Raw genomic sequence first — 56,061 nt, forward strand, 5'->3', positions numbered from 1 at the left:
CCCATCGGGTGGTTGGCGCCGAGCTTCATCGCCGTGTCGATGGCGTCGACCGAGCCCACGCCTTCGTAGAGCGTGTAGATCGCCTCATTGATCATCGGCAGCAGAATGCGGTTGACGATAAAGGCGGGGAAATCCTCCGAAACGCTGATCGTCTTGCCGAGCTTGGCGACGAACGCCTTCGTCTCCTCGAAAGTGACGTCATCGGTCGCGATGCCGCGAATGAGTTCGACGAGCTGCATGCGCGGCACCGGATTCATGAAATGAATGCCGATGAAGCGCTCCGGCCGACCGGTGACGGCGGCAAGGCGGGTGATCGAAATCGATGACGTATTGGAGCTGATGATCGCGCCGGGCTTCGCGAACTGCGCGAGCTCGGTCAGAATCTTTCGCTTGACGTCTTCGACCTCGGTCGCCGCCTCGATCAATATGTCGGCGTCGCCAAAGTCCGCCATTGTTGGCGCGCCGGAGATGCGCTCCAGCGCCGGTTCGACCGCCGCGGCGTCGATCTGGCCGCGCTCCACGGCGCGGCGCATCTGCGCGGCGACATCGGCGATGCCGGCGTCGATACGCTCCTGCGAAATGTCGTTCAGGGCGACGTCATAGCCGGCAAGCGCGCAGACATGGGCGATCCCCTTCCCCATCTGGCCCGCGCCGATGACGCCGATCTTGCGAATTTCGAAGCCCATTTTTTACCACCGTCAGCCAAGCTCGCGCCGGATAGCAAGCGGCCCGCCCGCGCTGAGTGCGTGCCGCAGTGCAATATAACTTGCGATCCTTCGCAAAGAAAACAAAGAAAAGAAACTGCGGAGCCCCGAGCGCCCGACGCTCCGCCAAACTCACAGCCGCCGCGCCGGACCATGTGGACCGAAGCGACGGCCGTTTTTCGCAGTCAGCGGCCGATCTTCGCCAGCTCGGCCTCGAGCTCCGGCAGGGCCGTGAAGAGGTCGGCGACGAGGCCATAGTCGGCGACCTGGAAAATCGGCGCCTCCTCGTCCTTGTTGATCGCCACGATCACCTTCGAATCCTTCATGCCGGCGAGATGCTGGATCGCCCCAGAAATCCCGGCGGCGATGTAGAGATCGGGCGCCACCGCCTTTCCGGTCTGCCCCACCTGCAAGTCGTTTGGCGCGTAGCCGGCGTCGACCGCGGCGCGAGACGCCCCGATCGCGGCGTTCAGCCGCGTCGCGACCGGATCCAGCACTTTCTGGAAATTCTCCGCCGACCCGAGCGCGCGCCCGCCGGAGAGAATGATCCGCGCCGAGGTGAGCTCGGGGCGCTCCGACTTCGCCAGCTCTTCGCTCTTGAAGGCGGAAACGCCGGGATCGGCGGGCGCAGAAATCGCCTCGACGGGCGCCGCGCCGCCTTCCGGCGCCGCCGCGAAGGCGGTGGTGCGCACGGTGATCACTTTCTTTGCGTCCTTCGCACGTACCGTCTGGATGGCGTTGCCGGCGTAGATCGGCCGCTCAAAAGTGTCGGCCGACACGACCTTGATGATGTCCGAGATCTGCATCACGTCGAGCAGCGCCGCGACGCGCGGCAGCACATTCTTCGTCGCCGAGGTCGACGGCGCGATGATGACGTCATAAGCGCCGGCGAGCGAGACGATCAGCGCGGCGACGGTCTCGGCCAGGACATGATCGAGCGACGCGTCTTCGGCGACCAGGACCTTCTCGACGCCGGCGAGCTTCGCCGCCTGCTCGGCCGCGCCCTTCAGTCCGGGCCCGACGATGAGGACATGAATGGGGCCGCCGATCTCCTTGGCGGCGGTGAGCGCCTTGGCGGTCGCCGGGGCGATCGCGTCGCCGGCGGTTTCGGCAAGAAGCAGAATCGTCATCTTTAAAGCACTCCCGCTTCCTTGAGCTTGCCGACGAGTTCGACGACCGAGCCGACCTTGACGCCCGCCTTGCGCTTCGCTGGCTCGGAGGTTTTCAACACTTCAAGGCGCGGCGAAATGTCGACGCCATAATCGGCGGGCGACTTCACGGCGACTTCTTTCTTTTTTGCCTTGATGATGTTGGGCAGCGAGGCGTAGCGCGGCTCGTTAAGGCGCAAATCCGTGGTGACGACCGCCGGCAGCTTCAAGCTGACGGTCTGCAGCCCGCCGTCGATCTCGCGCGTCACGTCGACGGCGCCCTCTGTCATCTCGACCTTCGACGCGAAGGCGCCCTGGCCCCAGCCGAGCAGCGCCGCGAGCATCTGGCCCGTCTGATTGCAATCGTCGTCGATCGCCTGCTTGCCCATGATGACGAGCTGCGGCTGTTCCTCTGCGACGATCTTGGCGAGAATCTTGGCGACGGCGAGCGGCTCGACGGTCTCGTCGGTCTTGACCAGAATGCCCCGGTCGGCGCCCATGGCGAGGCCGGTGCGCAAGGTCTCGTCGGCCTTGGCCGGACCGATCGTGACCACAATGACTTCCGTCGCCTTGCCGGCCTCCTTGAGCCGCAGCGCCTCTTCGACGGCGATCTCATCGAAGGGGTTCATCGACATTTTCACATTGGCGAGATCGACGCCCGAACCGTCCGCCTTCACCCTGATCTTGACGTTGTAATCGACGACCCGTTTGACGGGCACGAGAATCTTCATCGCGCGACCCCTTGGTCCTTCTGACCCTTTGGCGAGACGGTGTCGGAGCGCCGCTTGCGCGCGCGCCACTCTGGCTAAAGCCGTCGCGCGGTCTGGTAGCGGGCGGGCGCGCGCAAGTCAAACAAAGCGCCCGCGGCCACGCGATTAGGGCCCGTCGTCGCCGACGTCTGGCGCGCGCGGCGCGGGGGCGAACGCGCCGCCGCGGTCAAAAAGCCTGTGCCGGCGGCGCTTGAAGATCGGCGTCAGCACCAGACCCGCGGCGATGCCGCCGACATGCGCCATCCAGGCGACCGCGCCGCCCTCGCCCATAGACGCGTTGATGAGCTGCATCAAAATCCAGGCGCCGACGAAGAGCCAGCCCGAGGCGACGAAGGAGAACAGCGGCGCCCGCAGCCCCAGGATCGACTTCAGGCGCGTCCCCGAGAGCCAGGCGCCGAGCCAGATCGGCGCGAGCGCCAAGGAGAGCGGCGGAAAGATTCCGGCGACCGTCGCGCGCGGATGGAGCAGCAAAAAGGCCGCGCAGACGCCGGAGATCGCGCCCGACGCGCCGACGAGCGGCAAGATCGAATGCGGCGTTGCGTAAATGTAGAACACGCCGGAGGCGACGCCGCAGGAAAGATAAAACAGCAGATAGTGCAGCGAACCCATGGCGTCTTCGACATTGTCGCCAAAGACGTAAAGGAACAGCATGTTCGAGCCGAGGTGCATCACCGACGAATGAAAGAACAGCGCGGTGACAAGCGTCAGCGCAGCCGGCGGTCCAACGATCCAGTCGGCGAGCTGGGCCTCGCCGAAGAGCACGCGCGGGATGATCGCGAAGCCGCGCACGACGGTCAGCGGATCGCCGAAAATCTCGCTCTGCACCACCAGGAATACAACGACATTGAGCGCGATCAGCGTCCAATTCACGATCGGCCGCCGCAAATAGCGCAGCGGCGCGTCGTCATAGATCGGCATGACCATTGGCGCGCTCCTTATCAATCGCTAGCCTAACATATGGCGACGCCCACGGGCCGCGTCACGACCGCACGTACCGCCGATCGAGCCACGTCGTCGCGAGCACGCCCAGACCGGCGATGTCGAAGGCGACGGTCAGCAGCCCGTAAACGGCCGCTCCGGCCAGGACCTGAGCGATGAGCGTGAGAATGCCCGGACTCATCTCGCGCAAAGGCGTAAGCGCGAGCGACATTGCGCCCGTCGCCACGAGCGCAGCGAACATGTCCCAGAACGACGGCCAGACCGGCTGCGTGCGCAGCGCGAAATAGACCGTCGCCACAAGCGCCGCGATGTAGGCGCCGGCTTGCGCGATCGCGAGATTGGAAGCGTCCTCGCCCCAGGGCAGGATCAAGAGCAGCGCCAGGCCGAAGGCGACCGCCGCAAGCGCCGCGACCATCAATGGCGCCGTCTTCTTTTCGATCTGAAAGACGGGATTGACGCCGAATAGAATGACTCCCATCGCGAAAAGGCCCGGAAGCAGCAGGCCGAGGTAATGGCCGAAGGGACCGCGATATTGCGCCGGCACGATGAGCGCTTCGATCGACGGCATGACGAACCAGAGGCCGGCGCACGCCGGCAGTAAAAAGGCGACGACGATGCCCATGTTGCGCGCGACTTGCTCCTTGGCGCGGTCGACGCCATGGAGTTCATGCGCGGCGACGGCGATCTGAAACAAGAGCACGTCGAGCGCCGAACCGAGCGCCTGCACCGCACGCACGCCAAGATCATAGGCCAGCGCGAACTGGCCGGTTTCGGCGAAACCGAAGACGCTCGCCACGATGGAGCGCGCCACAAGCGGCATCGCCTGATAGAGAAGATGCGCGGTCACGATCGGCGCGCTATAGGCCGCAAGCGCTCGCGCATTCTGACTCGAGGCGGCGCGAATGTCGGCGCCGGGATCGAGCAGCGCGCGACGTCCGAGAATGACCGTGCCGAACAGGCTCGCGACGCCGCCAGCGAGCGCCACGGCGGCCGAGTGAAAAATAAAGGCGCCGCCGCCAATCAGGACAAGCGACAGCGCATTCTTGACGAGCATGAGGCGCACATAGGCGTGGTCATGAAAACGCGCGCGCACCAAAGCGGTACAATAATCGAAAAGCCCATTGGCCACCGACGTCAGCAGCGCAAGCAGAATGAGATTGGTTTCGAAGTCGAGCGGCGGCCCGGCAAGCGCATAAATGCCCGTGGCCAATGTGAGGAAGAGCGTGACACCGATGAAGGCCGCGTCGAGCGTCGAGCGCACCACCGGCTCTTTGTTGCGCGTGCGCTTTGAGTAAAAGCGCGTCGCCGAAAGACGCAGCCAATCATAGAGCGCCGTCTGCACGACCACGGCGATGGAGAAGGCGAGCGCGAAGCGGCCATATTCCTCGGGGCCGAGAAATTTTGCCACCGTGAGGCCGATGACGAAATTGACGATCGTATTGGCGAGAAATGCGAGAAGAACGTTCACTTAGGCGTAACCCCCACCCCAACCCTCTTCCGCTGCGCGGGAGAGGGATTCAGGCTCGGGTCGCGACAAGGAACGCGCGCTCCGCCGATCGCTTGCGTCCCCTCTCCCATCCGAAGTCGGCTGTCGCCGACTTCGGAGTCGATGCGCAAATCTGGAACACCCGATTTGCGAGAGCGGGGGAGGGACAGGGAGGGGGCGACGGGTCGGCGCAATGTCTCTCTTGCCAGGATCACAAAGCGCTCCAGCGGCCGAGCGCGACAAGCTCGCGCAACGCCTGTGCGTCGCGCGGCGTCACGTCGGGATAATCCGGGTCAGCCGTCGCGGGATCGAAATATTTCCACGAGCGCGCGCATTTGACGCCGGCGGCGCGTTGCGAAACCACGCCGACCCCCGGCGCTTCCGGCAGGCGGAAGGCCTCCGGCGGGCCTTCTCCCGGCGTAACGCGAATGTCGGACGCGATGCAGATTTCAGCGAGATCGACGCCCTCCAACGCCGCGCGCAACGACTCGTCCGCGATGTAGACGATCGGCGCCGCCTCTAACGAAGAGCCGATGCGCTTTTGCGCGCGCTCGATTTCGAGCGCGCCGGTGACGACCGAGCGGATCTTGCGAATCTTCTCCCATTTGGCGGCAAGCGCGTCGTCGCGCCATGCGTCGGGAATGGTGGGAAAATGCTCGAGATGCACGGATAGCGCATTCGGATAGCGGGCGAGCCACGCCTCCTCGGCGGTGAAGACGAGAATCGGCGCGAGCCATGTCGCGACGCTGCGGAAGATGCGATCGATGGTCGCGAGCGCCGCCTTGCGTTTGATGCTCGAGGGCGGATCGCAATAGAGCGCGTCCTTGCGCACGTCGAAGTAGAAAGCCGACAGCTCGCTCGTCATGAAATGGGTGAGCAGCGCGACGACGCGCTTGTAGTCGTATGTCGCATAGGACGCGCGGATCGACTCGTCGAGCTGATGCAGACGATGCAGCATGAGACGTTCAAGCTCTCCCGCCTCGCGCATCGCCGCATCGTCATTTGGCTGATAATGCGCCAGCGCGCCGATCATCCAGCGGCTCGTGTTGCGCAGCTTGCGATAAAGCTCGACGAAAGTCTTGAGGATTTCAGGTCCAACGCGCAGATCGTCGGCATAGTCGGACGCGGCGACCCACAATCGCATGATGTCGGCGCCGGAATCGGCGATGATTTTTTGCGGCGCGACGACATTGCCGAGCGACTTCGACATTTTGCGCCCCCGCTCGTCGAGCACGAAGCCATGCGTCAGCACGGCGTCGTAGGGCGCGCGGCCGCGCGTGCCGCAACTTTCGAGGAGCGAGGAATGGAACCAGCCGCGATGCTGATCGGAGCCTTCAAGATACATGATCTCGTCTTCGCCGCCGTCGCGCTTGCGGCGGATGCCGGCGAGCATCGGAAAATGCTGCGGATCTTCGAGCGTGAAGGCGTGGGTCGAGCCTGAATCGAACCAGACGTCGAGAACGTCGGAGATCTTCTCGTAATCTTCCGCCTTATAGTCGGGCGAAAGAAATCGCTCGGCGGCCTTCGCTTCATACCAGGCGTCGGCGCCTTCCTTTTCGAACGCCTCGATGATGCGGGCGTTGACGCGCGCGTCGACAAGCGGCTCATGCGTCCCCTTCTTGACGAAGACCGCGATTGGCACGCCCCAGGCGCGCTGGCGCGAGACGACCCAATCGGGACGATTGGCGATCATGCCGCGAATGCGGTTCTCGCCCGCCGCCGGCGTCCATTGCGTGCGGGCGATCTCTTCGAGCGCGATCTCGCGGAGCGTCGATTGATTTCCACGAACCTCATCCTGAGGAGCGTACGAAGCACGCGTCTCGAAGGATGCGGCCGCCGAACCTTCGTCCTTCGAGACGGCGCTGCGCGCCTCCTCAGGATGAGGGTTCGACTGAGAGAACTCCGAGACCGGCGCGATGGATTTATCCATCGCGATGAACCATTGCGGCGTGTTGCGGAAGATCACCGGCTTCTTCGAGCGCCACGAATGCGGATATTGATGCTTGAGCTTTCCGCGCGCGATGAGATTGCCGGCCTGAACCAGCGCGGCGATGACCGCTTCATTGGCGTCGCCCTTCTCGCCCTTGTCGGTGATGACGCGCTTGCCTTCAAAGCCCGGCGCGTCCTTCGTGTAGAAGCCGTCCTCGTCGACCGTATAGGGAATGCGCGTCTCGATGCCGCGCGCCTGCAACGCGCGCACATGCGCCATCCAGATGTCGAAGTCCTCGCGGCCATGGCCCGGCGCGGTATGCACGAAGCCCGTGCCGGCATCGTCGGTGACATGTTCGCCATCAAACAGCGGCACGTCGAAATCATAGCCAAGATGCGCCAGCGGATGCGCGCAGATCAGTTCGGCGAGCATCGCGGCGGGCACGTCGTGCAAACGCTCGTAGCCATCGACCTTCGCCGCCTTGAAGGCGTCGCTGGCAAGCTTGTCGGCGATGACGAAGGTCGCGCCCGGAAGCGCCCAGTTGCCTGCGGGCGCATGGGTGACGTGATAGAGGCCGTAGTCGATCTTCGAGGAGAAGGAGATCGCGCGATTGCCGGGAAGCGTCCAGGGCGTCGTCGTCCAGATGATGATGCGCGCGTCGCTCAGTTCGCCCTCGGCGCCCCGCGGGATCGGAAACGCCACCCAGACCTGATCGCTGGTATAATCCTCATATTCGACTTCGGCTTCGGCGAGCGCGGTCTTTTCGACGACGCTCCACATCACCGGCTTGGAGCCGCGATAGAGCAGGCCGCTGGCGGCGAATTTCATGATCTCGCGCGCGATCGTCGCTTCCGCCGGAAAAGCCATCGTCGAATAGGGATGGCCCCAATCGCCGGCGACCCCTAAGCGCTTGAACTCCTCGCGCTGAACGCCGAGCCAATGTTCCGCATAGGCGCGGCATTCGCGCCGGAAGGCGATCATGGCGCCTGGATCGGTGAAATCGGGCTTCTGCTTGCCCTTGGCCCGATAATTCTCCTCCTCGATCTTCCATTCGATCGGCAGGCCGTGACAGTCCCAGCCCGGCACATAGACGCAGTCCTTGCCGGTCATGCGCTGGCTGCGCGTTACGAGATCCTTGAGGATCTTATTGAGCGCATGGCCGATATGAATATTGCCGTTGGCGTAGGGCGGGCCGTCGTGGAGCGTGAATTTCGGACGGCCTTCGCCCGATTCGCGCATCTTTCGCTCCAGGCCGATGGTCTCCCAGCGCTTGAGGATTTCCGGCTCGCGCTGCGGCAGGCCGGCGCGCATCGGAAAATCCGTGACCGGCAGATAGAGGCTTTTCGAATAGTCGGGCCCTTTCGGGCTGTCGTCGTTCATCGTCGTGAAAACCGGCTGGGGCGGACGCGGGCGCCATAAGCGCCGCTATTGCCGCGCTGATTAGAGGATTTGTGGAAAGAGCGCCAATCGCGCCGCACCCGGACCCTGCGCGAGCCTTTAGCTCAGGAGCGCGCTGCGAAAAAGTGGAACCCGGTTTTTCGCAGAGTGCGCGCTCGAAACTATTTAGATCGATCACGTTATCTGCATTTGGGCGATCGCGCCCAAATGCAGCGTGATCTCGCGCAGGCCGGGCCGGTAATTCGAATGGCGGTCAGGAAAGGCATCTGGTCCCTAATAGCAGCGCAAACCGAACGGGAAAAGACGGTCGGCGCCCCTAGCGGGGCCGCCTCAGCCCGAGCAGTCCGGCGAGATAAGCTAAGCCTCCCGCCACAACGGCGATGACCAGCAACACCAGAAACGCCCCGGACAGCAGCGTGAACCCGATGAAGAGCAACAACAGCAGCGCCGCGGTGACGATCAGGCTCTGCCATGGCGAGAGCTTGACGACCTTGACGCGACCGGCGCCCGTCGCGACCCAGATCCGGGAGGCGTCCGTCTCCTCGCCCGGCAAGATGATTTCGACCCGTCCCTTGGGCTCTTCGTTCATAACGGCTCCCTCCTGTCGAGGACGATGTCTCCAAGCTAGATCGCGCGCAAGTTATGGCAACAGATCATTCGCCCAGCGTCGCCGCGCCGCTTTCGGCCAATCGTCTTCGCGCCTCTTCGACGTCGACGCACATTCTTTCGACGAGCGCCTCGACGCTATCGAATTTCGCTTCGGCCCGTATGAAGCCGTAGAAGGCGACTTCCACCTCCTTGCCATAGAGGTCGCCATCGAAATCGAAGAGGAAGACTTCAAGCAGCGGCGCGCCATTGTCAAAGGTCGGCCGCCGACCGAAGCTGGCGACGCCCTGATGAACCTTCCCATCGACCTCGATCGTCACCGCGTAGATCCCGTGCTTGAGCCGGTTGGCGGGATCGAGCGAAATATTGGCGGTAGGAAAGCCGAGCGCGCGCCCGCGCTTGTCGCCGTGGCGCACGACGCCGCGAATGAAATAGGGGTGGCCGAGAAGCCGGCGGGCCAACGCCGCGTCGCCGCGTTCGAGCGCCTCCCGCGTCGCCGTCGAGGAGACGGCCTCTAAGCTGCCTTCTTCGTCCTGGGTGATGCGGTCGACGATCTCCACGATCATCCCGAGCCGTTCGCCTTCGGCGCGCAGGAACTCCGGTCCGCCTTCGCGACCGGCGCCGAAACGAAAATCATAGCCCGCGACGACCGCCGAAAGCCGCAGGCGCTTGTGCAGGATCTCTTGCGTGAAGACGCGCGCCGGGCTCTGCGCGAAGTCCTTGTCGAAGGTGAGCACGACGATCCCGTCGAGGCCGAGCCGCGCCGCCTGCGCCGCCTTTGCGTCTGGCGGCGTGAGACGAAAAATCACCGTCCGCCCCGCAAAAAAATCCGCCGGATGGGGTTCGAAGGTCAGCAGAATGCAGGGACGCGAGAGTTTCGCGGCGAGCGCCTGGGCCCGAGCGATGACGCCGCGGTGGCCTCTGTGCAACCCGTCGAAATTGCCGACCGCCGCGACCGCGCCTTCCAGTCCAGGCGGCGGCGCTTGAGGGTCGCGCGCAAAGATGAAGGAGGCGGACACGGCCCGGGCCGGAAGAATTAAGCCGAGGCCGGTCTTTCCTCTGCTGGCGCTGGCGTTGCGGCGCGTATCGCCTGCTCGCGGCTCGGCACCATGACGAAGGCCTCGCCGTCGAGCACGACCTTGCCGTCGACGAGACATTCGCATTTGAGTTTGGCGCGCCGGCCTTTTTCGATCAGCTCCACCACCTCGACAATGACGGTGATGACGTCGCCGATCTTCACCGGCGCGCGGAAATTCAGCGTCTGCGACAGATAGACGGCGCCCGGGCCAGGCAGATACATGCCGATGACCGTCGAAATGAGCGAGGCCGTATATAGGCCATGGACGATGCGCTCGCCAAAGCGCGTCTTCGAGGCGAAGTGATCCGAGAGATGAATCGGATTGCGGTCGCCGGAAAGATCGGCGAAGGCGATGACGTCGTCGTCCATCACCGCCTTCATCAGCGTCTCGCGCATGCCGACGCTCAGATCCTCGAAATAGTAGATTTTGAACGGCGTCGACATGGAGCCACCGGAAAGTTGCGTCGCGGATCGTGACCGCAGGAGAGGCCTGCGCAGCCCCCTTTTACCAGAAAAGCTCGCGAGCCAAAGCCTTAGGACGGGCCCCGGCGCGCGCGAAGAGCGATTCGAGCGCCGCTTCGTCCAGCGCGCCGCCGCCGGGATGCAGCTCGGCGCGATGCACGCCATGAATGATGAAGAGGCAGTCGAGCCCGGCGCGGCCCGCGCCGGCAAGGTCGGTGAAGGCGCCGTCGCCGATCGCCAGCGTGCGCGTCTTGTCGAGTTCGCCGCCGCGCAAATTCTTGAGCCGCTCCAGGGCGGCGGCGTAGATCGGGGCGTGGGGCTTGCCGAAGGTCAGAACGCGGCCGCCGATCGCCGCATAGCGTTCGGCGATGGCGCCGGCGCAGTAGACGAGATCATTGCCGATGGCGACGACAATATCGGGATTGGCGCACAGCATCGTCAGGTCGCGCGCCTTCAGCGCCGCGAGCTGTTCGTCATAGTCCGAGGGCGTTTCGTTGCGGTCGTCAAAGAGGCCGGTGCAGACGATGTAATCGGCGGCTTGCGGCCCGACGCGCATGATCGGCGCGCCGAGACGCCGCGCGGCCGCGCGGAACAGACCGTCGTCGCGTGCGGGGCCCAGGTGGTAGACCGCCTGTCCGGCGCGCGCGACGATCTCGCGCAGCGCAAGCTCCCCCGCCGAGAGCAGATCGTCGAAGCAGTCGTGCGGAACGCCGAGGCCCAGGAGCTGGCGGCGCACTTCTTCGTCCGGGCGCGACGCGTTGGTGATCAGTACGACAATCCCGCCCTGCGCGCGAAAGCGCCGCAGGGCCTCAGCGGCTTCCGGGAAGTGGCGCCGGCCGTCGATCAGCACGCCCCAGCCGTCGCACAGAATCGCGTCATATGCGTCGGCGATGTCGCGCAGGCCGGCGATGAACGGAATGCGGCCGCGGTCTGCCGAGGCGCCCGCCGTCAAAAGCGCGCCTCGGCGAATGCGGCGGCGTAGGCTCCGTCGCAGACGGGATTAAAAACCCCCGTCGATTCGTCGAGCAGCAACAATCGCCCGTCCATGATGCGAAACAAGGCGCCGTGCAGCCGCAGATGCCGGTGATGTTCGAGCACCTGGATCATGGGAAAGGAGCGCAAGTTGCGCAGCGTCTGCCTCACCGACTCGAACTCCAGGCGCTCCACATAGTCGGCGTCCTTGGGATTAGGCCGAACGCCCAGGCGATCGGCCGCAGGGCCAAGCATTTTGATCCAGTCGCCGATAAAGTCGCTGTGGCTCAGCCGCGGCGCGTCGGGATCCGCGGCGATTTCCGCATAGGCGCGCACCCCGCCGCATTGCCCATGTCCGAGCACCACGAGGTCTGAAACCTTTAGCGCCATGACGGCGTATTCGAGCGCCGCGGAAGCGCCGTGATAATGATCGTCGGGCTCGTAGGGCGGCACCAGCGCCGCGACATTCCGCAAGACGAAAAGCTCGCCGGGGCCAGCGTTGAAGACGGTCTCGGGCGCGACGCGCGAATCGCAGCAGCTGATGATCATCGTTTTGGGCGTCTGGCCCCTGACCGCCAACTCTTCGAATCGGTCGTGATCGGCCAGGAAACGCCCGCGAATGAAGGACTCATAGCCCTCTATGAGCGTTTCCGGCAGACCGGCCGCGCCGAACGACTGCTCGTGATCCGCCATTCAACGTTCCCTTCGCGCGCCTCCGCCTCGGCCAGGTCCACCTTGGCTAAGTTCACCTTGGCCAAGCGGATGGCGGACCCCGGGGTTATTGTGTAGATCACGCGGCGGGGTCAAGAGAAGGCCGAATCGTTTCGATGCTGGAGTTTTGAATGATTTCCCGACTAAAGCGCAGCGTGCTGGCGATGCCGGGCTCGAGCGCCCGAGCGCTGGAGAAGGGTAAGACGCTCGCCGCCGACGTCCTGATGTTCGAGCTTGAGGACGGGGTCGCGGAATCCGCCAAGGCGACGGCGCGCGCGCAGGTCGCGGCGGCGGTGGCCGGCGGCGGCTATGGCGCGCGGCAACTCGTCGTGCGGGTCAACACCCGCGGCTCCGAGTGGTATAAGCCCGACATCGCCGCCATCGCGCCGCTCGGCCCAGACGGGATCGTCATTCCCAAGGTCAGTTCGCGCGACGAGATTTTGAAGGCGGCCGCCGATCTCGTCGCCGCCGGCGCCCCGTATAAGACGCGCCTCTGGGCGATGATCGAGACGCCGCGCGCCGTCTTGGACATCGATAAAATCGCCAGCGCCGCAGACGATCGGGCTTCGCGACTCGAGGTCCTGGTGCTTGGCCCCAATGACATCGCCAAATCGACGCGTGCGCGGCTCACGCCCGGACGGCCGGCGCTGTTGTCCTGGCTTTCGGCCGGCGTGCTTGCGGCGCGGGTCCACAACATCGAGATCATCGACGGGATTTACAACGACTTCAATGATCTCGACGGCCTTCGCCGCGAGGCGGAGCAGGGGCGCGACTTCGGCTTCGACGGAAAAATGCTCATTCATCCCGGCCAGATTGATCCGGTGAATGAAATTTTCGCGCCGAGCGCCGAGGAGGTCGATTTCGCCCGCCGGATCATCGCCGTGTTCGACGAACCGGAAAACGCCGACAAGGGCGTGGTGCAGATCGACGGGAAGATGGTCGAACGTCTGCATCTCGACATTGCGCGCCGCACGTTGCAGCTTGTCGAGGCGTCAGGCTGACGGCCGCCTGTTTTGCGGGCGCCGAACGCATCAACTATAAGGATGCGGGACAGCAAGGATGAGCCAATGGTCTTGCCGAACGACGAAGAACCGAAGCGCGTCGAATCTTCGGAAGCGCCCATCGATTATACAGAATCGCCGTCTGAACCGCCGCCTCCGCCGCCGGTCAGACGCAAGCGGCGCTCCTTCTTCGGACGGCTGGCGTCGACGCTGCTGCTGCTCGTCCTCATCGCGGGCGCGGCTCTTTACGCGGCCATCGCGTTCAAGGACCGAGACGAGCGGCTGAAGGTCGTCGCGGACTATGCCGAGCCTTACGTCGATCAGGCGAGCGGGGCCTTAGGAGGGCTGAAAGACCGGGTTCGCTCGCTGGTGGGCGGCGGCGAACCGACGCAGACGACGGCGATCTCGCCTGAGCCTCCGCCAACCGATTCGCCCACGAGCGGCGCGGAAGCGCCTCCGCCCTCCTCCGCGCCGGCGAAGCCTGCTGAAACGGCGGTCGAACAGGCGCCGCTGGCGCCGTCCACGCCGGCGCCGAACGCCGCCATTGAATCGCAGAACGCCGCCATAGAATCGCAAAAAGCGGCGGTCGCGGCGTTGCAGGGCCGCGTCGATTCGGCCGAAGACCTGGCGCAACGCGCCTTGCGCGCCTCCGAAGCCGCCGAGACGGCCGCCAACGCCGCCAAGACCACCGCCGAAGCGGCGGTGAAGGCGAGCCCGTCGCCCACAACTCCCACAACTCCCACGGCTCCCGCCGAACAGGGCGAACGCGGGGCGCTAACCGCCAGCGAGCAGGTGACCGCGCTTGAAGGCCGCATCGACGAGCTCGGCGAAGAAATCAAGGCGCTGCGCGAGCGCGTCGAGTCCCCGAAGGGCGAGACGCGCGCGGCGCCAGAGACTACGGCGGCCAAAACGCCAGACGGACCGGCGGCGATTGTCGTCGTCGCCTATGCGCTTCAACGCGAGTTGGAGGCGGGCCGGCCCTATGCTGTCGAGACGAAGGCGCTGACGCGGCTTGGCGCCGACTCCGCCGCGTTGGCGGCCCTCTCGCCATTAGCGGAAAAGGGCGCGCCGACGGCGGCGCAATTGAAGGCGGACTTCGCGCCGGCCGCCAAGCGCATTCACGCGCTTGAGAGCGGCGCATCCGGCGATCTTACAGAGCATCTGATGAAGGGCGCCAGCAAACTCGTGCGCGTTCGTCCCTCCGGTCAAGCGCCGACGACCGAGGCTCAGACGGTGGAAGAAAAAGTCGCTCACATCGAAGCGGCGCTCGCCCATGGCGATCTCGCTCAGGCGAGCGCCGTTTTCGCGGCGCTTCCCGAAGCGGCCCAGAACGAAGCCAAGGACTTCGGCGCGACCTTGCGCGCCCGCGTCGACGCAGGACGGGCGGCCGACGATCTGCTGCATGGCGCGATCGCCGCGCTCGGCGCAACGAAAGAGTAAGCGGGATCCATCGCCATGCTGTTTCTCCTGTTCTTCATCATCGCGCTTGCCGCGGTCGCCTATGGACTCGAATGGCTGATCGAACAGCCCGGGTCGCTCACGCTGGATTTCGCCGGCTATCAGTTCGAAGCGTCGATACCGGTGGCGGTGGCGGGTCTACTGCTGGTCATCGCCGCGACGGTCGTCCTCTGGGCGATCGCCATGGCGCTGCTGCGGCTACCTGGCCGTTGGAGCGGCGGGTCGCGGCTGAAGCGCCGGGACAAGGGATTCGACGCGCTTTCGCAGGGATTGATCGCCGTCGGCTCCGGCGACGCCGCCCGCGCCCGCAAGGCCGCGCATGTCGCCGAACGGCTGCTGCCGAGCGAGCCGCTCACACAGGTTTTGAAGGCCCAGGCGGCGCAGCTCGCCGGCGATCGGCGGGTTGCGGAAGAGACCTTCCACAAGATGACGTTGAAGCCGGAGACAAAGCTGCTCGGGTTGCGCGGGCTGCATATCGAGGCGCGCCGACGCGAGGACGCCGACGCCGCGCATCATTTCGCCAAGGAGGCGCATGACATCGCGCCAGTGCCTTGGGCGGGCGCCGCGATGCTCGAACATCTCGCCGCGCAGGGCGACTGGCAAAAGGCGCGCGAGGCGATCGAGGCCAGTCTGACTGCCAAGGCGATCGACGCGCCGACGGCGCAGAACCTCCGCGCCGTGATCGAAACCGCCATGGCGATGGAGAAGGAGCGCGACCATCCGCATGACGCGCTGCATCTCGCACGCCAGGCGTTGAAGCGCCGGCCGGGCTTTGCGCCCGCCGCCGTCGCCGCGGCGCGGGTGCTCGTCCGCCATGGCGACCGGAAGCAGGCGCTGAAGATGATTGAAACGGTCTGGGCGACGAAACCGCATCCGGACCTCGCCGCCGCCTATCTCGAGGCGCTGTCGGGCGAATCGAATATGACGAAGCTCGCGCGGGTGGAGAGGCTCGCCCGCGCCGCCCCCAACGCGCCGGAGAGCCGGCATATCGTCGCGGAGGTCGCGCTGTCGGCGCGCGACTTCGCCAAGGCCCGCGACGCGCTCGCGCCGCTCATCGCCGCCGGCCGTCATCCGACGGCGCACACCTGTCTGATGATGGCGGAGATCGAAGACGGAGAGCAGGGACCGTCAGGTCCGGTGCGCGAATGGCTCGCCCGCGGATCGCGCGCGCCGCGCGACCCTGTCTGGATCGCTGATGGCGTCGTCTCCAAGAACTGGCTGCCGATGTCGCCGGTCACCGGACGGCTCGACGCTTTCGAATGGAAGCCGCCGCCGGACTCCGCGCAACATCTGACCGAAGAAGGCAAGCCAAACATTCCGGCCGCCTTTTTGACCCGTCCCGCCGAACCCGTGGCGCTGCCAGCGGCCGAGGTCTAGCGTCCGCGATCGGCGCGGCGGATGCGCACATAGAGCGCGCCTTCGCCGCCGTGATGGCGCGCGGCTTCGCCGAACCCAACGACGACGTCGCGCAGATTCGGCGCTTCGAGCCACATCGGCACGACGCGGCGCAGCACGCCGCCTTCGTCCCGCGTCAGCCCCTTGCCCGTCACGATGATCGCGATTCGCGCGCCATTCGCCTGACATCTGCGCAGGAAAGCCGTTAGCGAGCGCTGCGCCTCCGCCTGCCGCAGCCCGTGAAGATCGAGCTTGGCGTCGACGTCAATCCTGCCGCGCTTGATCTTCACGAAGGTGCGCGGGTCGATGTCGATCGGCCGCGGCGGAGGCTTGGGAGCCCCTGGGCGATCGCAGACCGCCGAAGGCCCCGAAGGCGACAAGGGCGCGGGGCCTTCGGCCACCGGCGGCGGCGGCGCGGGCTTTCTTGGACGCGCCCGAGCAGGTCGAACGTCAGCCGTCGCAATCATCCAAAGCTCGGCTTCGGCCTGCGACAGCCGGCGCGCATATCGGCGGGAATTCTCCTCGCTCACGGATCGTCCCCAACGTCCTTCGGCAGCAGCACAATCATTTCGGCGGCGTGCCGAATGTCGCCGGCGCGCCGGCCCGCCGCTTCGCCCGCGCCGAAAAAAAGATCGGCGCGCGCAGGACCAATTATGGCAGATCCGGTGTCCTGCGCGATCATCAGTCGACGAAATGGCGTTTCCGCCTCTCCTTGCCATGGAATTCGCGCAGCAATCCAGAACGGCAGGCCGTAGCACCAGATCGAGCGGTCGACGGCGATCGACCGGAACGGCGTCAGCGGCGCGCCCTGCCCGCCGATCGGGCCGATCCGGCGCCGCTCCGACGCATCGATCTGGAAGAACACATAGGAACGATTCTCCTGCATCAACCGGCGTCCCGCTTCGCCGGGACCGGCGCCGAGCCGCCGCAATGTCTCCTTCATCAGATCGAGCGACATCTCGGCTTTCGTCGCCAAGCCGCGCTCAATCATCAGCCGGCCGACGGACGTATAGGGCCAGCCGTTGCGCCCCGCATAGGTCAGCGCCATGACGCCGCCGCCCGGCAGTCGCAGCCGCGCCGAACCCTGCACCTGGATGAGGAACAATTCGACCGGGTCGCGAACATAGGCGAGAGGATGCGCGCTCGGCGCCGCGCCTTCTTCTTCGATTGCGCGCCGATCCGGATAGGGCACGAGCGCGCCATCGGCCTGCCGTCGCGCGCTCGTCAGCGTCTCGCCGGAGGGCAGCGAGAGCGGCGATTCGTTCAAAGTGACGAGATCGCGCGGACGCGACAGGACCGGGGTCGTGAAGCCCGGCGCGGGCGACAATCTGGCGTCGACCTCCACCTCGTAATAGGCGGTGACGAAGCCATGCGTCTTGATGGCGTGAGGGCGAAACCAATCCTGAAAGAAGCGGCCAGGATGATCAATGGCGCCGAGCGCCGCGCGAGCGGCGGCGGCGAGGGCGGGGGGAGGCGCGACGGCGCTACGTTGCTCTTGCGCCTTGGCGCCAATGATCTCGGCGGAGCGTCGGAAGGCGTCGAAAGCGGTGGCGAGATCGTCGGCCGCAAAGCCGTCGATCTCTTCAAATTCTATCTTTTGCAGCAGATCGGAAGCGGAAAACGGCGGCGCATTCCGCGACATGCTCAGTCTTCGGTTTGCGTCGCGACGAGCTTCCAATTGGGATCGTTCGCCTTCGCTTCGCGCGCAAAGGTCCAGCGCTCGACGACTTTGCGCGTCTGCCCGCCGTCGATCGTTTCGCCGGCCTTGTCACGCCGCACGCTCATCAGCCGAACGACGAAACGCACCGTCACCTCATTGCGGCCGCCGACGGCGCGGGCGGCGTCGACCGTCGCCGAGTCGATCGCGACCACGGCGGTCTCCATGCTTTCGCCCTGCTGCTCACGCCGGGCGATCTCCGCCGAAAATCCATTGAAGACGTCCTGCGCCAGGAGCGGCTTCAAGGTTTCCCGGTCGCCCTTGGCGAAGGCCGTGACGATGAGTTCATAAGCGCGGCGCGCGCCGCTCACGAAGGATTTGCCGTCGAAATTGGGATCCGACGCCGCCACGGCGTCGAGGCCGGTCCAAGCGGAGGCGACGCCTTTCTCGGCGACGCCCTCCCAACGGTCGGCGCCAGTGGGGCGCGAGCGCGCTTCAGCGAGCGGCGCGACGCTCGACGCGGGCGCGACCGCCGCGGGGGCCGGACCGCGGGGCGCGAAGCGCGCCGGGGGCGGCGTATCGCGATCCACCCGCATTCCGAGCACCGAGCGCAGTTTCCAGATGACGAAAACCGCGAGCGCCGCGAAAACGATAAGGCTGGGATCGAAGAGATCGCCGGAGGCCGGCATTGGCAACTCCCGAATAAATTTGTCGTCGGCTATCATGTCGCTTCGTACATGTCACGAATCAAGGGGCGGGCGTATCGCCGCGGGCGGGTAGCGCCCCAAAGATCGGATGATTCGGTGAAATCTAAGCTTGTCGGCGCCGTCCTCGCAACATGGATCGTGCTGGAAATTCTCTGTTTCGCGCTCGTCGTCCGCGCCGTCGGGCTTCTCGCGGCGATCGCGCTCGCCATCGGCGCTTCGCTGCTTGGCCTCTCCGACGTGCGGCGCCTCCTCGATTTTGTCCGCGCCGGATTAGCCGCCAAGGCGAAAGGCGAAAGCTCCGCCATGCTCGATGGGGCCATGCTGGACGGCGCGATGCAGGCGCTCGCCTCGATCCTGCTCATTTTTCCAGGCTTCGCCTCGGATTTCGTCGGGCTGGCGCTGAAGTCCCCGTCTGTGCGGCAGAGCCTGGCGCGGCGGCTGCGGGCGCGGTCGGGGAGCGCGGACCCGCGAATCATCGACCTCGACCCGCGCGAATGGCGGCGCGAAGCGCGCAGCTCCGGGGGAAGGCCGCGCCGAAGCACAGCGAAGTAGGACCGGCGCAACGCCTTGTTCGCTTCTGACAGACGTGTTAGGCGGGCGCGAATTCTCATGACAACGGCTTTGCTGGAGATCCTAGATGACCGACACCAATGGCAACGGCGCGCAAGGAGCGCCGGGCGGCGCTCCGGCCCTCAATTCGCTTGCTCAATATCTGAAGGATTTCTCCTTCGAGAATCCCAATGCGCCGCGCTCGCTCGGCGCGCAGGAGAAGGCGCCAAACATCTCGATTCAGGTCAACGTCAACGCCAAGCAACTGGCGCCGACCGACTTCGAAGTCAGTCTGATGCTCGACTGCAAGGCCGGCGAGGGAGACGGACTCCTTTTCAAGCTCGACCTTGAATATGGCGGCGTGTTCCGACTGATGAACATTCCCGAAGAGCAGGTGCATCCGATCGTCATGATCGAATGCCCGCGCATGCTGTTTCCCTTCGTGCGCCAACTTGTGGCCGACGCGACGAGCAAGGGCGGCTATCCGCCGCTCTATATCGATCCGATCGACTTCGTCGCGCTCTATCAGCAAAAGGCCGCCGAAGCGGGCGCCCAGAGCGCTACTCAGGGCAATTAGCCAGCGGCGCTCGGCGCTGTATCTTCGTCGCTTGCGAGATAGCGATCCCAGATCGGCGATTTGATCGTCGCGACAAAGACAAGATGGGCCGTCTTTTCAGCCGCGCTTAACCGCGGCGGGAGCGGCTCGGGGCGACGGCGCAGCAGATCGTTCGACGCGGCGATGCGCACCGCGTGAACCGTCTGAAGCGACAGCGCCGACTGCCGTCCGCCACAAAGCTCGGCGTAGACCTCGGCGAGGAGATTAGCGTCGAGCAGGGCGCCGTGTTTCTCGCGCCGCGAGAGGTCGATGGCGTAGCGCTGACACAAGGCGTCGAGCGAGTTGGCGCCGCCAGGATGGCGGCGTCGGGCCATGGCGAGCGTGTCGATGATGCGCGCGCCGCCGAGCGGCGGCAAATTCATGAGCGCGAATTCGGCGTTGAGAAAGCGCGTGTCGAATTCGGCGTTGTGAATGACGAGCGGCGCATCCTCGATAAAGTCGAGAAATTCGGCCGCGATTTCCTTGAAGACCTTATGCTGCGCCAGAAATTCGCGCGAGAGGCCATGCACCCGGAAGGCCTCGTCCGGCATGTCGCGCTCGGGATCGATGTAGCAGTGGAAATGCCTGCCCGTCGGGATGAGATTGGAAATCTCGACGGCGCCGATTTCGACCACGCGATGCCCGCTCGAGGGGTCAAGCCCCGTCGTTTCAGTGTCGAGAACGATCTCGCGCATTTTTCACCCGAGCCGCGCTTCAAGCGCTTTCACGATGTTTCGCACCTCTTGGCGCGCTGCGTCCAGACCTCGGTCGGTATGAACCACGAAATCGGCGCGGGCGCGCTTTTCTGAATCAGGCGTCTGCTTCGACAGAATGGACGCGAATTTCTCGGTCGTCATGCCCTCCCGGGCAAGAACGCGGGCTTTTTGCGCATCTTCCGGCGCGGTGACGACGACGATGACATCGAAATCCTTTTCGGCGCCGGTTTCGAACAGCAGCGGGATGTCGAAGACGACGATGCGGTCGCCCTGATCGCGACGTTCTTCGATCAGAGCGTCGCGCGCCGCCCACACCATCGGATGCACGATCGCTTCCAGCCGCTTGAGCGCAGCGGGATCGTCAAGAACGCGGGCGGCAAGCCGGCGACGGTCAACGACGCCATTGACGACGACGCCGGGAAACACACGGTCAATCTCGGCCGCCGCCGGTCCTTTATAGAGATCATGCACGAGCTGATCGGAATCGAGAACCGCGATGCCTTCGGCGCGAAACATGTCGGCCGTCGTCGACTTTCCCATGCCGATCGACCCGGTCAGCCCGACGCGCAATATTTTTGGCTTTGTCACGAAAGGAGCGCCCCTTCACGCCGAAGCGCCTCAAGGAGCTCCAGCAGCGGAAGCCCCATGATGGTCCAGCAATCGCCTTCGACCTTGGAGAAGAGTTGCGCGCCGAGGCCTTCGATCTGATAGGCGCCGGCCGAAGTCAGCGCATTCTCTCCGACCACCGTCAGATAAGCGGCAATGAAGTCCTCGCTCAGCGTGCGCATGGTGAGGTCAGCGACGCCGACCGTCGCAAAGACGACGGCGCCGTCGCGCGCCAGGGCGATCGCCGAATGCAGGCGATGCCGCCGCCCGGAGAGGAACCGCAGGAGCGTTTCGGCTTCCTGCATATTCGCCGGCTTGCCGAATATCCTGCCTTCGCAGCTTGCGACCTGATCGGCGCCGAGCACGAGCCGGCCTTCGGCGGAAATGGCGAGCGCCTTGGCGCGGGCCAACGCTAAAGCGATCGCGTCGGCGTCGGCGCCGTCGAGCCGCGATTCGATCGCCCGTTCGTCAACATTCGCGGGAATTATCTCGAAAGGAACACCCGAATGCAGCAGCGCCTGCCGGCGGCCGGCGCTTTTCGAGGCGAGAATCAGCGGCGCCGATTCGCGCCAGAAGGTCGATGTTGATCTCGCGGTCACGTCCACAGCCCTCCCGCGAAAGCCGAAGAGCGGGGATAAAGCGCGCTCAAAAAACGCTCCGCTTCGGTTAGCGGGCATAGGGTCCCCCAACGCTCAACAGGAGAAGCCCTGTCGAACGGATTCCCGCCGACGCCGGTACAGAAGGGATTCACAGGCCATCCACAATCACTTGCACCGAGAAATCGCGATATATCCATGATTCCGTTCGCTGACTGGAATTTTCCCGTAATGGCCGGCGGGACCGGGTCTTCGCGGCTCGCCTGTGGGCGACTGGTTAATGAAAATTAACTTTCGTCCCCTCCGCGATATAGATGAAGAATCAGTTCTTATTAAAATGAATTTTGTTTTAATGGCGTTTCGCGCTACGCCGCTTGCCGAGGACGACAGACGGAGCGAACGCGATGGCGGACGAGAAGGCGCTTCTTTCGGTTCTGCGCAGACAGGTGCGAAGCGTTCCGCCGCTGTGGCTGATGCGTCAGGCGGGTCGTTACCTTCCCGAATATCGCGACGTCCGGGCGACGACGAAAAGCTTTCTCGATTTCTGCTATTCGCCGCAGAAGGCGGCGGACGTGACGTTGCAGCCGATCCGGCGCTTTCATTTCGACGCGGCGATTCTCTTCTCCGACATTCTTGTGGTGCCCGACGCCATGGGCCAACGGGTTTCCTTCGAGAGCGGCGCCGGGCCGCGGCTTGAACCGATTGAAACGCCGGAGCAGGCGCAGCGACTCGGAGCATTCAAGATTGAGCACCTTTCGCCGGTATTCGAGACAATCGATCTTGTAAAAACGGCGCTGCCTTCGGATGTCGCTTTCATCGGTTTTTGCGGGGCGCCGTTCACGGTCGTGAGCTATATGATCGCCGGGCAGGGCACGCCCGATCAGGCGCCGGCGCGTCTGTTCGCCTATCGTTATCCCGACGCTTTCGCGCAGCTGATCGATCGCGTCGTTGAGGCGTCGATCGACTATCTTGCGCGTCAGATCGAGGCCGGCGTCGAGGTCGTGCAGATCTTCGACAGCTGGGCCGGCGTCTTGCCGGCAAATGAATTTCAGCGCTGGTCGGCGGCGCCGGTCCGGCGGATCGTTGAAGGCGTCAAAGCGCGCCATCCGCAAACGCCTGTGATCGCCTTCATACGCGGCGCTGACGCGCATTTGCCCAAGCTCACGCAAATGATCGGCGCCGATGCTTACGGGATCGATACGGCGCTCGATCCCGCATGGGCCGTCGCGCAAACCGAATCGAATGTGCCGCTGCAGGGCAATCTCGATCCTCTCGTGCTTGTCGCCGGCGGAGAAGCGCTCGACCGCGAAGTCGATTCGATTCTCGCCGCCTTCGAAGGCCGTCCGCATATCTTCAATCTTGGTCACGGCATCTTGCAGCAGACGCCGATCGAAAACGTCGAGCGCCTTGTCGCCCGCGTGCGACGGGGAGTCTGACGATGTACGTCTGGATCAAGGCGCTGCATGTGATCGCCATCATCTCGTGGATGGCGGGGCTTCTCTATCTGCCGCGTCTCTTCGTCTACCATGCCAGCGCGGGCGAGGGGACGCTCTCTGAGACGTTCAAGATCATGGAGCGGCGGCTCTATCGCTACATCATGACGCCGGCGATGCTCGTCGCTTGGATGACCGGAATCTATCTGGCCGTTGAGGGAGGCGCGCTGTCGTCAGGATGGTTTCATGTGAAAGCGACGCTCGTCGTGCTGCTGACCGCCGCGCATATTCATGACGGCGCGCTGATGCGCCGTTTCGCGGAAGACGCCAATGTTCATTCGCCGCGCTACTATCGCATCTTCAATGAACTGCCGACCCTGCTGATGATTGGCGTCGTTATTCTAGTGATCGTCAAGCCGTTCTGACTTTAGGCGACGATCTTCTCCCAGTCGGGCGCGATCGGCCGCGCGGCGCCATTCACCTTGCACTTATTGGCCCCATAGATGCGCTCCGCGGTTCGCCAGCAGAGATCTGCGCAAGCGTTCTCACTTAAGCGGTCAAGAAAAACATCATAGCGTTGGAGTTCTGGTCCCAAGCGTTCAAACTTGGCGACGAGGTCCGAGCCGAGACAAATTCGGTTACTATGGCGTTCGGTGAGCGCCAGCCAATTTTCGTCAGGCGCGCAATCAGGGCAGATGGCGACGTCGTAGATCACCCATGAATAATCGACGCACACGTTGGGATATTGGTCGAGCAGCCGCTCGACCATCTGATAATAGAAGGGCGCATTCACGCGTCGCGACATGCCGCAATGCGCGAAGATGAAGCGCGTGCGCGGAAATTCGCGCAGCGCCTCTTCAAGTTCGAAGAGATAGACGGGATGATCGCCCTTCGAAACCGCTGTGACGTTTTGATGCAACAGCACGGGAAGGTCGTAGTGGCCGGCAAATTCGTAGATTGGGTAGAGCGCGCGATGGTTGGCGCGCGCATTTTCGCCGAAGGTGAAGGCGGTGAGATCGTCGTGGCGCAACAGCATTTCGCCAATGCCGCTCCACACGTCGGGATATTGCGCATATAGCCGCTCGACGTGACGAATGGCGTAGCGATCGACTGGATTGAAGCCGCAGATCAACGGATAGAGTCGGCTCTGATGCTCTGCGGGGAGAGCGCGCACCATTTCGGCGACGATGACGTCCGTATAGGCGTAATAATAGCAGTGCGCGTCATTGGCGAGATAATAGTCCGGCGGCTCGCGGTCGTATTCGTTCCAAAGCTTACGCACGGGAAGTCCGAAGATCACCGCCTTATCGACGTTGGCGCGATCCATGTGATCGATGAGCGCCGGTCCGCCTGGCGTCTCCTGAACGAAATCGACGACGTGAAGATGCGCGTCAATCATCCGGCGTTTGCTGCCGCGAAGCCGCGCAAGCGAACCGACGTCTTGCGTTTTGCGGCGCGAAATACGCGATGGTTCATAGGGCATTGTCCGCTCCGAGCTTGGCGAGCAACTGGACGGCCTCGTCCGGCCTGATTCGATTGTAGAGGTAAAGCCAGGCCCGGCGATCGCCGATGATCTCGACGAGCTGTCGGCGATCGAATTGATCAAGCAGAGTCGCGCTGATGGTGGGCGGGAGCGCGCGCAGCAGCAGCGCCAGATCGCGCGCGTTGCGCGTCAACTCCGCGACGCGTGCGAATCCGATGCTGTCGAGCAGCGCGCTTTGAGCGTCTTCGGCAAGTGCGTTTAGCGTGAGCGCCAGATCGTCGCCATGGCGGATGAGGCGACGCAAATAACCGGCGCCGAGAAGTTCAAGAAGCCGCCGGCTGCGTTGCGCATAGGTCCATTCCAGAGCGCCTGAAAGGTCCCGCGCGCTGACGATGAGCTTGCGCAATCCTGGTCCCTTTAGAGTGTCAATGACGCTCAATCGGACTTGCGGCTCCGCGATCGTCGCCAGCAGTTCGCGCAGGTGACGCGCGGTCTGCAGAGCGTCGGCCAAGGAATCGGCCATCGCCTCGACGAGGAAGATCTGGTCGTCGCGATCGAGCCCGCGCATCAGTAGCGGCAGGTCCGAAGGCTTGCGAATGATTTGCGGCAAATGCGGGCGCAGCTGCGTGAGAACGTCCCGGTCGCGGCGGCCGTTGAGAACGTCGAGAAGGACGACAAGCTCCTCGGCGTCGCCGACGTCGGCGCTTTCGCCGTCCAATCGAACCGGATAGCGAGCGAGATTGATGGCGGCCATCTGAAGTCCCATGAGCAAAAGAGGGGTGAGATGAGCAAAGCAGAAAAGATTATGCGGCGCCCAAGTCCGGCTGCGCCAGTCCGGCTGCGCCAGCGGCGCCGGCCGGTTTGGCGCGTTAGCGCCGCTTTAACGGAACTCTTGATTCATGTCTGGAAATTGTCTAAGTGAACCCTATCCCTCTGAGGCCCGTGTCTGCTTGTAGCGGCATCGCCGGATTTTCGCCGGCGCTCCCCGAAGGCCGTCTCCCCCGCCCCACCTCTTCTCTCCGGCTCGTTTCCACCTGCGCGCCAGCTAATACCCAAGGTTCCTCCTGAATGCGGGAAATTAAACTTTCGGACTTGAAGGCCAAGTCCGCTGCCGAACTCCTCGCTTTTGCCGAAGAGCACGAAGTCGAGAACGCCTCGCTCCTGCGTAAGCAGGAGCTCCTCTTCGCGATTCTGAAACAATTCGCCAGTCGCGACGTCGAAATCGTCGGCGTCGGCGTCGTCGAAGTGCTGCAGGACGGCTTCGGCTTCCTGCGGTCGCCCGACGCGAACTATCTCGCCGGTCCCGACGACATTTACGTCTCGCCCTCGCAGATCCGAAAGTTCGGCCTGCGCACCGGCGACACGGTCGAGGGCATGATCCGAAGCCCAAAAGAGGGCGAACGCTATTTCGCGCTGTTAAAAGTCAACAGCATCAATTTCGAAGATCCCGAGAAGGTGCGCCACAAGGTGCCCTTCGACAATCTGACGCCGCTCTATCCGGACGAGCGCCTCAAGCTCGAGATTGAAGACCCGACCCGCAAGGATCTCTCGTCGCGCATCATCGATCTCGTCGCGCCGATCGGCAAAGGGCAGCGCGCGCTGGTCGTGGCGCCGCCGCGCACCGGCAAGACCGTGCTCCTGCAGAATATCGCGCAGTCGATCACGACCAATCATCCCGAGTGCTATCTCATCGTGCTGCTCATCGACGAGCGGCCCGAGGAAGTCACCGACATGCAGCGTTCGGTGAAGGGCGAGGTCGTCTCCTCGACCTTCGACGAGCCGGCGGTGCGCCACGTGCAAGTCGCCGAAATGGTGATCGAGAAGGCGAAGCGTCTCGTCGAACACGGCCGCGACGTGGTGATCCTGCTCGATTCGATTACGCGGCTCGGGCGCGCTTACAACACCGTCGTGCCGTCGTCCGGCAAGGTGCTGACCGGCGGCGTCGACGCCAACGCGCTGCAGCGGCCCAAGCGCTTCTTCGGCGCGGCGCGCAATATCGAGGAAGGGGGGTCGCTGACGATCATCGCGACGGCCTTGATCGACACGGGTTCGCGCATGGACGAAGTCATCTTCGAAGAGTTCAAGGGCACCGGCAACAGCGAGATCATTCTCGACCGCAAGGTTTCCGACAAGCGTATTTTCCCGGCGCTGGACATCACCCGTTCCGGCACCCGCAAGGAAGAGCTGCTCGTTGCGCCCGACATCCTCAAGAAGATGTACGTGCTGCGCCGTATCCTCAATCCGATGGGCACGGTCGACGCGATCGAATTCCTGCTCGGAAAGCTGCGCGAGACGAAGAACAATCTGGGCTTCTTCGATTCGATGAATACGTGACGGCGATCAGCGTTCGGGCCGAGTCATCGGCTCTCGTCTTGTCGCCTCTTCTCATCAGCGAAACGAAGCGCCATCAGCGTTTCGTCGAGATAATCGCCGTCGCCGTTTTTCGCTGAGCGCTCTTCAACGCCATAGGCGCGAAATCCCCACCGTTCGTAGAAGCGCAGCGCGCGAAAGTTCGTCGAGACGACGGTAAGCGTGACGATCTCGACGCTGCCGCGCGCCTCGTCGATCAGTCTTTTCATGATCTCGTCGGCGGCGCCCGATCCGCGCTCAGCGGCCTTCACATACATGCCGTAGAGCAGCGCCTTGTGGCGCGTCTTGACGCCGTCGCTCCAAGCGAGTCCGCCAACGCCAATCATTTGCGAGTCTTCAGCGTTGAACGCGCCGACGACAAAGTCGCGCTGCAGGCGCGCTGCGACCGCGTCTGGCGCGATATGCGCCTCATCTTCCGGCGCGAAGCGAAAGGCGCGAGGCTCCAACGTAAAGCTCTCAAGTCGCAGCGTCTGAAAGCGGTCCGCGTCCGAGCCGTTGAGCCGGCGACATATTGCTCGCGTTCGCATATGTCTTTGTGCCGGACAGGCCTTGCGAATGCCAGCGGCGAAGGAAATAAGCGGCGCGCATGTTCAAGGATTTCGCCAATGTGTGGATGATGGTCGGCGTTGCGCGCGATCTGGAGCGCGACGCCGGCGAGTCCTGCGCGTTCATCGACCGGAGCCCGCCGCTTGTGCGCTGCAGCATTTTTGGTCTCGACCCGTTGAACGGGAGCAGGCGATCGGGAATTTTCATAGCTGCGCCGGAGCGCCGAGAGACCGCCGGCCAATGACGGCGCAGGACACCATCTTCGCGCTTGGCACCGGCGCAGGGCGAGCGGCGATCGCCGTCATCCGGATTTCGGGGCCGGGGGCGGGGGAGGCGATCAAGGCGCTCGCCGGCAAGCTCCCGGCGCCGCGGCAGGCGAGTTTTGCGATTCTCCGCGATCCTCAAACTGGGGAAATGCTTGATCGGGGGATCGCGCTGTTCTTTCCCGGTCCCGCGTCGTCAACCGGGGAAGATTACGGCGAGCTGCAGCTTCATGGCGGCCGCGCGGTCGTCGAGGGCGCGCTCGCCGCCTTGCATCGCCTCCCCGGCCTACGGCCGGCCGATCCCGGCGAATTCGCGCGCCGCAGCTTCGCCAATGGCAAGCTCGATCTCTCTCAGGCGGAAGCGCTCGCCGATCTCATCGATGCGCAAACCGGGGCGCAGCGGCGGCAGGCGTTGCGGGTGGCAGGCGGCGCGTTGCGCCGAAAAGTCGAGGGCTGGCGGGCGGCGCTGGTGGAGTCGCTGGCGCTTGTCGTAGCCGAGCTCGACTTCAGCGACGAGGCGGATGTCGGCGCGTTTTCGCCGGCGCGGCTCCGCGTGCTGCTTTCGCCGCTTGCCGAGGACATGCGGGGGGAGCTGCGGCTCGCGCCAGCCTCGGAGCGTATGCGTGACGGTTTTCTCGTCATGATTCTCGGGCGGCCGAATGTCGGCAAGTCGACTCTGATCAACGCGCTGACGCGCCGCGATCTGGCGATCGTCTCGCCGATTCCCGGCACGACGAGGGATATGATCGAAGCCCATCTTGATATTGGCGGTTTGCCGGTGACATTGATCGACACGGCAGGTCTGCGCGAGGCGGCCGACGCGATCGAGCGGATCGGAGTCGATCGGACGCTCGCCCGGGTCGAAACCGCCGATCTGGCGCTGTGGCTCTCGGATTCTGCAGAGGCGCCGCCGGAACAGGACGTCGAGACGATCCGCGTCGCGACCAAAACCGATCTGACGCCGGCGCCTGAAGGCGCGATTGGGGTCTGCGCCTTGAGCGGCGAGGGGCTTGAGACGCTGGCGGCAGCGATTGAAGCGCGCGCCCGGGCGCGACTCGGTGACGGCGCGACGTCGGTGATCGTGCGAGAAAGGCATCGCCAGGCGCTGGAGCAAGCCGTTGAAAGCATTGATTCTATATTGGTTGACGGCGAAGCGCTCGAGCTTCAGGCGGAGGAATTGCGCCGCGCCAGCAGGGCGCTCGGCCGGATTGTCGGCGCGGTCGACGTCGAGGAGATCCTCGATGCGGTTTTCTCGCGCTTCTGTATTGGCAAATGATATGTTTCACGTGAAACAGGCCAGACCATGAATTCCGGGATGAAGCAATTCGATGTCATTGTGATCGGCGGCGGCCACGCGGGCTGCGAGGCTGCGGCGGCAGCGGCGCGTCTAGGCGCGCGCACGGCGCTCGTAACCCAGAACCGCGCAAAAATTGGCGAAATGTCCTGCAATCCGGCGATCGGCGGGCTCGGCAAGGGCCAGCTGGTAAGGGAGATCGACGCGCTCGACGGTCTGATGGGGCGGGTGGCCGACGCCGCCGGCATCCAGTTCCGCGTGCTCAACCGCTCCAAGGGCCCGGCGGTGCGCGGTCCGCGCGCCCAGGCCGACCGCAAGCTCTATCGCGCGGCGATGCAGGCGGCGCTGAATGAGACTGAAAATCTGACGATCGTCGAAGCCAGCGTCGAAGATCTGCTGATGGAGGGCGAAACTGTTCGCGGCGTCGTCACCGCCGAGGGCGAGATCAGGGCCGCGTCCGTCGTGGTCGCCGCCGGCACCTTTCTCGGCGGGGTGATCCATATCGGCGATGCGCGGACGCCGGCCGGGAGAATGGGCGATGCGCCGTCGAACGGATTAAGCCGACGGTTGCGCGAGGCCGGCTTTGCGGTCGCGCGGCTCAAGACCGGCACGCCGCCGCGGCTCGACGGGCGCAGCATCCGCTGGGCGGCGCTCGAAGAACAATGGGGCGACCCGACGCCGGAAGCCTTTTCCTATCTGACGACGGCGATCGCGAACCGCCAGATCGCCTGCGGCGTCACCCGCACGACGCCGGCCGCGCATCGGATCATTCTCGACGATCTGCATCGCTCGCCAATGCGAACGGGCGCCATTTCCGGCCCAGGACCGCGCTATTGTCCCTCGATCGAGGACAAGGTGACGCGTTTCGCCGACCGCGACGCCCATCAGATCTTTCTGGAGCCAGAAGGGCTCGACGACGACACCGTTTATCCGAACGGCGTCTCGACCTCGCTGCCGCTCGCGACCCAGCAGGCCTTCATCAACGCCATTCCTGGACTTGAGGAAACCCGCATACTGCGGCCGGGCTATGCGATCGAATATGACTATGTCGATCCGCGTGAACTCTCGGCGACCATAGAAACCAAGCGTTTTCGCGGTCTTTTCTTCGCCGGGCAGATCAACGGCACCACCGGCTATGAAGAGGCTGCGGCGCAGGGGCTGCTCGCCGGGATCAATGCGGCGCGCCACGCCGCCGGAACGGCCGCAATCGTCTTCGATCGGGCGGAAGCCTATCTCGGCGTGATGGTTGACGATCTCGTCACCCGGGGGGTCAGCGAGCCCTATCGCATGTTCACCTCGCGCGCCGAATATCGCCTGTCGCTGCGCGCCGACAACGCCGACGAGCGCCTAACGCCGCGCGGGATCGAGATCGGCTGCGTCGGCGCTGTTCGGGCGTCGCATCACGCAGTTCGCGCGGGCAGCCTGCAGGCCGCGCGCACCATGCTGCAGGCGCGCGAATTGACCTCAGCCGCGGCGCGCCGGCACGGTCTGCCGGTCAATCAGGACGGGCTGCGCCGCAGCGCCTACGGGCTACTGGCCTTTCCGGACATCACGCTGGATCGCCTGGCGTCGATCTGGCCAGAGTTCAGCGGAATTGACGCCGATACCGCCCAGCGGCTGGAGACCGAGGCGCGCTACGCCGTTTATCTCGACCGCCAGCAGGCCGATATCGACGCGTATCGACGCGATGAGCGCCTGGCGCTGCCGGACGGATTGGATTATGCGGCGATCGCCGGGCTCTCGGCGGAATTACGCGGAAAATTGAGCTACCTGCGGCCGCGCACGATCGGCCAGGCGCAGCGGATCGACGGCATGACGCCTTCAGCGTTGACGCTGCTTGCGGCGCGGGCGCGCCGCGCGTGAGAGACAGATCTTGCCGGGAGGAGGCGCTCGAACTGTTCCCGGAACTCAAACCGATTGAAGCGCAGCTTGAGATCTACGAGTCCCTGCTGCGCCGCTGGCAGGCGAAAATCAATCTGGTCTCCTCGGCGACGCTCGACGAAATTTGGCTGCGGCACTTCGCCGATTCGGCGCAAATTCACGCCGTCGCGCCTCACATCCGATGTTGGGCGGACCTGGGGTCCGGCGCAGGCTTTCCGGGGCTTGTGACGGCGCTCTTGATGAAGTCGACGCCTGATGCAGTCGTGCACCTGATTGAGAGCGATCAACGCAAGGCTGGATTCCTCCGCGCTGTTTCACGTGAAACAGGAGCGCCTGCGGTCATTCATGCCGAGCGGATCGAAAGCGTTCTGCCGAATATCGCCGCCGAAGTCGGCGGCGTCAGCGCCCGCGCCCTGGCGCCGCTCTCTCGCCTCGTGCAGCTCGCCGAAGGGCCGCTAAAAAAAGGCGCCATTGGCGTGTTTTTAAAGGGGGAAGAGTGGCGAGACGAATTGACCGCGGTCGAGGCGCTCGGTAGCTTGAGCTGCGAATCGGCGGACAGCCGCACCCGTAAGGGCGCGCGTGTCGTCGTCGTCAAGCACAAGGCTCCCCAGTGACCGCTTCCTCTTCGCCGCGCATTTTTGTGCTGGCCAATCAAAAGGGCGGCGTGGGCAAGACGACCACCGCCATCAATCTCGGCACCGCGCTCGCGGCGGTCGGCGAGGAAGTTCTCGTCATCGACCTCGATCCGCAGGGCAATGCTTCGACGGGCCTCGGCGTCGACCGTCATCATCGCACGATCTCGACCTATGACGTGCTGCTCGGCGAATCGAGCCTCGCCGACGCGATCATCGCCACGGCGGTGCCGCGGCTCTCGATCGCGCCGTCGACTCTGGATTTGCTTGGCGTCGAACTCGAAATCGCCAATGATAAGGATCGCGCCTACAGGTTGAAGCGCGCCTTCGCCGAGCTGGCGGCCGATCATGATGATGAGCGGCGCTTCAGCTATATTCTGATCGACTGCCCGCCGTCGCTAAATCTCTTGACAATCAACGCATTAGCCAGCAGCGACGCCGTCGTCGTGCCCTTGCAGTGCGAATTCTTCGCACTGGAAGGGCTGTCCCAGCTCCTCTCGACGGTCGAGCAGGTTAGACAGACTCTCAACCATAAGTTGTCCATCCACGGCGTCGTTCTGACGATGTACGACCCGCGCAACAACCTCGCCAATCAGGTCGTCGCAGACGTGCGTCGTTTCATGGGCGAGAAGGTCTATCAGACGATGATCCCGCGCAACGTCAGGGTCTCGGAGGCCCCTTCACATGGCAAGCCGGTGCTGCTCTATGACCTCAAATGCTCGGGCAGTCAGGCCTATCTGAAGCTCGCCTCGGAAGTGATCCAGCGCGAGAAGCGGTTGCGCGCAGCCTAAGCGCCAAGCAGCCCAAGAGCCAAGCAGCCCAAGAGCCAAGCATCCTAAGAGCAAAGAAGGAGCCTTTCAAGATGGCGGATGAATCGCGGCGCCGGCTGGGCCGGGGATTGGCGGCGCTTCTGGGCGACGCCGCCGCGGACGCCACCCCGGCCGAGCGGCCGCGCGGCCCGCGAAAGGCGCCGATCGAGTTTTTGCGCCCGAACCCGCGCAATCCGCGCATTTCTTTTCGCGAAGAGGATCTGGCCGAACTGACCGCATCGATTCGCGAGAAGGGCGTGATCCAGCCCATCATCGTGCGCGTCATCGTCGGCGTCGCCGACGCCTATGAAATCATCGCGGGCGAGCGGCGCTGGCGCGCGGCGCAGATGGCCGGCCTTTCCGACGTGCCGGTCGTCATTCACGAGGCGAACGACAAGGAAGCGCTCGAACTCGCGATCATCGAGAATGTGCAGCGCGCCGACCTCAACGCCGTTGAGGAGGCGAAGGGCTATGAGCGGCTCGGCGCGGAGTTTGGATATTCCCACGGCGACATTGCGAAAATCATCGGCAAGAGCCGGTCTCACATCGCCAATACGATTCGCATGCTCAATTTACCGGAGGAGGCGAAAAAGCTCGTGGCCGAGGGCGCGATTTCGGCCGGTCACGCGCGCGCGCTCCTCGCCGTCGCCGATCCGGCGGCGGTGGCGCGGCGCATCGTTGAAAAGGGATTGACGGTTCGCGACGTCGAGCGATTGGCGAAGGATCACGCCGAGGAGGCGGGCCGGTCGGGACGCTCGCCGCGTTCCGCCAAGGATTCCGCCAAGAATTCCACCAAGAATTTCGCCAAGGACGCCGACGCGCGCGCGATCGAAAAGACCTTGAGCGACGCCCTCGGTATGCGTGTCGAACTTCGCGCCGAGGATGAAAGGGGCGAACTTCGGATTCGCTACGAATCGTTGGAGCAACTCGACTCGATTTGTCGGCTGCTGACGGAATAGATTTCCCCTTGAGCACAACGTCGACGTCAAACTGCGTCCGGCGACAGAGTCAGTTGGATGGCGCCGTCTTTCAGCGCCAATGGAGCTTCGCCAGACGCGGCGCGGCTTTCCTCGATCGCCAGTATCCGCCTACCGATATTATCGAACGATGCTCCGTCAGCTTCAGCCAGCTGGAACCCGGCGGCCCGCCATCGCGTCCGCACTCGCCTTGCCCCATGATTCGAATGAATGAAAGATCGCCCGCCCTATCTTGCGAACGTGTGCGATCAAGCTGAGCGGGCGTCGCTCCTCGATCGCTGTTGGCGCGCCATCTCAGCGATGCCCTGGCGAAAAAAAAACCCCGGCGTGAGCCGGGGGTTTTTTGTAATTGAAACCGACCCGCAAGGGCCGGTTTCACATGACTGCTAACCTTAGAACAGCGGCGACAGGAGGCTGCCGCCGAAGCGATAGGTCAGACCCGCGGAGATGACGATCGGATTGATCGGCAGCGACACCTTGACCGGGATGAAGATCGCTCCCAGCCCGGGTGCTCCCGGCACAAAAGAGACCACCGTGGAGTGCACCATCGGGTGCATGCCGATATATTTGAAGTCGACGTTCACGCCCCAATGTTCGTTGAACATATAGTCGACGCCAGCCTGGCCGACCACGCCCCAGGACGGCGCGACCGTGGCGTATTGGAACGTGCTGAGCACGGCCGGGATGCCCAAACCGGAAAGCGTCGAGCCGGGCATCATCGGGATGCCCCACACGTCGTTGTTGACGCGGGTGTTCCAGAAGGTGGTGAAGTTGACGCCGACGCCGACATAAGGCTGGAACTTGCCGAAATTGGTGGCGTGGTATTGCAACATGACCGACGGCGGGAACACCCAGGTGCGAGCGAAGTCGCTGGCGATCGTGCCGGTGCCCTGGATGTGAGCCGGAGCGACACAGCAGATCGCTTCGATCGCCCAGTTCTTGGTGAGGTAATAGGCCGCGTCGAGCATGGGAATGATTGACGTGGACGTATTCGTGCTCGCGCCGGCGATCACGCCATTCGCGCCGGTCAGGCCCGAGAGCGCGCCGATCGAACCCAAGCCGGGATATCCCGCGCCCGAGTCGAAAGTCGTGCCATGGCCGTTCAGCGGAATGACGCCGCCGACCTTCAGGCGGACCTGAAACGGCTGATAGCTGTCGACGAAAGCCGGCGGGGGTCCCTTGACGGACGGCAAGGCGCCGCTCGCGCTCGACGGCGCCACGACCGCGAAGGGATCGAAGTGCCAGTTGATGCCCGCGCGAACCGTATGAAAGCGGGTCGGCGAACTCTGCGTCGCTGCGAACTGCGGCATTGTGGGGCCGAGGGCCCCCTGGAGGATCGCCGGAACGCCGCCGTTAAGCGGCACCGAATTCGCGTTCGTCGATCCCAGATCGACATAGAGATATTCGGCCTTGAGCGACCACGCCGGGAACATCGAGGGCGACCATTCGAGGCCGCCGCCCGCCGCCCAGCCGACTCTGGTGTTGTCATAATAGCCATGGCCGAGCGGGCCTCCGCCGAACGCCGTCGCGCCCGCGAAGGTGTAATTGTCGGCGAACCCGGCGTTGTGGACGACTTGGCCATAGGCGAAGCCGCCTGTGCCGTAAACCATCAGATTGGGCATGGACGGCAGCGTGAAGCCGATCCGGCCGCGCACCGTGCCGAACCAATCGACCTTCTTCGTCGAATTAACCGACTGCACATGGGGTCCTATGGCGTCGACGAGTCCGACCGCGGCGTTGCCGTGGGACCCAATATCGGCGGCCTGGATATCCGCCTCGGCGCCAAGGACGAGCCAGGGGTTGAACTGATAATTGTAGCCGAGCTGTGCGCCGCCCACGACGCCTTGCAGATTCTGTCCGGTGGTCCAGGCCGACCCCATCGGCGCCACTCCGAGGGCGCCCGCGCTGATGTAGGAGAGACCGCCGGTTTCCGAGGAGCTGGCGCCGAAGGCGTAACCAATGTTGACGCCGCCGTAGAGACCCGTCCAGGTGAACACCGGCGGAAGCGGCGGCGGCGGCGCCTTATAGCTGGGCAGATCGGCGGCCTGGGCGGCGGCGCCCACGCTCCCGACCATAAGAGCGGCTAGCGCGCCGCGAACAAAATTCTTCATCGGAACCCCCGGATTAAATTCTGCGGTAGACGGTCGACGACGAAGGCGCCGAAGTCCCATTCACGTTGCTATAAAATTTTTGTAATGCAACTAAGTCTGATGCAAAATTAGGCTGTGGCGTGCTCATTCTTGGCCGCTGTGGCTCTCGGGCAACATTCCCTTGGGATTCATGTGGGATAACGAACATCGCTTTGCTGCAACCGCTGCCGTGCAGAGCGTTTTGGATGCGACTTTAGGCATAGGCGCGGCTTGCCGCGCCAGACGGCGCGCAGTAATCCTTGCGCCGCCGCAGCGCGGCGAAGACCCTCGAAGCGCGGCCGAGATTTTCACATCAATGCGAGGTTAAGTGAGCGCGACCGAACCCGCCGTTACGCCGGAGCTCGCCGCCGCGCATGGCCTCAAGCCCGACGAATATGCGCGCATCCTAACTCTCATCGGCCGCGCGCCGAGCTTCACCGAACTCGGCATATTCTCGGCGATGTGGAACGAACACTGTTCCTACAAGTCGTCGCGCGTGCATCTGCGCAAGCTTCCGACCAAAGCCCCTTGGGTGATTCGCGGTCCGGGCGAGAACGCCGGCGTCATCGACATTGGCGATGGCGACGCCTGCGTCTTCAAGATGGAGAGCCACAACCACCCTTCCTTTATCGAACCCTATCAAGGCGCGGCGACCGGCGTCGGCGGCATCCTCCGCGACGTCTTCACGATGGGCGCGCGGCCGATCGCCTGCTTGAACCTCCTGCGCTTCGGCCGCCCTTCGCATCCGAAAACGCGGCGGCTCGTGGCGGGCGTCGTCGCCGGCGTTGGCGGCTATGGCAATAGTTTCGGCGTGCCCACCGTTGGCGGCTCGACGGAATTCGATCCCTCCTACGACGGCAATATTCTCGTCAACGCCATGGCGGTCGGGCTCGCGCGGGCCGACTCGATTTTCTATTCGGCCGCCGCCGGCGTCGGAAATCCGATCGTGTATCTTGGCTCTAAGACCGGCCGCGACGGCATCCACGGCGCCACCATGGCCTCGGCGTCCTTTGAGGAGGACGCGGAGGAAAAGCGCCCCACCGTGCAGGTCGGCGATCCTTTTTCGGAGAAGCTGCTGTTAGAGGCCTGCCTGGAGCTCATGGCGTCGGGCGCGGTCATCGCCATCCAGGATATGGGCGCCGCCGGACTGACATCTTCGGCGGTGGAGATGGGCGCCAAGGGCAATCTCGGCATCGAGCTCGATCTCGACGCCGTTCCCTGCCGCGAACAGGGGATGACCGCCTATGAAATGATGCTCTCGGAGAGCCAGGAGCGTATGCTCATGGTTCTCAAGCCCGAACTCGAAGAGCAAGCCGAGGCGATCTTCAAAAAATGGGGACTCGACTTCGCGATCGTCGGCAGGACGACCGACTCGCTGCGCTTCGTCGTCAAGCACAAGGGCGAGGTGAAGGCCAATTTGCCGATCAAGGAACTGGGCGACGAAGCGCCACTCTACGATCGTCCCTGGACGCAAACGCCGAAACAGCCGGCGATCGACGCGGCGTCGATCAAATCGCCCCTGTCGAACCGCGAAGCGCTGCTGAAACTCCTGGCGACGCCGAATCTCTGCTCAAAGCGCTGGGTCTGGGAGCAATATGACCACCTCATTCTCGGCAATAGCGTGCGGCCGCCCGGCGGCGACGCCGCCGTGGTCAGGGTGAAGGAGGGACCGAAAGGTCTGGCGCTGACCACCGACGTCACCGCGCGCTATTGCGCCGCCGACCCTTACGAGGGCGGCAAGCAGGCGGTCGCTGAAAGCTGGCGCAACATCACCGTGCGCGGCGCGACGCCGCTGGCGCTCACCGACAATCTGAATTTCGGCAATCCGGAGCGGCCCGAATATATGGGCCAGTTCGTCGGTTGCCTGGAGGGGATCGGCGAAGCCGCCCGCGCGCTGGATTTCCCCATCGTTTCGGGAAACGTCTCGCTCTACAACGAGACGCAGGGCGCCGGTATTCTGCCCACCCCGGCGATCGGCGGCGTCGGACTGATCGCCGACGTCGCCAAGGCGGCGCAAACCGGCTTCGCGAGAGCAGGCGACGCGATCCTGCTTATCGGCGAGACGAAAGGCTGGCTCGGCCAATCAGCCTATGCGCATGATCTATGCGGGCGCACGGACGGCGCGCCGCCGCCGGTCGATCTCGCCGCCGAGCGCCGCAACGGCGACTTCGTTCGGGGACTGATTCTTTCCGGGCGCGCCAGCGCGGCGCATGACCTCTCGGATGGCGGCCTCGCCGTCGCGCTGGCGGAAATGGCGCTCTGCGGCGACAGGGGAGCCGAAATCGCGGAGCTCCCATCGGGTCCTGGACACGCGACGCTGTTTGGAGAAGACCAGGCCCGCTATCTCGTCACCATTCCACAGGGCGAGGACGCCGCCGAGGTGGTCCGAGAGGGCGCGGCGGCGGGCGTGCCCATTCTGGCGATCGGCCGCGCCGGGGGCGACGCCTTGATCCTGCCCGGCGAGGCGCCGATATTGCTGACCGAGCTGCGCAAGGCGCATGAAGCCCCGCTGCCGGCCTTCATGGCTGGAGATGACGATGCGCTTTCGGGCGCTTTCCCGACACAGGTGTCATAAAATGCCCATGCCCTCCGCTGAAATCGAGCGTCTCATCAAGTCCGCGATACCCGACGCGCAGGTGGAGCTGACCGCGCTCGTCAACGACGACGATCATTGGGCGGCGACGGTCGTCTCCGAAAGCTTCCGCGGTCTCACCCGCGTCAAGCAGCATCAACTGGTCAACGCCGCGTTCGGCGACCGGCTCGGCGGCGAGTTGCATGCGCTGCAGCTGACGACGCGGGCGCCGGAAAGCGTTTAGCCCCGTTGAAGCGGACTGCGTGTGACATATGTGTGACACGTAGCCTTCGCTCAGCTGGGGAGCTTTCGGATGATCAAACGCGTGGTGTTAGCGGCAGTTTTGGGACTATCCGCCTTGAGTCAATCCGCGCTTGCGGATCACAAGCGTCATGTGTCGCCGGACCGACATCCGAGCCACGCCGCTTGTGAGCGCAGCGGATGGAATCATCGGTCCTGCGCCCATCTCGGCCACTATGGAGACAGCACTCACTACTACTATCACCATGATAGGCGCCGGCATCACGGAATGGCGCTGGACTGATCCGCTTGGGGCGAAGGCGCGCTCAAGAGTCGGAGATAGGTCATGAGGAAGACATTGACGGTCGTGCTTCTCGCCCTTATTTGCGCGTTCTCAAGTGGCAACGCTTTTGCACAGCGTTGGCGCGAGCCTTGCTGCGCGCCGGCCGCGCCGGCGTGGGTGCAGTATCAGCAATGGGCCAACGCCTATTTTCTAGGCTGCAACTATTTGCGGCAGCTACACAAATACGGCGATGATGTCGACGCAAGGCGCGCCTGTCACGGGATGATGTTCAACTGACGGGCGCCGAACAGGCGCTGCAAGGAGGCACATGAGCACGGAAGATACGAACACGCGCATCAAGAACGAGATCGAGTCGTCCGACGTCGTGCTCTTCATGAAGGGCACGCCGCAGGCGCCGCAGTGCGGCTTCTCCATGCAGGTGGTTCAGATCCTCAACCACCTCGGCGTGCCTTACAAGGCGATCAACGTGCTCGCCGATGGAGTGATACGCGACGGCATCAAGGCCTATTCCAACTGGCCGACGATTCCGCAGCTTTACGTGAAGAACGAATTCATCGGCGGCTGCGACATCGCCAAGGAAATGTTCCAGAGCGGCGAACTCGTCGCGCTGCTCGACAAGGAAGGCGTGCCGCGCGCTCAGGCCAGCAAGGCCTAGCGCGCGTCGCAACACATCTCGGTCGAATATTTCTTCAGAATAATCCGGCGCGCTGTTGGCAGGCGCGCGCCGGATTTTTTGCGCGTGCGTGGACCTATGACAATTTCGGGCGGCGCCCCTACCACGGTTTTATGACAGTGTTATTACAGTAAGGGTCGAGCATCCGAGCGTCCGGCGTACCGGCGCCTCAGGCGGATGAGCTTCGACTGAAGGAGCGCTCCCATGAAACGCATGCTTACGGTTGTCGCGCTGGCGGCTTTCGTTGCGCCCGCATCAATCGCGCCCGCCGTCGCCCAAGACAATTATGGCTCCGCTCGCGCTCGTCGCTCTGCCCATCCCAGCGACCCGGCGATCACGGATCAAAGCCCTGCGCAGTGGTCCGCCGCAGCTCCGCGCCGCAAGACCTATGCTTGGCCGGATCAGCGTTACTACGGCGTACATGGCATGATGTACGACTGAGCAGTCGGATCGGCGCGTCCTGGCTTCCAACGCCGCCAGGACGCGATTAGCGCTGGAACGGATTTGATTTCCTGACTGCATTGCGCCAATTTCGCGCAATGTCGTCTCGGCGCCAATTTGACCTTCGCGCTTCGCTGCGTTTCGCGGCGAGATGAACGCCACAGCGCCCATCGCCCTCACTCAAGGCGACCCTTCAGGCATCGGGCCGGAGCTCGCGCTCATGGCCTATGTCTTGCGCGAATCACGCGATCTGCCACCGTTTTTTTTGCTCAGCCATCCCGCCTTTATCGCCCGAGTCGCGGCCACTCTCGCGCTCGAAATCCAGATTGAAAGCACAACGGCGGCGCAGGCCCGCGACGTCTTCTCGCGCGCGCTGCCTGTCGTCGATACGGGGCGTCATGTTGTCGCCGGCGCGCCAGGCCGTCCCGATTGTCACGACGCTCAATCAACAATTCGCTCGATCGAGAAGGCGGTGGAGTGCGTCGCAAAGGGCGAAGCGCGCGCCGTCGTCACCAATCCGATCGCGAAATCGATCCTCTATGACGCCGGATTCAAACATCCCGGGCACACCGAATTTTTGGCGGAGCTCGCGCATCGTCATTATGGCGGCGATTACCGCGCGGTGATGATGCTGTGGTCGGACGAGCTCGCCGTCGTTCCGATCACGATTCACATTCCGCTCGCCGACGCCTCGAAAAACCTGACGCGCGAACTGATCGTCGAGACGGGAGAGATTGTGGCCCATGATCTGCGAGAGCGCTTTCACATCAGTAAGCCGCGCCTGGCTTTCGCCGGCCTCAACCCTCATGCAGGCGAAGAGGGCGCGCTCGGCCGCGAGGAGATTGACGCCATCGCGCCGGCGATCGCCGACTTGCGCGCGCGCGGCGTCAATGCGTCTGGACCTTTTCCCGCCGACACGATGTTCCACGAATCCGCTCGCGCCAAATATGACGTGGCGTTGTGTCCGACGCATGATCAGGCGCTGATTCCGATCAAGACGCTCGCCTTTGAGCGCGGCGTCAATGTCACGCTCGGCCTTCCTTTCGTTCGCACGTCGCCCGATCATGGAACGGCCTTCGACATCGCCGGCAAAGGAATCGCCGATCCGACAAGCCTGATCGAGGCGATCAAACTTGCAGGACGCATCAGTTAAGTGATCGACGCGCTGCCGCCTTTGCGAGACGTCGTCGCCCGCTACGGTCTCGACGCAAGAAAATCGCTTGGACAGAACTTTCTGTTCGATCTCAATCTCACCGCGCGCATCGCCCGCGCCGCCGGACCCTTCGACGACACGACCATCGTCGAAATCGGTCCCGGTCCCGGCGGGCTGACGCGCGCGCTGCTCGAGCAAGGCGCGCGAGTCATCGCCGTCGAACGCGATCCTCGTTGTTTGCCGGCGCTCGAAGAGATCGCGGCGCATTACCCAGGCCGGCTGACGATCGTCGAAGGCGATGCGCTGGAGATCGACATTGCAGCGCTCGTGCGGACCCACGCGCCTGTCATTCCCGACGCTCGTGAAACGAGCGATCGGGAATCCAGGGCAAATTTCGATAACAACGCCATTGCTTTGGATTCCCAGTCAGGCCTTCGGCCTGTCGGGAATGACAACCGAGCTTCTGCGCGCATCTGCGCCAACCTCCCGTACAACGTCGCGACGGCGCTGCTGACGAGGTGGATCGCAGCGGAACCCTGGCCCTCGGTCTTCGACCGCTATGTGCTGATGTTTCAAAAAGAGGTCGCATTGCGCATCGTCGCGACGCCGAAAGAGCGCGCCGATTATGGTCGGCTCGCCGTGCTGTGCGGCTGGCGCACGAAGGCGCGCATTCTTTTCGATGTGTCGCCCGCCGCCTTCACGCCGCCGCCCAAAGTGACCTCTTCCGTCATTGAGCTGACGCCAAATCCCAGGCCGCTTCACTGCGATCCACACGCATTGTCGCGCGTCACGCAAGCCGCCTTCGGACAGCGCCGCAAGATGTTGCGGCAAAGTTTGAAGTCGCTTGGCGTCGATGCGGCGGCGCTGCTCGCGGCGGCCGGAATAGAAGGAACCAAACGCGCGGAAGAAATCGACGTCGCCGGTTTCGTCGCTCTGGCCAATGCGCTTTCGGCTCAGTGACGCTTGCGCAAATAGTCTCGCAGCACGACGGCGTTGTTCATCGACTCGTCGCGCGCCGCATAGAGCAATGTAACGCGGCCTTTGCGCGTCATGGCGCGAAGCGCCTCGACCTGCGGCTGCGCCTCGGGCGCGGCAAGCTGGGCGCGATAGCGCTTTTCAAATTCTTCCCAGCGCTCTGGCTTATGCGCGAACCAGCGTCGCAGCGTATCGCTTGGCGCGACGTCCTTCGCCCAGAGATCAAGATCCGCCTTGTCCTTGCGCAGGCCGCGCGGCCAAAGCCGGTCGACGAGCACGCGGGTTCCGTCTTCCGGCTCGGCGGGTTCGTACACGCGCTTGAGAGCGACAGCGGCCATTTCGAGGAAATAGCGCGCCGCGCGCGAAGAGCTATTCGCTCAAAAGCTTGGCGACGAATTGTTCGATTTCCTTGTCGCGCCTCGGCCGTCTCTGCCGTTCGGCGCGCAGGATTGCGATCAGATCATCGAAGGCGCGCTGCAGATCGTCGTTGACGATCACATAGTCGTAATCTTTCCAGCGCGCGATTTCCTTTCGCGCATTCTCAAGCCGCCGCGCCATCGCGTCGCGCGAATCCTCCGCGCGCCGCTCAAGTCGGGCGCGCAGTTCATCCATCGACGGCGGCAGGATAAAGACGGTGACGGCGTCAGCGCCCATCTTCTCCCGCACCTGGCGCGTGCCCTGATAGTCGATGTCAAAGAGGCAGTCGCGGCCTTGCGCAAGGATGTCTTCGACCGGACCGCGCGGCGTGCCGTAGAAATTGCCGTGAACCTCGGCCCATTCCAACAGTTCGCCGGCGTCGCGCATGGCGACGAATCGACGCTCGGGGATGAAGCTGTAGTGGATGCCGTCGACTTCGCTCGAACGTCTTGTGCGCGTCGTCACCGAAATCGACAGCGTCAGATCGAGATCGCGGTCCTGCAGCAGCATTCGCGTCAGCGTCGTCTTGCCCGCGCCGGAGGGCGAGGAAAGGATGAGGACAATGCCGCGGCGGCTGGATGGAGTCGGAAGCATGACTTTTCAAGAGCGAGTAGCCAATAGTGAGTAGCGAGTTAGCGAGAAGCGGCCTCGCTGTCCACTCGCTCTTCACTCGATGTTTTGAACCTGCTCGCGCAGCTGCTCGACCTCGATCTTCAGTTCAAGCCCGATCGCCGAGAGTCCAGCGTCGTTCGATTTGGCGCATAGCGTGTTGGTCTCGCGGCCAAGCTCCTGCGCCAGAAAATCCAGACGACGGCCGATCGGCCCTCCCGCGACGAGCAGTTTGGAAGCGCTCTCGACATGCGCCTTCAATCGGTCGAGCTCCTCGCGAATGTCGGCTCGAACCGCAAGCAGCGCCGCCTCCTGATGCAGTCGCGCCGGATCGAGGGAGTCGGCGTTCTCCAAGAGGCGCGCGAGCTGCTGCTTCAGCCGCGCGCGAATCGCTTCGGGCTGGCGCGCCGGCGCCGCGTCGGCCTGCACGGCGAGGATCGATATGCGGTCGAGCCGCTGACGAAGAACCGCCGCCAGGGCGCCGCCCTCCGCTGCGCGCGAGGCGGTCAGCGCGTCAAGCGCTTCGTCCAGCGATCCGAGAATACGCGCGTCGAGCTCGGCGCGCTCTGCCTCAGATAGCTCCGGCTCGACGATCTCGACCACGCCGCGTACCGCGAGCAGACCGTCGAGCGTCGCGGGTCCGACATGGGCGGGCGGCGGGCGTTCGGAGAGCGCGGCGAGAAGGGCGTCGAGAGCGGCGCGGTTGAGACGGGCGACCTGGCTCTCGTCTTCGCGCCTTGCGACAAGATTGGCGAAGACCGCCCCGCGGGCGAGCCGCGCGGCGATTTTTTCCCGCGCCTTGATCTCCACGAAGTCGAAATCGGGAGGGGCGCGCAGACGCAGGTCCAGTCCCTTGGCGTTGACGCTCTTGAGCTCCCACGCATAGCGAAAGGCGGCGACGGCGCCCTGAACGCGGGCGAATCCCGTCATGCTGTGAATGCTCATTTGCGGCGGCGACTCCGAGACGGCGAATCGGCGTGAGGCCGACGTGCGCCGCGCCTGACTATCGCCGAGTCGGCCTTACCGCAAATCGCTCGTCACAGGGACCGTCTTAGCTGAGGTGAGATCCCAGCTCTTGTCACGCAGCGGGTCGAGCGGCGTGCCTTCTGAGGCGTCGAAGGCGCGCGGACGAAGGGGCCGACCGCCTGCCGCGGCCAAAGCCGTGGCGACCGCCGGCGGCGCGGCGTCCTGGGCGAGCCGTCCGCCGAGCGCTTCGCTGGGAAGCTCGTCGGAGCCTGCCGCAAGTCCGAGACGCGCCGCGCGGGCCCTCTGTTCGGCGCGCCGCGCCGGCGAGACGGGATAGGCGACGATCCCGCCGCCGTCGTCAGGCTGAGCGTCCGGACTCTCTCGCGCGATCGTCGTCATATCCGGGTTAAGCCGCTCCTCCTCCGCACGGGGCGCCGGGCGGCGGCCGACGAGAAGCATCGGGTCGAACAGCGCCCTGGCGCGCAGCTGCACGGATTCCTCGGTAAAGAAGGGCCGCGCCCGCCTCAAGGCGGCAAATTCAGCCGCCTGGACCTGCGTGCGGTCGCCATGGCCGCCGAGGAAAAAATCGGCTTCGGCATAAGCGAATTTGCCGAGCCGGTGAGTCGGGCCGTCATCGGGCGCCATCGCCCGGTTCGGCGGAAAGTCTTCGTGACTCTCGGCAAGCGTGACGAGACGTCCGATGGGCGCCTGCGTGCGCTTGTCGGGTTTGGGCGCGGCCGGCGCGGGCACGCCGGGCGTGGCGCGGTCAACCGCGCCATCGGTCTTTTCCTTCTCCAGTCGCCGCCAGTTCTGGACGTTGCGCGAATGCTGATCGAGCGATTCCGAGAAGACATGACCGCCCGTGCCGTCGGCGACAAAATAAAGATCGCGCGTCGGCGCCGGATGCGCGGCGGCTTCAAGCGCTGCGCGGCCGGGATTGGCGATCGGTCCCGGCGGAAGACCGTCGATGGCGTAGGTGTTGTAAGGCGTCCACTTCTCGATCTCGGCGCGCATGATCGGCCGGCCGAGCGTCGCTTTTCCGCCGACGAGGCCGTAGATGATCGTGGGATCGGACTGAAGGCGCATGCCTTTGCGCAGCCGATTGACGAATACGGCGGCGACGTGCGGCCGCTCTTCGTCCTTGCCGGTCTCCTTTTCGACGATCGACGCCAGCGTCACCAGTTCGTAGGGCGTGCGCAACGGCAGCTCCGGTGAGCGCTTCGCCCAGATCGCATCGAGCGTCTTGCGCTGATCCTCCTGCATCTTCGCGAGGAGACGCGCCCGAGGGTAGCCGCGCGGGAATTTATAGGTCTCGGGCAGCAGAGCGCCTTCCTTCGGCAAGTCGACGACATCGCCCGCCAGCAGTTCGGCCTCTTTCAGCTTTTGCACAATTTGTTCCGAAGTCAGACCTTCCGGAATGGTCACGCTGTGCATGATCTGGCGACCCGAGGCGATCTGATTGATCACGTCGCGCAGGCTGATGTTTTTCTTGAAGCCATATTCGCCGGGCTTCAGCTTGCCGAGCTTGCCCTCGAGAACGATCCCGAGCTGCATGAGCGTCGAATTGGCGATGACGCCTTCGCGCTCGAGTTGGGAGATGATCTCAAGCAAGTCGCTGCGCGGCGGAATATAGACGACCTTGTCGGCCGCGAGCGGTCCGGGCTCTTTCAGCTTGTGCATGGCGGCGATGAGGCCGAAGACGCCGGCGACAAGCGCGACGAGCACGAAACTCAGGAAGCCGCTCGCCACCGAAAGCGTTCCTTCACGGCGCTTACGCTTTTTGGGCGGAGGCGCGGCTTCTACCTGCTTAGCGCTTTGCCGCGTCGCGCGCCGCCCGAACATGCCGGCGCCGGGGGACGCGGCGTCGGGCTTTTTCGCCGAGGGCTGGCCGGGCGGTTGGAGCGACGGTGTTTCAGCTTTGGCTGCGGGTGACGGCGGCGGCGCGTTGGAAGGCGCGGGAGCTGGCGATGCTGGTGCCGGCGGCGGCGCTGGAGACGGCTTTGCGGTTTCGATGGCGGGCGCGACGTAGCCGTTCGGCGCGGCCACTGGGGCCGCCTGCGCCAGGGGCGGCGGCGCGTTCGAAGGGGCTGGAGCCACGGGCGGCTGGGTGAGTGGCGATTCGACCTTTGCCGTGATGTGCGGCTGGCTTGGGGCAGTTGGCGGGTTTGGCGCAGACGCCGCTGGGATCGGTTCGATGGACGGCGTCGGAACCGGTTTGGCGCTTTCAGCCGATGGCGGGGCGGGAGCTTCGGGCGGCTCGGGCAAAGGCGCTTCGGCCTTCGCCGCAGTGGGCTGGCTTGGCGGTTCCGGCGCGGACGCGACCGTGGCCGGCTCTTTCACCGGCGCGGCGTCGGACGGCGAAACTTCCGTCGGCGGCGCGCCAGATTCCTCTGCGGGGGCGTTCAAGCTTGGTTGAGCTGTGAGGTCTTCGCGCTGCAGCGCGGCGTTTTCGGCGTTTTTGGCCGAGGTCGGCTCGGTCGGCGCCGCCGCTGCGGCGTCTGTTGGTTTTCCGGGCGCGCCTTTTTCGTCCGCTTCGCTCATCGCAATACGCCCACCAAACGTCGAAGATCTCACGCCGATTATCGCCGAGGACTTACACTATGCCTCATTGTGGCGAATTCAGGAAAGCGCCGCTTCGGTTCGCAGGCTTTGGCGCTTAGCTAGGATGCGCCGGATGAGCCGCCATGCTCAGGATGCGCGGCGAAACAGCAGCGAGGCGTTCGTGCCGCCAAAGCCGAACGAGTTCGACAAAGCGATATTGATTTCCTTCTCGCGGGCTTTGTGCGGCACGAGGTCGATCGTCGTTGCAACGGAGGGATTGTCGAGGTTGCGCGTCGGCGGCGCGACATTCGCCTGCATCGCCAGGATCGAATAGATCGCTTCGACGGCGCCGGCGGCGCCGAGCAGATGGCCGATCGCAGATTTCGTCGATGACATGGCGAGCTTGGGTTCGACGTTGCCGAGAAGACGTTCGACGGCCTTGAGTTCGATTTCGTCGCCGAGCGGCGTCGACGTGCCATGCGCATTCACGTAATCGATGTCGGTCACGGAAACGCCGGCGCGCTTCAGCGCCGCCTTCATGCAGCGATAGGCGCCGTCGCCATCGGGCGACGGGGCGGTGATGTGATAGGCGTCGCCCGACATGCCGTAGCCGATAAGTTCGGCGTAGATTTTCGCGCCGCGCGCCTTGGCGTGCTCATATTCCTCAAGCACGACGCAGCCCGCGCCTTCGCCAAGCACGAAGCCGTCGCGATCCTTGTCATAGGGCCGGGAGGCGGCTTCAGGACGATCGTTGAATCCGGTCGACAGCGCGCGGCAGGCGGCAAAGCCGGCGACGCCAATGCGATTGACGGGCGATTCGGCGCCGCCGGCGACCATCACGTCGGCGTCGCCCATCGCGATGATGCGCCCCGCGTCGCCGATGGCGTGCGTGCCGGTGGCGCAGGCCGTCACCACCGCATGATTCGGGCCCTTCAGCCCATGCATGATGGAGACATAGCCGGCCACGAGATTGATGATTCTGCCCGAGACGAAGAAAGGCGACACGCGGCGCGGTCCCTTCTCCCTCAAGGTGACGGAGGTTTCGTAAATGCCGCCGAGGCCGCCGATGCCGGAGCCGATCAGAACGCCAGTCGATTCCTGCTTCTCGGGGGTGTCGGCCACCCAGCCGGAGTCTTTTAACGCCTGCGTCGCGGCGCTCGCGCCATAGATGATGAAATCATCGACCTTGCGCTGCTCTTTGGGATCGAACCAATCGTCAGGATTGAATGTGCCGTCTTTGCCGTCGCCGCGCGGCACGACCGCCGCGATCTGGCACGCGAGGTCGGAGGCCTCGAACGTATCGATACGCTTGAAGCCGCATTCTCCGGCGGCGAGACGGCGCCAATTGGCATCCACGCCGCAGCCCAAAGGAGATACGACGCCAAGACCGGTGACGACCACCCTGCGCATGGCTCTACTCTCGAACTTTTTCTTGTTGTCGGAATGGCGGCGTCGGCGAAGCCTCGCGAGAGGATTCGCCGCGCGCTTGGATCTTTAAGTTCGTCAGGCGGCTTTCGCCTTTTCGAGGAACTTCACTGCATCGCCCACAGTGAGAATCGTCTCGGCGGCGTCGTCGGGAATCTCGACGCCGAATTCTTCCTCGAAAGCCATGACGAGTTCGACGGTATCGAGCGAATCGGCTCCCAGATCGTCGATGAAATTGGCTTTGTCGACGACCTTGTCGGCTTCGACGCCGAGGTGCTCGACAACAATCTTTTTCACGCGCTCGGCGACATCGCTCATCTTCTTTGATCCCTGTCTGCGTTTGGCGCCTTACGCGCCCTGTGGCGATTTGGAGCAGGCCTGCTGGCGCGCTCCATGATCGCCCTTCATCCCTTGTAACGTGCAATCGCGCGCCGATCGCCCTGATGTGTGCAAGACGCGTTGCGGCTTGCTCCACCGGGTTTAAATCGCGGCGACGCCGCCCCTCAGCGGCGAGGTCTGGTAGCATACTTCCCAGAGCATGGCGAGAGGCGCCCCCGCGTTCTCACGGACGCGGCGAAAGGTCGCCGCGGACGCGTTTTTCAGGCGATTCGCCGCTCCTAGATCATGGCCATGCCGCCATTGACGTGCAGGGTCTGGCCGGTGACGTAGCCCGCCTCGGCGCTGGCCAGATAGACGCAGGCGGCGGCGACGTCGGCGCCGGTCCCGAGCCTTCCCGTGGGCACCATGCGCAGGATCGCCTCCTTCTGCGCGCCGGTCAGCGCCTCGGTCATCGGGCTTTCGATGAAGCCGGGCGCGACGCAATTGACGGTCACGCCGCGCGAGGCGACCTCGGCGGCCAGCGACTTCGACATGCCGATCATGCCGGCCTTAGCGGCGGCGTAATTGCCTTGCCCGGGATTGCCGGTCACGCCGACGACCGAAGTGATCTGGATGATCCGGCCGAAGCGTTTTTTCATCATCCCGCGCAGCGCCGCGCGCGACAGGCGAAACGCCGACGTCAGATTGACGTTGATGACGGCGTCCCAGTCCTCGTCCTTGAGGCGCATGAACAACATGTCGCGGGTGATGCCGGCGTTATTGACGAGAATGTCCAGACCGCCCATCGCCGTCTCCGCCGCCGGCACGAGTTTCTCGGTCTCGTCCTTTTGCGAAAGATTGCAGGGCAGAATATGCGTGCGGCCATTCAATTCGCCGGCAAGCGCCTCAAGAGCGTCTTTCCTGGTGCCGGAAAGCGCCACGGTCGCGCCGGCGGCGTGAAGCGCGCGCGCGATCGCCGCGCCGATTCCGCCGCTCGCGCCCGTGACCAGCGAAGTCTTGCCGTTAAGATCAAACATATCTTCCCTCTCCTCCCTCGCGCCGATGGCGCGAGCTTTATAGCTTAGTTCGGGGGAGTGGCCTTTTTTCAGCCGCGGTTCAACTTCAAACGACCGCCTTCACAACGGCGGACGCCACCGATGCCCGGTCGGATACTGGGAGAAAGTGGGCGCCAGTCCGGCTTCGTTTCGCAAGCGACGGATTCGAGACTGAATTGCTCAACGACGCATCGGAATCGGCGTTAAATTTCATTGTGGCGCAACTGCAACAGTCGAAATCTTTTGGGTCTTTTGGGCCCGATTTTACCTTCTGTTTGTTGTTTCCCGCGCGAAATTTGCGCACAGTCCGCCGTGCTTGGGGGTCAGCGTCCTTAAACGTCCGAGAGAGTCACGGGACTGACGCGCACCTATTAATTTAAGTTGGCTCGAAATGAAGGATAGAGAGATGAAGACAGCGATCTCGGCCCTGGCTCTGGCGACGGCGCTTTTCGCCGGCGCCGCGAACGCCGCCGATCTACCCTCCCACAAGGCTCCTCCGCCGTACATCCCCCCGCCGCCGATCATGACCTGGACCGGGTTCTACGCCGGTCTTAACCTCGGCGGTGGCTTCTTCGCCAGCAATTCCTCCAATCAGGGTTGGAACGGGGGCTGGAACAACGGCAACAACAGCACCGGCGGCGTGATCGGCGGCGGTCAGCTCGGCTATAACTTCCAGGTTACGCCGATGTTCGTCGTCGGCGTCGAGACCGACTTCCAGGGCACCAGCCTCGGCTCCGGCGGCGGCGGCAACAACAACTGGTGGTTGTTGGGCGGCGGCTTCGGCGGCGGCGGCGCAGGCACGGCGCGTCTGAACTGGTTCGGCACCGTTCGCGGCCGCATCGGCATCACCCTGCTGAGCCCGCAACTGTTGGTCTACGGCACGGGCGGCTTCGCCTATGGCGAAGTGCAGCGCAACAGCTGGTGGAACCAGAACAGCGCCGTGCAGACGGGCTGGACCGCTGGCGGCGGCGCCGAGTGGATGTTCTTCCCGAACTGGTCCGCCAAGGTCGAGTATCTGTATACGCAGATCAGCGGCACCGGGAACAACAACAACAACTGGCTGTGGGCGTTCAACCCGGGTTGGGGCCTCAACAGCACCAACAACCGCACGCGCTTCCACACGATCCGCGCGGGCCTCAACTACCACTTCCACTTCGGCTCTCCGGCGCCGGTGTTGGCCAAGTACTAATCCTAGTACTAATCCTACCGATCGGCCTTATGGTCGAGAGAATGGGCCCGGTCCTCGCGACCGGGCCTTTTCTTTTGGCTCTCCCGTTTCTCTTCCGCGCCTCTACGCGAAGCCGCGATAGGCGTCGAAATCGGCGGGCGCGCCCACCGAAATGCCGGCGGCCTGCGGCGCGATCCGCTTCAATAGCCCGGCGAGAACCTTGCCCGAGCCGCATTCGACGAATTTCGTCGCGTCGTGACTCGCCATATAGGCCACGCATTCGCGCCAGCGCACCGCGCCGGTGACCTGCTCGACGAGCAGTCGGCGAATCGCCTCCGGGTCCTGCGTCGGCGCCGCCGTCACATTGGCGACGACGGGGACGCACGGGGCGCTGATCGACGCGTTTGCGAGCGCCTCGCGCATGGCGTCGGCGGCGGGCTGCATCAAGGCGCAATGGAAGGGCGCGGAGACCGGCAGCAGCACCGCCCGCTTGATTCCCTTCTGCTTGGCGATGTCGATCGCCTTGTCGACGGCCGCTTTGGCGCCGGAAAGCACCACCTGGCCGCCGCCATTGTCATTGGCGACCTGACAGACGCCGTTCGCCGCCGTCGCCGCCTCCTCGGCGACGGCGCGCGCTTGATCGAGGTCGGCGCCGAGCAGCGCCGCCATGGCGCCTTCTCCGACAGGGACCGCCTTCTGCATGGCGTCGCCGCGAATGCGCAGCAGCCGCGCCGTATCGGAAATCGTCAGCGCGCCCGCGGCCGCGAGAGCGGAATATTCGCCGAGCGAATGGCCGGCGACGAAGGCCGCCTCGCGCGCAAGATTGAGCTCGCATTCAGCCTCCAACGCGCGAATCGTCGCAAGCGAAACCGCCATCAGCGCCGGCTGGGCGTTGGCGGTGAGCGTCAGCTCCGATTCAGGGCCTTCGAACATGAGTTTCGAGAGCGGCTGCGACAGTGCATCGTCGACCTCGGCGAAAACCGCGCGCGCGGGCGCGAAGGCGTCGAACAGCGCCTTGCCCATGCCGACCGCCTGAGATCCCTGACCGGGAAAAATGAAAGCCTTCTCCATGCGTAACCGTCCCTGCTTATTATTGTTTGGGTCGCCGCGTGTGGCGCCGGGGGGTTCGCTGTGTCAAGTTGGCGCGTGACATCGAAAAGCGGGCTGGAGCGGGAGATGAGCCAAACGACATGCGGCGGCGACGCCGGCCGCTTCAATCGGCGCGCCGCGCTGGCGACGCTGGGCGCAGGTTTTGGGCTAGCCTTTGGCGCCGCGCCGGCGCATGGCCATGCGAAGCGCGCGCCCGTCCGGCCGGAAGACGAAGGCTTTATGCGGTTGGCGATCGCTGAAGCCGCCAAGGGCGACTTTCCCTTTGGCGCCGTGATCGTGCGCGACGGCAAGGTCGTCTCGACCGGGCGCAATCTCGGCGTGACGAACAATGATCCAACCGCGCATGGCGAGATGGTCGCCATTCGCCGCTTCGTCGCCGACAATCCGGCCAAGGATCTTAAGGGCGCGACGCTTTACACGTCGGGCGAGCCCTGCCCGATGTGCATGGGCGCGATCGTCTGGTGCGGACTCGGGCGGGTGGTCTACGCCGCGTCGGTCGAGCAGCTTGAGAAGCGAATCGGCCAGATCATGATCACGAGCATGGCGGTGGCGGAGGCCGCGCCCTTTCTGACGGTCGAAATCACTGGCGGCGTTCTCGCGCCGGAAGCGCTTGCGTTGTTTGATAAGAAGTGAGCGGAGCTCGCCGCCTTCTCCCGCAAGGCGCAAAGCCGTCGCTGATGGCTGGCCCGCCGAGGCGTATCTATTCTCGCGCGTAACTCATCGAAATGCGGGCCTAAGGAACAAACGATCCAGTTGATGCGTCGGTACAGCACACACGCTTTGACGAAAGGTCGAACACTATGACCTCGGACATCAACGCTCTGCATGATGAAATCGCTGCACTAACTCTCCGAGTTGCGCGGCCCCTAATTTGGCACGACCGAACTGAGAGGTGGCCAAAGGAAGTTAATGGCGCGACCTGTTTCTTCCTTCGGTTCGGGCAGGGAGTGATTGGAGTCACCGCTGACCACGTTATCGCCGCCTATGAAAGCGCTGTCGCAATAAACGCGAATACAGTTTGTCAGTTACGGAATTCTCCAATCTTTGAACTCACCGAGGCTATCATCGCGAGAGACGCGGAGCGCGACATTGCAACTTTTAGAGTGCCAGAGGAGCTGGTGTCATCTATCGAGGCTATTCCTCTTGATTGCAGAGGCGCTTGGCCACCACCAGAGCCGCAAAACACATGGCTGCTCAGCGTTTGCGGATTCCCCGAATCCATGAGAACGACGAGGTCCGACAGAACGGCGGAGTTTCGGGCTTGGGGCGCACTAGCTGCTGTCGAGGGTGTGACGCCGCATGAAATCTTGATCACCTACGATCCGGCAATCGTCAAACCTACCGCGTGGGCTCCAGACCTTCCTCCGGTGGGGTTCAATTTAAGCGGGTGTAGCGGTGGGCCTGTGCTTGTGCACGGTTCCAGAAACGGGCTGCATCGTTGGTTTCCCGTGGGGCTCATTTCTTGGGGGCCGAAGGATCATGAGAAGCAGGGTTTGGCTGCGGAGTTCGACCTGATCCGTTTGCGACGTATCGACATGGTGCAACCCGACGGTACCTTCCTTTCCCCCGTGGAGGAAATCGGGTGGCTTCCTCGGTAGCACCGAATGTACAAATCCCAGGGTTCTTACACGAATCAGGCCGCTTCGAATTCTTAATATCATCTCGCGCAAGGCTTAGGTGCAAAGTCTACACGAGACAGAGCCTCACTGCCCCGCTTTCCCCCTCACCAGCTCCTCCACCACGCCCGGATCGGCGAGCGTCGAGACATCGCCGAGCGCGCCAAACTCTCCTTCGGCGATCTTGCGCAAAATGCGCCGCATGATTTTTCCAGAGCGCGTCTTCGGCAGGCCCGGCGCGAATTGCACGATGTCGGGCGTCGCGATCGGCCCGATCTCATGGCGCACCCAATGCACCAGCTCCTTTCGTAGATGTTCGCTCGGCGTCACGCCCTGATTGAGCGTGACGAAGGCGTAGATGCCCTGCCCCTTGATGTCGTGCGGATAGCCGACGACGGCGGCTTCCGACACTTTGTCATGCGCGACGAGCGCGCTCTCGACTTCCGCCGTGCCGAGGCGATGGCCCGAGACATTGATGACGTCGTCGACGCGGCCGGTGATCCAGTAATCGCCGTCGGCGTCGCGCTTGGCGCCGTCGCCGGTGAAATATTTGCCCGGAAAAGCCGAGAAATAGGTCTGCGCAAAACGTTCGTGATCGCCATAGACGGTGCGCATCTGCCCCGGCCATGAATCCGAGATCACGAGCAAGCCTTCGCACGCGCCTTCGAGAACATTGCCGAGCGGATCGACGATCTCCGGCGCGACGCCGAAGAACGGCCGCGTCGCCGAGCCGGGCTTCAGATCAATTGCGCCGGGCAGCGGCGAGATCAGCACGCCGCCGGTTTCCGTCTGCCACCATGTGTCGACGATGGGACAGCGGCCTTCGCCAACGACACGATGATACCATTCCCACGCTTCCGGGTTGATCGGCTCGCCAACGGAGCCAAGCAGGCGCAGCGATTTGCGGCTGGTCTTTTTCACCGGCGCCTCGCCCGCCGCCATCAGCGCGCGAATGGCGGTCGGCGCCGTGTAGAAAATATCGACCTTGTGCTTGTCGACGATCTCCCAGAAACGCGACACGCTCGGATAATTCGGCACGCCTTCGAACATCAGCGTCGTCGCGCCATTGGCGAGCGGGCCGTAGAGAATATAGCTGTGGCCGGTCACCCAGCCCACATCCGCCGTGCACCAATAGACGTCGCCCTCGCGATAGTCGAAGACGAGTTCATGGGTGAGCGAGGCGTAGACGAGATAGCCGGCCGTCGTATGCAGCGCGCCCTTCGGCTTGCCGGTCGAGCCGGACGTATAAAGTATGAACAGCGGATCTTCCGCGTCCATCTCCGCATAGGGACAATCGGCGTGCACGCGCGCGGCTTCTTCCTCGTAGCGGAAGTCGCGGCCGGGCTGCATGTCGATGTCGCCGCCGGTGCGCGTCACGACAATGACCGTTTTCGCGGAAACCTTGTCGAGCGCCGCGTCGACATTGGCCTTGAGAGGAATCTTCTTGCCGCCGCGCAGGCCTTCGTCCGCCGTGACGATGACGTCTGACTCCGCGTCGGCGATGCGTCCCGCAAGCGAATCCGGCGAGAAGCCGCCGAACACCACCGAATGAATGGCGCCGATGCGCGCGCAGGCGAGCATGGCGAAAGCCGCTTCGGGAATCATCGGCAGATAGATGGTGACGCGGTCGCCCTTCTTGACGCCGTGCGTCTTGAGCACATTGGCGAAGCGGCAGACTTCTTCATGCAGTTCGGCGTAAGTGATATGGCGTGAGACCGAAGGATCGTCGCCTTCCCAGATGATCGCGGTCTTGTTGGCGCGCTCCGGCAGATGCCGGTCGATGCAATTCATCGCGACATTGGTGGTGCCGTCCTCGAACCAGCGTATCGAAACATTATGGGTGTCGAAGCTGGTGCGCTTCACTTTTGAAAAGGGCGTGATCCAGTCGATGCGCTGCGCCTGTTCGGCCCAGAAGCCGTCCGGATCTTTGATGGAGCGTTCGTAGAGCCGGCGATAGGCCTCTTCGTCGATGCGCGCGCGCTTTTTCCAGTCGTCCGGGACGGGGTAGATTTTTTGCGACATTCATTTCTCCATCGACGCATTCCGTAAACGCCCGCCCGTCATGGCCGGGCTTGTCCCGGCCATCCACGTCTTTATGGCGACGCAGATCGGGAGAACATGGCGCATTGTCTCGGCGTGGATGCCCGCGACAAGCGCGGGCATGACGCGGAAAGGGGACGCTTACCGGCGCGGAATGGGGAGCGCTCATCCTTTGCGGGCGCGGGCGAGCTCGACATTATGCTGCATGCGCTGAACCATGAGTCGCATCAGGTAAAAGCCGAATTGCGGAGTCTGCGCCGCGAGCTGCAAGAGATCGTCATAGCGCACGCAGAGAAGCTCGACGTCGGTCGCGGCGACCGCGGTGGCGGTGCGGCGGTTTTCATTGGTGAACATGCCCATCTCGCCAAAGAGCGTTCCGGGCTTCAGGGTGACGTCGGGTTCGCGCAGATGGATCTCGCCGCGCACCAAGAGATAGGCTTCCTCGGACAGATCGCCGATGCGATGCAGGACGAAGCCTTCGGACAGCTTTAAGGGCCGCATATAGGGACGCAGCCATTCGAAATCGAAATCCTCGGAGGCGGCGGCGCGAATGTCCTGGACGAGCCGCCGGATCTGTCGGAGCCGCACGATGTTGACCGGGACCAGAAAGGCGTTGAGCGCGAAGAGCGGGTAGAGACCCTTGAGGAAAAAATAGGCGGCGAACAGCGCATTGGCGAGGATCGCCGCGATCCGCAGCGGGATCATGGTGTTCGACACATAAACGAACACGCTCGCCGCCGCGGCGAGATAGCCGATGACTTCGATAAGCAGACCGTTCAGCGTCGTGGGCAGCGTCATGGCGAGATCGCTCGGACTTCAGCTTCGCCCAACACCTTTAGCAGAAGACTTTGTAAAAATGCGAGGGCGGAACACGTCGCCGCGCCGGGCGTTGCAAAGGTCTACGGGGGTGGAGCAGGAATCGCCATGACGCAGTCCGCCAGCATTCGTCCCGCCCGCGCCCGGGCTGCTTTTCCGACCGCCGCCGCCGGCTTTCTGCTTCTGCGCGGTTCGAGGCGGGAGATGGCGCCGCAGGAGGTTTGAGCCGCGCCTCATCCGTTTGGCGCTTTGCCCTTGCTGCGGCGATTTGGTAAAGGGCGCTAGACCTCCTCGCGCCACACCGAAAGAAACATGGACAAA

At 64.0% G+C, this 56,061-nt stretch carries 55 protein-coding genes (1 of these 55 only partly in view); 24 read left to right on the plus strand and 31 right to left on the minus strand.

Features of this window, described 5'->3' with window-relative positions; genetic code table 11:
• The 11 genes from ACR65W_RS19830 to ACR65W_RS19880 form a co-directional block, all read right to left on the minus strand.
• Window positions 1–686: 3-hydroxyacyl-CoA dehydrogenase NAD-binding domain-containing protein (locus ACR65W_RS19830; RefSeq protein WP_434503044.1), on the minus strand; the 686-nt coding region annotated here is incomplete at its 3' end.
• Window positions 687–889: 203 nt separating this feature from the next.
• Complete coding sequence (locus tag ACR65W_RS19835) at window positions 890–1,834, minus strand: electron transfer flavoprotein subunit alpha/FixB family protein (protein ID WP_434499582.1); 945 nt, start codon at window positions 1,832–1,834, stop codon at window positions 890–892.
• Between the two features lie 2 nt (window positions 1,835–1,836).
• Complete coding sequence (locus tag ACR65W_RS19840; protein WP_256033201.1) at window positions 1,837–2,583, minus strand: electron transfer flavoprotein subunit beta/FixA family protein; 747 nt, start codon at window positions 2,581–2,583, stop codon at window positions 1,837–1,839.
• A 144-nt stretch (window positions 2,584–2,727) separates the two neighbouring features.
• A complete protein-coding gene (locus tag ACR65W_RS19845; protein ID WP_434499581.1) occupies window positions 2,728–3,546 on the minus strand; it encodes a rhomboid family intramembrane serine protease in 819 nt (272 codons plus the stop codon).
• A 55-nt stretch (window positions 3,547–3,601) separates the two neighbouring features.
• On the minus strand, window positions 3,602–5,029 hold the full coding sequence (locus ACR65W_RS19850; RefSeq protein ID WP_434499580.1) for a lipopolysaccharide biosynthesis protein: 1,428 nt from the start codon (window positions 5,027–5,029) through the stop codon (window positions 3,602–3,604).
• 229 nt (window positions 5,030–5,258) lie between these two features.
• Window positions 5,259–8,357 carry an isoleucine--tRNA ligase gene (gene ileS / locus ACR65W_RS19855; RefSeq protein ID WP_434503046.1) on the minus strand — a complete coding sequence of 1,033 codons (3,099 nt, stop codon included), beginning with the start codon at window positions 8,355–8,357 and terminating at the stop codon, window positions 5,259–5,261.
• 334 nt (window positions 8,358–8,691) lie between these two features.
• Window positions 8,692–8,964 carry a hypothetical protein gene (locus tag ACR65W_RS19860; RefSeq protein WP_123174463.1) on the minus strand — a complete coding sequence of 91 codons (273 nt, stop codon included), beginning with the start codon at window positions 8,962–8,964 and terminating at the stop codon, window positions 8,692–8,694.
• A 64-nt stretch (window positions 8,965–9,028) separates the two neighbouring features.
• Complete coding sequence (locus ACR65W_RS19865; RefSeq protein WP_434501324.1) at window positions 9,029–10,000, minus strand: bifunctional riboflavin kinase/FAD synthetase; 972 nt, start codon at window positions 9,998–10,000, stop codon at window positions 9,029–9,031.
• A 17-nt stretch (window positions 10,001–10,017) separates the two neighbouring features.
• The gene (locus ACR65W_RS19870) at window positions 10,018–10,503 is read right to left on the minus strand and encodes a MaoC family dehydratase (protein WP_434501325.1); all 486 of its coding nucleotides are present in this window, start codon (window positions 10,501–10,503) and stop codon (window positions 10,018–10,020) included.
• Between the two features lie 61 nt (window positions 10,504–10,564).
• The gene (locus ACR65W_RS19875) at window positions 10,565–11,473 is read right to left on the minus strand and encodes a TIGR01459 family HAD-type hydrolase (protein ID WP_434501326.1); all 909 of its coding nucleotides are present in this window, start codon (window positions 11,471–11,473) and stop codon (window positions 10,565–10,567) included.
• Window positions 11,470–12,186 (minus strand): carbonic anhydrase, encoded by a 717-nt coding sequence (locus ACR65W_RS19880; protein WP_434501327.1) that lies wholly within the window; start codon window positions 12,184–12,186, stop codon window positions 11,470–11,472. The genes ACR65W_RS19875 and ACR65W_RS19880 overlap by 4 nt, the downstream gene beginning before the upstream one ends.
• Before the next feature lie 149 nt (window positions 12,187–12,335).
• Here ACR65W_RS19880 and ACR65W_RS19885 point away from each other — a divergent pair, with 149 nt between their 5' ends.
• From ACR65W_RS19885 to ACR65W_RS19895, 3 genes are all read left to right on the plus strand, one after another.
• Window positions 12,336–13,205, plus strand: coding sequence for an HpcH/HpaI aldolase/citrate lyase family protein (locus ACR65W_RS19885; protein ID WP_434501328.1), 870 nt, complete (start codon window positions 12,336–12,338; stop codon window positions 13,203–13,205).
• A 66-nt stretch (window positions 13,206–13,271) separates the two neighbouring features.
• Window positions 13,272–14,645 (plus strand): COG4223 family protein, encoded by a 1,374-nt coding sequence (locus tag ACR65W_RS19890; protein WP_434501329.1) that lies wholly within the window; start codon window positions 13,272–13,274, stop codon window positions 14,643–14,645.
• Between the two features lie 15 nt (window positions 14,646–14,660).
• Window positions 14,661–16,040, plus strand: coding sequence for a heme biosynthesis protein HemY (locus ACR65W_RS19895; RefSeq protein WP_434501330.1), 1,380 nt, complete (start codon window positions 14,661–14,663; stop codon window positions 16,038–16,040).
• Here the strand turns inward: ACR65W_RS19895 and ACR65W_RS19900 are convergent.
• The 3 genes from ACR65W_RS19900 to ACR65W_RS19910 are packed head-to-tail and all read right to left on the minus strand — an operon-like array spanning window position 16,037 to window position 18,404.
• A complete protein-coding gene (locus ACR65W_RS19900; RefSeq protein WP_434501331.1) occupies window positions 16,037–16,588 on the minus strand; it encodes a Smr/MutS family protein in 552 nt (183 codons plus the stop codon). The two genes, ACR65W_RS19895 and ACR65W_RS19900, sit on opposite strands and share 4 nt — an antisense overlap.
• Complete coding sequence (gene mltA, locus ACR65W_RS19905; RefSeq protein WP_434501332.1) at window positions 16,585–17,700, minus strand: murein transglycosylase A; 1,116 nt, start codon at window positions 17,698–17,700, stop codon at window positions 16,585–16,587. Before mltA ends, ACR65W_RS19900 begins: the two co-directional genes overlap by 4 nt.
• A 2-nt stretch (window positions 17,701–17,702) precedes the next feature.
• Window positions 17,703–18,404: a Tim44/TimA family putative adaptor protein gene (locus ACR65W_RS19910; RefSeq protein WP_434501333.1), complete on the minus strand. Its 702-nt coding sequence runs from the start codon at window positions 18,402–18,404 to the stop codon at window positions 17,703–17,705.
• 114 nt (window positions 18,405–18,518) lie between these two features.
• Between ACR65W_RS19910 and ACR65W_RS19915 the strand changes: the two genes are divergently transcribed.
• Both ACR65W_RS19915 and secB read left to right on the plus strand, forming a co-directional pair.
• Window positions 18,519–18,974 (plus strand): FxsA family protein, encoded by a 456-nt coding sequence (locus ACR65W_RS19915; protein WP_434501334.1) that lies wholly within the window; start codon window positions 18,519–18,521, stop codon window positions 18,972–18,974.
• Between the two features lie 85 nt (window positions 18,975–19,059).
• On the plus strand, window positions 19,060–19,548 hold the full coding sequence (gene secB / locus ACR65W_RS19920) for a protein-export chaperone SecB (RefSeq protein ID WP_434501335.1): 489 nt from the start codon (window positions 19,060–19,062) through the stop codon (window positions 19,546–19,548).
• Here the strand turns inward: secB and dnaQ are convergent.
• From dnaQ to ACR65W_RS19935, 3 genes are read right to left on the minus strand one after another with little or no spacing between them, the layout of a single operon-like run.
• The gene (dnaQ, locus tag ACR65W_RS19925; protein ID WP_434501336.1) at window positions 19,545–20,261 is read right to left on the minus strand and encodes a DNA polymerase III subunit epsilon; all 717 of its coding nucleotides are present in this window, start codon (window positions 20,259–20,261) and stop codon (window positions 19,545–19,547) included. The genes secB and dnaQ overlap by 4 nt on opposite strands.
• Before the next feature lie 3 nt (window positions 20,262–20,264).
• Window positions 20,265–20,855: a dephospho-CoA kinase gene (gene coaE, locus ACR65W_RS19930; RefSeq protein WP_434501344.1), complete on the minus strand. Its 591-nt coding sequence runs from the start codon at window positions 20,853–20,855 to the stop codon at window positions 20,265–20,267.
• Between the two features lie 11 nt (window positions 20,856–20,866).
• Window positions 20,867–21,493: a Maf family protein gene (locus ACR65W_RS19935; RefSeq protein ID WP_434501337.1), complete on the minus strand. Its 627-nt coding sequence runs from the start codon at window positions 21,491–21,493 to the stop codon at window positions 20,867–20,869.
• Between the two features lie 395 nt (window positions 21,494–21,888).
• Between ACR65W_RS19935 and hemE the strand changes: the two genes are divergently transcribed.
• Together hemE and hemJ are read left to right on the plus strand one after the other, a co-directional pair.
• Complete coding sequence (hemE, locus tag ACR65W_RS19940; RefSeq protein ID WP_434501338.1) at window positions 21,889–22,920, plus strand: uroporphyrinogen decarboxylase; 1,032 nt, start codon at window positions 21,889–21,891, stop codon at window positions 22,918–22,920.
• Between the two features lie 2 nt (window positions 22,921–22,922).
• Entirely contained in the window at window positions 22,923–23,342 is a 420-nt protein-coding gene (gene hemJ, locus ACR65W_RS19945) for a protoporphyrinogen oxidase HemJ (RefSeq protein ID WP_434501339.1), read from the plus strand.
• A gap of 2 nt (window positions 23,343–23,344) precedes the next feature.
• Here the strand turns inward: hemJ and ACR65W_RS19950 are convergent, their stop codons facing one another.
• Window positions 23,345–24,400 carry an amidohydrolase family protein gene (locus ACR65W_RS19950; RefSeq protein ID WP_434501340.1) on the minus strand — a complete coding sequence of 352 codons (1,056 nt, stop codon included), beginning with the start codon at window positions 24,398–24,400 and terminating at the stop codon, window positions 23,345–23,347.
• Window positions 24,390–25,154, minus strand: coding sequence for a hypothetical protein (locus tag ACR65W_RS19955; protein WP_434501341.1), 765 nt, complete (start codon window positions 25,152–25,154; stop codon window positions 24,390–24,392). Before ACR65W_RS19955 ends, ACR65W_RS19950 begins: the two co-directional genes overlap by 11 nt.
• A gap of 314 nt (window positions 25,155–25,468) precedes the next feature.
• On the opposite strand from ACR65W_RS19955, the gene rho reads away from it, so the two are divergent.
• Window positions 25,469–26,734, plus strand: coding sequence for a transcription termination factor Rho (rho, locus tag ACR65W_RS19960; protein WP_018406432.1), 1,266 nt, complete (start codon window positions 25,469–25,471; stop codon window positions 26,732–26,734).
• Between the two features lie 23 nt (window positions 26,735–26,757).
• On the opposite strand, the gene ACR65W_RS19965 is transcribed toward rho, so the two are convergent.
• Window positions 26,758–27,297, minus strand: a complete 540-nt coding sequence (locus tag ACR65W_RS19965) for a GNAT family N-acetyltransferase (RefSeq protein WP_434503048.1) — start codon at window positions 27,295–27,297, stop codon at window positions 26,758–26,760.
• 59 nt (window positions 27,298–27,356) lie between these two features.
• Here ACR65W_RS19965 and ACR65W_RS19970 point away from each other — a divergent pair, with 59 nt between their 5' ends.
• The 6 genes from ACR65W_RS19970 (at window position 27,357) to ACR65W_RS19995 (ending at window position 33,154) form a co-directional block, all read left to right on the plus strand.
• The gene (locus ACR65W_RS19970) at window positions 27,357–27,560 is read left to right on the plus strand and encodes a hypothetical protein (protein ID WP_434503050.1); all 204 of its coding nucleotides are present in this window, start codon (window positions 27,357–27,359) and stop codon (window positions 27,558–27,560) included.
• Window positions 27,557–28,855 carry a tRNA uridine-5-carboxymethylaminomethyl(34) synthesis GTPase MnmE gene (gene mnmE, locus ACR65W_RS19975; protein WP_434503052.1) on the plus strand — a complete coding sequence of 433 codons (1,299 nt, stop codon included), beginning with the start codon at window positions 27,557–27,559 and terminating at the stop codon, window positions 28,853–28,855. The genes ACR65W_RS19970 and mnmE overlap by 4 nt, the downstream gene beginning before the upstream one ends.
• Before the next feature lie 27 nt (window positions 28,856–28,882).
• On the plus strand, window positions 28,883–30,736 hold the full coding sequence (mnmG, locus tag ACR65W_RS19980) for a tRNA uridine-5-carboxymethylaminomethyl(34) synthesis enzyme MnmG (RefSeq protein ID WP_434503054.1): 1,854 nt from the start codon (window positions 28,883–28,885) through the stop codon (window positions 30,734–30,736).
• Complete coding sequence (locus tag ACR65W_RS19985) at window positions 30,733–31,368, plus strand: 16S rRNA (guanine(527)-N(7))-methyltransferase RsmG (RefSeq protein ID WP_434499486.1); 636 nt, start codon at window positions 30,733–30,735, stop codon at window positions 31,366–31,368. The genes mnmG and ACR65W_RS19985 overlap by 4 nt, the downstream gene beginning before the upstream one ends.
• A complete protein-coding gene (locus ACR65W_RS19990; protein WP_434499485.1) occupies window positions 31,365–32,177 on the plus strand; it encodes a ParA family protein in 813 nt (270 codons plus the stop codon). The genes ACR65W_RS19985 and ACR65W_RS19990 overlap by 4 nt, the downstream gene beginning before the upstream one ends.
• Before the next feature lie 71 nt (window positions 32,178–32,248).
• Window positions 32,249–33,154, plus strand: a complete 906-nt coding sequence (locus ACR65W_RS19995) for a ParB/RepB/Spo0J family partition protein (RefSeq protein ID WP_434499484.1) — start codon at window positions 32,249–32,251, stop codon at window positions 33,152–33,154.
• A gap of 410 nt (window positions 33,155–33,564) precedes the next feature.
• Here ACR65W_RS19995 and ACR65W_RS20000 read toward each other — a convergent pair whose 3' ends face one another.
• Window positions 33,565–35,283, minus strand: a complete 1,719-nt coding sequence (locus ACR65W_RS20000) for an OmpW family outer membrane protein (protein ID WP_434499483.1) — start codon at window positions 35,281–35,283, stop codon at window positions 33,565–33,567.
• 346 nt (window positions 35,284–35,629) lie between these two features.
• Here ACR65W_RS20000 and purL point away from each other — a divergent pair, with 346 nt between their 5' ends.
• From purL to ACR65W_RS20035, 7 genes are all read left to right on the plus strand, one after another.
• Window positions 35,630–37,876: a phosphoribosylformylglycinamidine synthase subunit PurL gene (gene purL / locus ACR65W_RS20005; RefSeq protein WP_434499482.1), complete on the plus strand. Its 2,247-nt coding sequence runs from the start codon at window positions 35,630–35,632 to the stop codon at window positions 37,874–37,876.
• Between the two features lies 1 nt (window position 37,877).
• Window positions 37,878–38,117 carry a BolA family protein gene (locus ACR65W_RS20010; RefSeq protein ID WP_196400202.1) on the plus strand — a complete coding sequence of 80 codons (240 nt, stop codon included), beginning with the start codon at window positions 37,878–37,880 and terminating at the stop codon, window positions 38,115–38,117.
• 342 nt (window positions 38,118–38,459) lie between these two features.
• Window positions 38,460–38,693 (plus strand): hypothetical protein, encoded by a 234-nt coding sequence (locus tag ACR65W_RS20015; RefSeq protein ID WP_434499481.1) that lies wholly within the window; start codon window positions 38,460–38,462, stop codon window positions 38,691–38,693.
• Between the two features lie 31 nt (window positions 38,694–38,724).
• The gene (grxD, locus tag ACR65W_RS20020) at window positions 38,725–39,072 is read left to right on the plus strand and encodes a Grx4 family monothiol glutaredoxin (RefSeq protein WP_434499480.1); all 348 of its coding nucleotides are present in this window, start codon (window positions 38,725–38,727) and stop codon (window positions 39,070–39,072) included.
• Window positions 39,073–39,294: 222 nt separating this feature from the next.
• Window positions 39,295–39,531, plus strand: a complete 237-nt coding sequence (locus tag ACR65W_RS20025; RefSeq protein ID WP_434499479.1) for a hypothetical protein — start codon at window positions 39,295–39,297, stop codon at window positions 39,529–39,531.
• A 151-nt stretch (window positions 39,532–39,682) separates the two neighbouring features.
• Complete coding sequence (gene pdxA, locus ACR65W_RS20030; RefSeq protein ID WP_434499478.1) at window positions 39,683–40,684, plus strand: 4-hydroxythreonine-4-phosphate dehydrogenase PdxA; 1,002 nt, start codon at window positions 39,683–39,685, stop codon at window positions 40,682–40,684.
• Window positions 40,685–41,644: a ribosomal RNA small subunit methyltransferase A gene (locus tag ACR65W_RS20035; RefSeq protein WP_434499477.1), complete on the plus strand. Its 960-nt coding sequence runs from the start codon at window positions 40,685–40,687 to the stop codon at window positions 41,642–41,644.
• Here the strand turns inward: ACR65W_RS20035 and ACR65W_RS20040 are convergent.
• The 7 genes from ACR65W_RS20040 to fabG form a co-directional block, all read right to left on the minus strand.
• Entirely contained in the window at window positions 41,638–41,997 is a 360-nt protein-coding gene (locus ACR65W_RS20040) for a DUF488 domain-containing protein (protein WP_175093788.1), read from the minus strand. The two genes, ACR65W_RS20035 and ACR65W_RS20040, sit on opposite strands and share 7 nt — an antisense overlap.
• A gap of 31 nt (window positions 41,998–42,028) precedes the next feature.
• Window positions 42,029–42,670 (minus strand): guanylate kinase, encoded by a 642-nt coding sequence (gene gmk / locus ACR65W_RS20045; RefSeq protein ID WP_196400209.1) that lies wholly within the window; start codon window positions 42,668–42,670, stop codon window positions 42,029–42,031.
• 72 nt (window positions 42,671–42,742) lie between these two features.
• Entirely contained in the window at window positions 42,743–43,630 is an 888-nt protein-coding gene (locus ACR65W_RS20050) for a YicC/YloC family endoribonuclease (RefSeq protein ID WP_434499476.1), read from the minus strand.
• A gap of 75 nt (window positions 43,631–43,705) precedes the next feature.
• Window positions 43,706–45,493, minus strand: coding sequence for an endolytic transglycosylase MltG (gene mltG / locus ACR65W_RS20055; protein ID WP_434499521.1), 1,788 nt, complete (start codon window positions 45,491–45,493; stop codon window positions 43,706–43,708).
• Window positions 45,494–46,339: 846 nt separating this feature from the next.
• Entirely contained in the window at window positions 46,340–47,602 is a 1,263-nt protein-coding gene (gene fabF / locus ACR65W_RS20060; RefSeq protein WP_123174500.1) for a beta-ketoacyl-ACP synthase II, read from the minus strand.
• 93 nt (window positions 47,603–47,695) lie between these two features.
• Window positions 47,696–47,935 (minus strand): acyl carrier protein, encoded by a 240-nt coding sequence (locus ACR65W_RS20065; RefSeq protein WP_014891668.1) that lies wholly within the window; start codon window positions 47,933–47,935, stop codon window positions 47,696–47,698.
• Window positions 47,936–48,234: 299 nt separating this feature from the next.
• The gene (fabG, locus tag ACR65W_RS20070; RefSeq protein ID WP_434499475.1) at window positions 48,235–48,972 is read right to left on the minus strand and encodes a 3-oxoacyl-[acyl-carrier-protein] reductase; all 738 of its coding nucleotides are present in this window, start codon (window positions 48,970–48,972) and stop codon (window positions 48,235–48,237) included.
• 424 nt (window positions 48,973–49,396) lie between these two features.
• On the opposite strand from fabG, the gene ACR65W_RS20075 reads away from it, so the two are divergent.
• The gene (locus ACR65W_RS20075; protein ID WP_434499474.1) at window positions 49,397–50,179 is read left to right on the plus strand and encodes an outer membrane protein; all 783 of its coding nucleotides are present in this window, start codon (window positions 49,397–49,399) and stop codon (window positions 50,177–50,179) included.
• 102 nt (window positions 50,180–50,281) lie between these two features.
• Here ACR65W_RS20075 and fabD read toward each other — a convergent pair whose 3' ends face one another.
• On the minus strand, window positions 50,282–51,229 hold the full coding sequence (gene fabD, locus ACR65W_RS20080) for an ACP S-malonyltransferase (protein ID WP_434499473.1): 948 nt from the start codon (window positions 51,227–51,229) through the stop codon (window positions 50,282–50,284).
• Window positions 51,230–51,334: 105 nt separating this feature from the next.
• Here fabD and ACR65W_RS20085 point away from each other — a divergent pair, with 105 nt between their 5' ends.
• The gene (locus ACR65W_RS20085; RefSeq protein ID WP_434499472.1) at window positions 51,335–51,901 is read left to right on the plus strand and encodes a nucleoside deaminase; all 567 of its coding nucleotides are present in this window, start codon (window positions 51,335–51,337) and stop codon (window positions 51,899–51,901) included.
• A 1,070-nt stretch (window positions 51,902–52,971) separates the two neighbouring features.
• Here the strand turns inward: ACR65W_RS20085 and acs are convergent.
• Window positions 52,972–54,906 carry an acetate--CoA ligase gene (gene acs, locus ACR65W_RS20090; protein WP_434499471.1) on the minus strand — a complete coding sequence of 645 codons (1,935 nt, stop codon included), beginning with the start codon at window positions 54,904–54,906 and terminating at the stop codon, window positions 52,972–52,974.
• Window positions 54,907–55,089: 183 nt separating this feature from the next.
• Window positions 55,090–55,722 carry a Crp/Fnr family transcriptional regulator gene (locus tag ACR65W_RS20095; protein WP_424373305.1) on the minus strand — a complete coding sequence of 211 codons (633 nt, stop codon included), beginning with the start codon at window positions 55,720–55,722 and terminating at the stop codon, window positions 55,090–55,092.
• A 330-nt stretch (window positions 55,723–56,052) separates the two neighbouring features.
• Between ACR65W_RS20095 and leuD the strand changes: the two genes are divergently transcribed.
• Window positions 56,053–56,061: the beginning of a 3-isopropylmalate dehydratase small subunit gene (leuD, locus tag ACR65W_RS20100; RefSeq protein WP_175093777.1), read on the plus strand. The gene runs 597 nt beyond the window's last position; the window shows 9 of its 606 coding nt (coding positions 1–9); its start codon is at window positions 56,053–56,055; its stop codon lies off the right edge, out of view.

It is taken from the genome of Methylocystis sp. (genome assembly GCF_051062815.1).
Lineage (GTDB): Bacteria > Pseudomonadota > Alphaproteobacteria > Rhizobiales > Beijerinckiaceae > Methylocystis.

What these genes read in the sequence shown, in the direction of transcription:
- ACR65W_RS19970 (WP_434503050.1), top strand. Translation starts at nt 27,357, where the DNA reads ATGTTCAAGGATTTCGCCAATGTGTGGATGATGGTCGGCGTTGCGCGC.
- ACR65W_RS19910 (WP_434501333.1), bottom strand. Translation starts at nt 18,404, where the DNA reads ATGCCGGCCTCCGGCGATCTCTTCGATCCCAGCCTTATCGTTTTCGCG.
- ACR65W_RS19995 (WP_434499484.1), top strand. Translation starts at nt 32,249, where the DNA reads ATGGCGGATGAATCGCGGCGCCGGCTGGGCCGGGGATTGGCGGCGCTT.
- ACR65W_RS19880 (WP_434501327.1), bottom strand. Translation starts at nt 12,186, where the DNA reads ATGGCGGATCACGAGCAGTCGTTCGGCGCGGCCGGTCTGCCGGAAACG.
- rho (WP_018406432.1), top strand. Translation starts at nt 25,469, where the DNA reads ATGCGGGAAATTAAACTTTCGGACTTGAAGGCCAAGTCCGCTGCCGAA.
- ACR65W_RS20000 (WP_434499483.1), bottom strand. Translation starts at nt 35,283, where the DNA reads ATGAAGAATTTTGTTCGCGGCGCGCTAGCCGCTCTTATGGTCGGGAGC.
- ACR65W_RS19845 (WP_434499581.1), bottom strand. Translation starts at nt 3,546, where the DNA reads ATGGTCATGCCGATCTATGACGACGCGCCGCTGCGCTATTTGCGGCGG.
- ileS (WP_434503046.1), bottom strand. Translation starts at nt 8,357, where the DNA reads ATGAACGACGACAGCCCGAAAGGGCCCGACTATTCGAAAAGCCTCTAT.
- ACR65W_RS20065 (WP_014891668.1), bottom strand. Translation starts at nt 47,935, where the DNA reads ATGAGCGATGTCGCCGAGCGCGTGAAAAAGATTGTTGTCGAGCACCTC.
- ACR65W_RS19950 (WP_434501340.1), bottom strand. Translation starts at nt 24,400, where the DNA reads ATGCCCTATGAACCATCGCGTATTTCGCGCCGCAAAACGCAAGACGTC.
- ACR65W_RS19890 (WP_434501329.1), top strand. Translation starts at nt 13,272, where the DNA reads ATGGTCTTGCCGAACGACGAAGAACCGAAGCGCGTCGAATCTTCGGAA.
- secB (WP_434501335.1), top strand. Translation starts at nt 19,060, where the DNA reads ATGACCGACACCAATGGCAACGGCGCGCAAGGAGCGCCGGGCGGCGCT.
- ACR65W_RS20010 (WP_196400202.1), top strand. Translation starts at nt 37,878, where the DNA reads ATGCCCATGCCCTCCGCTGAAATCGAGCGTCTCATCAAGTCCGCGATA.
- dnaQ (WP_434501336.1), bottom strand. Translation starts at nt 20,261, where the DNA reads ATGCGCGAGATCGTTCTCGACACTGAAACGACGGGGCTTGACCCCTCG.
- fabG (WP_434499475.1), bottom strand. Translation starts at nt 48,972, where the DNA reads ATGTTTGATCTTAACGGCAAGACTTCGCTGGTCACGGGCGCGAGCGGC.
- gmk (WP_196400209.1), bottom strand. Translation starts at nt 42,670, where the DNA reads ATGCTTCCGACTCCATCCAGCCGCCGCGGCATTGTCCTCATCCTTTCC.
- ACR65W_RS20095 (WP_424373305.1), bottom strand. Translation starts at nt 55,722, where the DNA reads ATGACGCTGCCCACGACGCTGAACGGTCTGCTTATCGAAGTCATCGGC.
- ACR65W_RS20050 (WP_434499476.1), bottom strand. Translation starts at nt 43,630, where the DNA reads ATGAGCATTCACAGCATGACGGGATTCGCCCGCGTTCAGGGCGCCGTC.
- hemE (WP_434501338.1), top strand. Translation starts at nt 21,889, where the DNA reads ATGGCGGACGAGAAGGCGCTTCTTTCGGTTCTGCGCAGACAGGTGCGA.
- pdxA (WP_434499478.1), top strand. Translation starts at nt 39,683, where the DNA reads ATGAACGCCACAGCGCCCATCGCCCTCACTCAAGGCGACCCTTCAGGC.
- mltA (WP_434501332.1), bottom strand. Translation starts at nt 17,700, where the DNA reads ATGTCGCGGAATGCGCCGCCGTTTTCCGCTTCCGATCTGCTGCAAAAG.
- ACR65W_RS20040 (WP_175093788.1), bottom strand. Translation starts at nt 41,997, where the DNA reads ATGGCCGCTGTCGCTCTCAAGCGCGTGTACGAACCCGCCGAGCCGGAA.
- ACR65W_RS19860 (WP_123174463.1), bottom strand. Translation starts at nt 8,964, where the DNA reads ATGAACGAAGAGCCCAAGGGACGGGTCGAAATCATCTTGCCGGGCGAG.
- mnmE (WP_434503052.1), top strand. Translation starts at nt 27,557, where the DNA reads ATGACGGCGCAGGACACCATCTTCGCGCTTGGCACCGGCGCAGGGCGA.
- ACR65W_RS19885 (WP_434501328.1), top strand. Translation starts at nt 12,336, where the DNA reads ATGATTTCCCGACTAAAGCGCAGCGTGCTGGCGATGCCGGGCTCGAGC.
- ACR65W_RS20085 (WP_434499472.1), top strand. Translation starts at nt 51,335, where the DNA reads ATGAGCCAAACGACATGCGGCGGCGACGCCGGCCGCTTCAATCGGCGC.
- ACR65W_RS20015 (WP_434499481.1), top strand. Translation starts at nt 38,460, where the DNA reads ATGAGGAAGACATTGACGGTCGTGCTTCTCGCCCTTATTTGCGCGTTC.
- fabF (WP_123174500.1), bottom strand. Translation starts at nt 47,602, where the DNA reads ATGCGCAGGGTGGTCGTCACCGGTCTTGGCGTCGTATCTCCTTTGGGC.
- ACR65W_RS20075 (WP_434499474.1), top strand. Translation starts at nt 49,397, where the DNA reads ATGAAGACAGCGATCTCGGCCCTGGCTCTGGCGACGGCGCTTTTCGCC.
- ACR65W_RS19870 (WP_434501325.1), bottom strand. Translation starts at nt 10,503, where the DNA reads ATGTCGACGCCGTTCAAAATCTACTATTTCGAGGATCTGAGCGTCGGC.
- ACR65W_RS19965 (WP_434503048.1), bottom strand. Translation starts at nt 27,297, where the DNA reads ATGCGAACGCGAGCAATATGTCGCCGGCTCAACGGCTCGGACGCGGAC.
- hemJ (WP_434501339.1), top strand. Translation starts at nt 22,923, where the DNA reads ATGTACGTCTGGATCAAGGCGCTGCATGTGATCGCCATCATCTCGTGG.
- ACR65W_RS19895 (WP_434501330.1), top strand. Translation starts at nt 14,661, where the DNA reads ATGCTGTTTCTCCTGTTCTTCATCATCGCGCTTGCCGCGGTCGCCTAT.
- acs (WP_434499471.1), bottom strand. Translation starts at nt 54,906, where the DNA reads ATGTCGCAAAAAATCTACCCCGTCCCGGACGACTGGAAAAAGCGCGCG.
- ACR65W_RS19835 (WP_434499582.1), bottom strand. Translation starts at nt 1,834, where the DNA reads ATGACGATTCTGCTTCTTGCCGAAACCGCCGGCGACGCGATCGCCCCG.
- mnmG (WP_434503054.1), top strand. Translation starts at nt 28,883, where the DNA reads ATGAATTCCGGGATGAAGCAATTCGATGTCATTGTGATCGGCGGCGGC.
- ACR65W_RS19955 (WP_434501341.1), bottom strand. Translation starts at nt 25,154, where the DNA reads ATGGCCGCCATCAATCTCGCTCGCTATCCGGTTCGATTGGACGGCGAA.
- fabD (WP_434499473.1), bottom strand. Translation starts at nt 51,229, where the DNA reads ATGGAGAAGGCTTTCATTTTTCCCGGTCAGGGATCTCAGGCGGTCGGC.
- mltG (WP_434499521.1), bottom strand. Translation starts at nt 45,493, where the DNA reads ATGTTCGGGCGGCGCGCGACGCGGCAAAGCGCTAAGCAGGTAGAAGCC.
- ACR65W_RS19840 (WP_256033201.1), bottom strand. Translation starts at nt 2,583, where the DNA reads ATGAAGATTCTCGTGCCCGTCAAACGGGTCGTCGATTACAACGTCAAG.
- ACR65W_RS20025 (WP_434499479.1), top strand. Translation starts at nt 39,295, where the DNA reads ATGAAACGCATGCTTACGGTTGTCGCGCTGGCGGCTTTCGTTGCGCCC.
- grxD (WP_434499480.1), top strand. Translation starts at nt 38,725, where the DNA reads ATGAGCACGGAAGATACGAACACGCGCATCAAGAACGAGATCGAGTCG.